We start from the raw sequence: 56,802 nt of genomic DNA on the forward strand, positions 1-56,802 counted from the left end.
TCGGAAGACGGTTACTCAGTGCGCGTCTTCGTGACCGTGCGCGAGCTTCGAGTGATGTCGCGAGTACAGGAAGTAGATCACGAGGCCGATCACGAGCCAGATGCCGAACGCGGCCCACGTGATGGGCTGCAGGTTCAGCATCAGGAACAGGCACGACGCGACCGCGAGGATCGGCACCACCGGCACGCCGGGGCAGCGGAACGCGCGCGGCAGGTCGGGATGCGTGCGACGCAGCACGAGCACGGCGATCGACACCATCGAGAACGCCGCAAGCGTGCCGATGTTGATCAGCTCGGCGAGCACGTTGAGCGGCACGAGCGCGGCGATCAGCCCGAAGAACAGGCCGACGAGCCAGGTCGTCAGAAACGGCGTCGCGAAGCGCGGATGCACGCGCGACAGCGTCGCCGGCAGCAGCCCGTCGCGCGACATCGCGAAGATCACGCGCGTCTGGCCGTAGCTCATCACGAGGATCACGGTCAGCATGCCGAGCACCGCGCCGAGATCGATGAAGCCCGCGACCCAGTTCTCGCCGGCGACCTGCAGCGCGTACGAGATCGGGTGCGAGATGTTCGCGTACCGGGCCGACGGCACGATGCCGGTCGCAACTGCCGCGACCGTCACGTACAGCACCGCGCACACCGCGAGCGACGCGATGATGCCGATCGGCAGGTCGCGTTTCGGGTTCTTCACTTCCTCGGCCGCCGACGACACCGCGTCGAAGCCGATGAACGCGAAGAACATCACGGCCGCGGCGCCGAACACGCCGTTCCAGCCGTGCGGCATGAACGGCTTCCAGTTCGCGGGTGTCACGTGGAAGATGCCGACCGCGATCACGAGCAGCACGACCGACACCTTGATGAACACCATGATGTTGTTGATGCGGGTCGACTCGCGGATGCCGATCGACAGCAGCGTCGTGATCACGAGCATCACGAGGAACGCGGGCAGGTTGAACCACGTGACGACGCCCGGCACCGCGCCGGGTGCCGCCGTCAGCACGGTCGGCAGCGACAGCCCGAAGCCCTGCAGCAGCGACTGCAGGTAGCCCGACCAGCCGACCGACACGGCCGACGCCGCGAGGCCGTACTCGAGCATCAGGTCCCAGCCGATGATCCACGCGACGAGCTCGCCGAGCGTTGCGTACGAATACGTGTAGATCGAGCCGGCGACGGGGATCGACGACGCGAACTCCGCGTACGACAGCGCCGCGAGGCCGCAGGCGATCGCGGCGATCACGAACGACAGCATCAGCGCGGGACCGGCCTGCACGGCGCCGGTGCCGGTCAGCACGAAGATGCCGGTGCCGATGATCGCGCCGATGCCGAGGAAGGTGAGGTCGATCGCGCCGAGCGCTTTCTTGAGCCCGGCGGCGTGTGCGCCGGCGATCATGCGATCGACGTTTTTCTTGCGGAAGAGGGACATTGCGGATGAATCGCCAGCGCGCGCGAGCGCGGCGGCGCTGACTGAGTGAAAACCCGTAATTTTAGCCGATTTGGCGAACAAGACCCGCTGCGATGCAGCGGCGCGTCGCGGAATCGTCCGAGAAAACAAGCGCTTGCGCGCAAGACGGGCGGCGGTTGAGGGCAACGCGGCGCGCGCCGCGCCGTTGAATCCGGCGAATCGGGTGTCTCGGGCGAATCAGGCGCCGGCCGTGGGCGCCATGTCGACGAGCTGGTTGCTCATCACGTAGAACGTCAGCTCGGCGTTGTTCGACAGCCGCATCTTCTCGAGCAGCCGCGACCGGTACACGCTCACCGTCTTCACGGACAGCGACAGTGTGTTCGCGATGTCGGTGAGCCGCTTGCCCGACGCGAGCATGCAGAGCGTCTGGTATTCGCGGTCGGACAGCTTCTCGTGCGGCAGCGGTTCGTTCTCGAACGACACGTATTCGGCGAGCGCCTCGGCCATCGCGGGGCTCACATACTTGCGGCCGGCCGCGACCTGCTGGATCGCGCCGATCATCTGCGCGGCATTGACCGTCTTCGACAGGTAGCCGGCGGCGCCGGCCTTCAGCGCACGCACCGCGTACTGGTCCTCGCGATACATCGAGAACATCAGCACGGGCGTGCGCGACAGCTTGCGCTTCAGGCGCTTGAGCACCTCGATGCCGTTCGTGTCCGGCAGCGAGATGTCGAGCAGGATCACGTCGAATTCCTGTTTGTCGGCGGCGGCCATGGCGTCGCCGCCGTTCTCGGCCTCGGTGACGTTGCGCGCGATGCCGCGGTCGAGCAGCAACTGGCGGATCCCTTGCCGGACGATCGCGTGATCGTCCACGAGCAGGATGTTCAGGCTCATGACGACCTCACGAAAGCGACGCGCGGCGTGCCGCGACGGGCACCGCGAGCAGCGAATCCCACGCGAAGCGCGCGGTGACGCGCGTGCCGTGGCCGGTTTCCGGCGTGGCCGCCTCGAAGCTGCCGCCGAACGCCTCGCAGCGGGCGCGCATGCCGGCGAGGCCGTAGCCGGTGCGGCGGGACCGGACGAAACCGGTCCCATCATCGGAGACAATCAGTGACAGATGCGTGCCGTCGGTGACGATCCGTACGTCGACCGACGCGGCGCGCGCGTGTTTCGCGACGTTCGACAGCGCTTCCTGCGCGACGCGGAACACCGCGAGCGCACTGGCGCCGGCGATCTGCGTCAGGCGCGCATCGGCCGCGCACACGAAGCTCGTGCGCAGGCCCGTGCGCGTCGCATGGCTGTCGACCCACGACGACAGCGCGCCGACCACGCCTGCGTCGAGCGCCGGCGTGCCGCGCTCGTCGATCAGCCGGCGATTGGCGTCGGTCGCGGCGTCGAGCGCCTGTTGCGCCAGCTCCAGCGCACGCAAACAACCGTCCGGCGCATCGGCCGGCAGCCACGTTTGAACGTTTGCGAGCGCGAAACGCGCAGCGGTGAGTTCGGCGCCGAGCCCGTCGTGCAGCTCGCCGGCCAGGTGGCGGCGGGCGGCTTCGTCGGCAGCCAGAAGTTGGGTGGACAGCGCCGCGATCCGCGCGGCGGATGCGTCGCGTTTCGACGGAGTTTTGGCAATGGGCGGAGTAGCGGCGCAGCTGTGCACGAGCTGCCGCGACGGGAACGGGGCGTGGGCGCCCGCGGGCGCGTTAAGCGACGTATCCATGACTCTCCCTGCTCTCAGAAAGCGGTTCAGACACCGGTTGGCTGCGTGAATCGGCTACCGTTTCGATGACGGTCGCCGCCAGAGAATCGCCCCCTACCGAGGTAACAAAAGTTACGTCTTGTAACACTTGCATCCGACCCTTCCACTGTCATCCGAACGGCAACCACGCGCGGCGAATAATATCTCAAAATTTCTGAAAACGTCATGTCGGGCGGACATTTAAGGGTAAATGTGAATAATCGGAATGAGGGTGTTGTAGGAAAAACACTGACACCCGAGCGCCGGACGATGACGTATCCAAATGTAACTATTTGAGATGGAATGGTCCCAGTTTGTTACGAATTCGCCAAGTAGGGACGAAAAAAAACCGGAGCTTTTGCTCCGGTCCTTGATGCGGCACAAATAGGGCCTGTTCCCGTTATTAGCGGGAACAGGCCCTAGGGGGTGGATCAGTCGACGAATGCGCGCTCGATCACGTAGTGGCCCGGCGCGCTGTTCTTGCCTTCGACGAGGCCGGCCTGCTTCAGCAGGTCGGTCGTGTCCTTCAGCATCGCGGTGCTGCCGCACAGCATCACGCGGTCGTTTTCCGGCGAGAACGGCGGGACGTCGAGATCGGTGAACAGCTTGCCCGTCGCGATCAGGTCGGTGATCCGGCCTTCGTTGTCGAACGCTTCGCGCGTGACCGTCGGGTAGTAGACGAGTTTTTCCTTGATGATGTCGCCCAGGTACTCGTGGCCCGGCAGGTCGTGCTTGATGAAGTCCATGTACGCGAGCTCGCCCTTCAGGCGGCACGTGTGCGTCAGGATCACCTTGTCGAAGCGGTCGTAGATGTCCGGATCGCGGATGATCGACATGAACGGCGCGAGGCCCGTGCCGGTCGACAGCATCCACAGCGTCTTGCCCGGCAGCAGGTTGTCGGCGACGAGCGTGCCCGTCGGCTTCTTGCCGATCAGCACGGTGTCGCCCACCTTCAGGTGCTGCAGGCGCGACGTCAGCGGGCCGTTCTGCACCTTGATGCTGAAGAATTCGAGATGCTCTTCGTAGTTCGGGCTGACGATCGAGTAGGCGCGCGCGAGCGGCTTGCCGTCGACCTCGAGGCCGACCATCGTGAATTCGCCGTTGTTGAAGCGCAGGCTCGCCTCACGGCTGCAGGTGAAGCTGAAAAGCGTGTCGGTCCAGTGGTGGACGGATTGGACGGTGGCGGTGTCGTATTTGCTCATGGCTTTGAAAACGGACGCGCGTGGCGAACGCGTGTAACGGGCCCAAAAACGGGCAAAAAAACCGAGTGCGACGGCCCGATCGCGGATCGGCCGGCCGGCGCGTCGGACACGCGCCTTCTCGATGACAGACGATTGACGAACTGGTTATTTTACCCTGTTGGCGCTGATCGCGGGCTTGACCCCCGTGGTGGCGCGGATTTGGCGCAACGAATATTTTCAAATCGCTTTCAGCGATCGGCAGCGAGTTTCGCGCCGAGGCCGACGAGCGCCACCCCGCACAGCGCGTCGAGCGGGCGCCGCACGCGCCGGTAGCCGCGCTGCGCGCGCGGGCTTGCGAACAGGTACGCGACGCACGAATACCAGCCGGCCGACAGCACGCCGATCGTTACCAGCACCGCGCCGTTGAACCACAGCGGCACGTGCGCGGGCAGCATCGCCGCGAACACGCTGGTCCAGAACGCACACGATTTCGGGTTCGTCAGGCAGGTGAACAGGCCGCTGCGATAGGCGCGCAGGTAGTCGCGCGCGTGCGGCGCGGCCAGCGGCGCGCGTTCGTCCGGCGCGTCGGCCGGCGCCGCGTCGCGGCGCACGCCCGAGCGCAGCAGCTTGAAGCCGAAATACACGAGATACACGGCGCCGCCGATCCGGATCGCCTCGTACAGCCATTCGACCTGGTGCAGCACGGCCGCGAGGCCGAGCATCGCGAGCGTCGCCCACGCGACCGACGCGGTGCCGACGCCGAGCGCCGACGCGGCGCCGAGGCTGCGCCGCCCCGCGAGCGACAGTTGCGAAATCATGAAGAAATTCGGGCCGGGCGTGATCGCCGCGACGAGATAAACGACGGCGATTTGCAGCAGGATCGGCAGGTAGGACATGGCGGCGCGGCCCGGGGATGGGGCGGTGGCGGGATGGGCAAGCCGTTAATGTAACGCGCACCGCGCGGCCGTGCTTTAGCGAAGCGCGATCGAACCGCGAGCGGGATCGTTATGCCGGATCGAGGCGCAGGCGCGCGATGTACGGCAGGTGGTCCGACAGCCACGCGGCCTCGCCGGTCGGCGCGCGCCATTCGAGCGGCGTCAGGCCGCGCACGAACATCTTGTCGAGCGCGAGCGCCGGCGAGAACGCGGGGAACGTGCGGCCCGATTCGCCGAGCAGCGTCGCGACCTCGGACATCCCGATCTCGCCGAACAGCGCGACCGAATCGTTGCGCCAGTCGTTGAAGTCGCCGGCGAGCATCAGCGGGCCGTTGCCCGCGTTGCGCACGATCCAGTGTGCGATCCAGTGCATCTGGCGCAGCCGTGCGGCGCGCGTGAGCGCGAGGTGCGCGCACAGCAGCGTGACGGGGCGCGCGCCCGCGAGCGTCGCGCGCGCGACGAGCAGCCCGCGCCGCTCGAAGCGGTGCGCGGAGATGTCCCAGCGGCCGCCGAGGTCGAGCGGATGCGGCGACAGGATCGCGTTGCCGTGCCGCCACGACGGCTTGAACACGTTCGGCCCGAGCGCGATCTGCCAGTCGAGCGCATGCGCGATCTCGGTGGCCTGGCAGTGCCACACGTCGTCGACCGCGTCGTCCATCTGCGCGCCGAAGCCGGGCGCGAGTACGGGGCGCGGCATGCGGCGCGCCATCGCTTCCTGCAGGAAATACACGTCGGCGTGCGTCGACTGCATCCAGTTGCGCATCGCGTTCCACGCGGTGAAGCCGAGCGGCGAGCGGCCCTTGTGCAGGTTCCAGCTGACCGCGGTGATTTCGTCGGGTGCGGCGTGCGGTTCGGCGAACGGCAGGGACAGGGCGTCGGCGGACATGACGCTCAGTCCTTCGCGACGTGCGCACGCACGCGGTACACGAGGTGCGGGTGCTGCTCGACGAGCGTCCAGTCGGTCCACGCGTCGCCGCCGACCGACAGGCCGGGGTGGCTTGCGACGATCTGCCGCGGCGATGCGGGCACGCACGGATCGCTGCGCGTCGCGTTTTCGTCGTCGAGCGTTTCCTGCACGTCGAGCGCGAGCGACACCGTGTTCGCGCTTGCGTCGACGGCGAGCGGCGCGACCGTCACCGAGCGCGAGCGCTCGGTCGGCACGACGCGCGCGGCATTGCCGCAGCCGACCGGCACGGCGGAAGGATATCGATGGGTATCGGTGCGGGTCTGACCCACGGTGGTGCGTTGCTGGAACGTGTCGATCGTCTGACCGTCGCGCACCACCTGGATCTCCCACGCGACGGAGGCCGCTGCGGGGCTCTGCGCATGGGCGGCGAGCGCGATGCTCGCGAGCAGGACGGCCAGGCCGTGTTTCAGCATGAAACGTCTCCGGAAACGCGGAATAGCGGGGAACGGACGCACATCTTACGCCCGAACGATTTCGATCGTGATGTGACAGGACCCGCCGCGACAGGTTCGCCGCGCGAGGCGGCCCTCTTCGAAAGGTAGGGCCGCGTCACGTGTTTTCAAGCGAAAAAGCGCGCGAACTCGGCGACCGGCGCGCGCTCGGTGACGAGGCGGTTCTCGATCGCGTCGGGGTCCGCATGGCCGAGCGACATGCCGCAGACGAATTGTTCGTTGGCCGGAATGCCGAGGTGTTCGGCGACGATCCGGTGAAACGGCACGAACGCGGCCTGCGGGCAGGTATCGAGCCCGCGTGCGCGCGCGGCCGTCATCACGCCGTGCAGGAACATCCCGCAATCGAGCCATGCGCTTAGGGGCTGTTTGCCTGGGGAACGTGCATGCGTTGCCCCGAGAAGGGCCGCTCGCGAGGCGTGCGACGCCGCGAATACTGGGCGTATTCGCAAGGAGCACAACGCGGCGAGCGGCCCTTCTCGGGGCAACCCCAAATTTGAAATTCATTCCACGGGAATGCCCTAAATCGGCCGCATGGCGGCGTCGTTCGTCGCTTGTTTGGCGCGGCCAAACGGCGCTCCTCACTCCTTGCCCCGCAGCCGATTTAGGGCATTCGCATGCACGTTCCCCAGGCAAACAGCCCCTAACGTCATCACGCGATCGAGCGTGAAGAACAACGCGACCGGCGCATCGAAGAAACGGAAGTTGCGCGCGTGCTGCGCGTGCATGCGCGCTTTCTCGTCGCGGCCGATGTTCAACAGGCCGTACAGGTCCCAGCCGACCTTGCGGCGCCGGTCGATGTACGGCGACACCCATTCGCGCGGGTAGTAGTCGTACTCGGCGACGTATTTCTCGTCGCGCGCGGGATCGTCGTGGGCTGCGGTCAGTGCGGCGGCGAGCGCATCGCGCGTGGCGCCCGTCGCGACGTACACGCGCCACGGCTGGATGTTGGTGCCCGACGGCGCGCGGCTCGCGGCTTCGAGGATCGCCTCGAGCGTGTCGCGCGGCACGGGTGTCGGCAGGAACGCGCGGATCGCGCGGCGCGACGTGAGCGCCGCGTCGACGGCGCCGATCGCATCGGCATCGACGCGCGGGGAAGCAGTGGGGACGGACATCGGCATACCTTCGGGACCGGGCGCGACGCGCCGCGCGGGCGCCGTCGGCGAGGGCCGGCTCAGCGGGTGAATGGATGGGTGAACCGACGATGATACGCCGCGGTGCGCAGGCGTGCAGCGCGCGCCGGGTGTTAGCAGCAGACTCGCGCGGCTGCTTGCTTGCGCGCGGGTACGGGATCGCTACACTGAAATCGTAAGGGTCTGATGGTTGTGTGACGGCAAGCGGCAGCGAGGTTGGTATGACGACGGCGATGGTGAAACAGGAACTGGCGGTGGCGTCCTTCAGCACGGTGTACGACCTCGAGCAGGTCGAGACCGCGCTGAGCGACCTGAACGAGAGCGCGAGCGACGCACTGCGCGCGACCTACGAGAGGATGCTCAAGACCGGCAATCTGCGCTTCTGCGTGAAGCCGAACCGGATGCCGTCGTTCGACACGCTCGGCGACGCGTTGCCCAATTTCACCGAGCCGCTCGGCGACGTGCGCAAGCAGGTCGCGCTGTGCCTCGAAACGGACGACCGGCTCGAACTGATGCCGATCCTCCTGCTCGGGCCGCCCGGCATCGGCAAGACGCATTTTGCGAAGGCGCTCGCGCAACTGCTCGGCACCGCGTACCACTACGTGCCGATGAGTTCGCTGACAGCCGGCTGGATCCTGTCGGGCGCGTCGTCGCAATGGAAGAACGCGAAACCGGGCAAGGTGTTCGAGGCGCTCGTGAACGGCAGCTACGCGAACCCGGTGATCGCGGTCGACGAGATCGACAAGGCCGGGAGCGACGCGCAATACGATCCGCTCGGTGCGCTGTATGCGTTGCTCGAGCACGACACCGCACGCGCGTTCGTCGACGAATTCGCGGAAGTGCCGATCGATGCGGGCAACGTGATCTGGGTCGCGACCGCGAACGACGCGCAGGCGATTCCGGAGCCGCTGCTCAACCGGATGAACGTGTACGAGATCGCACCTCCCGACGCGGCCGGCGCGCGCCGGATCGCGCAGACGATCTACGACGAGATCCGCACGTCGCATGCGTGGGGGCGGCGCTTCCCCGAGATGCTCGGCGACGACGCGCTCGACGTGCTCGCCGCGACGCCGCCGCGCACGATGCGCCGCGCGCTGCTGCACGCATTCGGCGCCGCGCGGCTCGACGGCCGCGACGCGATCGCGCCGGGCGACATCCGCGCCGACGAGGGCGCCGCGAAGCGCCGGCCGATCGGCTTCTGAACCGGCGGTGCGCGCACGGCGGCGGGATCCGCACGCCGCGTCGCGCGCCGCGGCGGCGCGATGCGCATCCGTTCGGCAAGCGAATGAGCCGGGACGTACAATTCTCTTCTCTCCCCTCGACGCGTTAGCGACGCGAAACGTCATGGAGCAGATGGATTGTGTAGTCATCGGCGCGGGCGTGGTCGGTCTTGCGATTGCACGCGAACTGGCCGCACGCGGGCGCGACACGCTCGTGCTCGAGGCGGCCGATGCGATCGGCACGGGCACGAGCTCGCGCAACAGCGAAGTGATCCACGCGGGGCTCTACTATCCGCGCGGGTCGCTGAAGGCGATGTCGTGCGTGCACGGGCGCGACCTGCTGTACGAATTCTGCGAGACGCATCACGTGCCGCACAGGCGTACCGGCAAGCTGCTCGTCGCGACGAGCGCCGCGCAGGTGAAGCAGTTGAAGGCGATCGCCGCGCGCGCGACCGAAAACGGCGTGCTCGACCTGCTGCCGCTCACGCATGCCGAGGCGCAGACGCTCGAACCCGCGCTCGAATGCGTGGCGGCGCTGTTCTCGCCGTCCACCGGCATCGTCGACAGCCACCAGCTGATGCTCGCGCTGCTCGGCGCCGCGGAAAGCGACGGCGCCGTGTGCGCGCTGAAATCCCCGGTCGAATCGATCGACGTGCTGCGCGGCGGGCGTTTCGTCGTACGCACGGGCGGCGATGCGCCGACCGAGATCGAGGCCGCCTGCGTGATCAACAGCGCGGGTCTCGGTGCGCAGGCGCTGGCGCGCCGCACGCGCGGCCTCGACCCGCGCTGGGTGCCGCCGCTCTATCTCGCGCGCGGCAATTACTTCAGCCTGTCGGGCCGTGCGCCGTTCTCGCACCTGATCTACCCGATGCCCGACCGCGCGGGGCTCGGCGTGCACCTGACGCTCGACCTTGCCGGGCAGGCGCGCTTCGGGCCGGATGTCGAATGGTGCGATTCGCTGCGCTACGAAGTGGATCCGGCCCGCGCGAGCGCGTTCTACGCGTCGATCCGCGCGTTCTGGCCGGGCCTGCCCGACGACGCGCTGCAGCCGGCGTACGCGGGCATCCGGCCGAAGCTCGCGGGGCCCGGCGAGCCGCCGGCCGACTTCATCGTGCAGGGCGCCGCGCAGCATGGCGTGCGCGGGCTCGTGAACCTGTTCGGCATCGAGTCGCCGGGGCTCACCGCGTCGCTCGCGCTCGCGCAGCGCGTGGGCGACATGGCGGCTTACCGCTGACGCGGCGCGCGCGCCGGCCGTGTGAAATCCCTTATCTCCAGGATTTCGGCGCGCACATTTATTCGCTTGAGCGTTATTCTGTCGAACGGCTGTCGCCAGAACAGCTTTCAAACCGATAACATTGGAGCGAGTCCCCCATGAAAACATCCCGTCGGAGTTTCCTGATTACGAGCGTTGGCGTCGTCTCCGCGCTGGCGCTGTCGCGTGAAGCGCTGGCCGATGCGCCGATGCTGTCGGAAACCGATCCGACCGCGGTGGCGCTCGGCTACAAGGCCGATGCCACGAAGGTCGACAAGACGAAGTACCCGAAATACGCAGCGGGCCAGGATTGCGCGGCCTGCATGCTGTACCAGGGCAAGAAGGGTTCGGCTTCGGGCCCGTGCGGCGCCTTCCCCGGCAAGCAGGTGTCGGCGAAGGGCTGGTGCAGCGCATTCTCGAAGATGGGTTGAGGCCGCGGCGGCATCGTGCGATGCCGCAATGTGGCGAAAACCGCAAAACGCCCGCCATCGAAAGATGGCGGGCGTTTTTATTGCTTGAAAACGGTTCCGTCGCTTTCTACACTCGCTGCAAACCAGCGCGCTGCGGCACACCGCGTGCCGCGCCGGCCGACACGGCGAATTCACGAGGACGAGGCAGCATGGCGACGATTGCGAATTCAACGAAGACGATCCGGCCCGAGCGTGCGCTGAACCGGCGCGCGGTCGCGGCTGCCGTGATCGGCAACGCGCTCGAGTGGTACGACTTCACGGTGTTCGGTTTCATGACGGTCGTGATCGCCGAGCTGTTCTTCCCGACCTCCAGCGAATATTCGTCGCTGCTCCTGACCACCGCGACGTTCGGCGTCGCGTTCTTCATGCGCCCGATCGGCGGCATCGTGTTCGGGCTGTACGCGGACCGCGCCGGCCGCAAGGCCGCGCTGTCGCTCGTGATCCTGCTGATGACCGCCGGCATCTTCCTGCTCGCGATCGCGCCGCCGTATGCGGCGATCGGCATCGGCGGCCCGATCCTGATCGTGCTCGGCCGCCTGCTGCAGGGCTTCTCCGCGGGCGGCGAATTCGGCAGCGCGACGGCGCTGCTGATCGAGGCCGCGCCGTTCTCGAAGCGCGGTTTCTACGGCAGCTGGCAGATGGCGAGCCAGGCGGCCGCGCTGCTGATCGGCGCGCTTGTCGGCGCGGCCGTCACGCGCGGGCTGTCGCACGACGCGCTGCACAGCTGGGGCTGGCGCGTGCCGTTCGTCCTCGGGCTCGTGATCGGCCCGATCGGTTTCTACATCCGCCGCCATCTCGCCGATTCGGAAGCGTTCCTGCATGCGCAGCAGAGCGCGCCCCGCGCGACGCTCGGCGACGTGTTCACGCGCCACCCGCGCGAGGTGCTGTGCGGGCTCGGCTCGGTGATCGCGCTGACGGTGACGATCTATGTGCTGATCAGCTATCTGCCGACCTTCGCGGTGAAGCAGCTGAAGCTGCCCTACGCCGAATCGTTCTACGCGGTGATCGTCGGCAACCTGCTGCTGATGGTGCTGTCGCCGGTCGCGGGCGCGTGGTCGGACCGCATCGGCCGCAAGGGGCTGTCGCTGTGGTCGCTCGTGCTGACGCTCGCGCTGATGTATCCGCTGTTCGCGTGGCTCGACGCGGCGCCGAGCATCGGGCGGCTGATCGCGGTGCAGGCCGTGCTGTCGGTGACGCTCGCCGGCTATTACGGGCCGTTCGGCGCGATGATCGCCGAGCTGTTCCCGGCCAACGTGCGCTCGACCGGGCTGTCGATCGCCTACAACGTCGCGGTGATGCTGTTCGGTGGCTTCGGGCAGTTCATCGTCACGTGGCTGATCAAGGTCACGGGCACGCCGCTCGCGCCGACCTATTACGTGATGGCGGGGCTCGCGCTGTCGATCGTCGCGGTCGCGTTCGTGCCCGCGCGCAGCGCCGACCTCGACGCGCCGGCCTGACGGCGTACGGGCGCGTCATCGGATCGTTTCGCAAAACGCAATGATGGGCGTCCCGACGCGGAAAACGACGCGGTTCTTGTTCGCATTCGCGCCCGAATTGTTTAGTGGTCGAAGGAAACTTGCGCGGGATGAACGGAACTGTCGCTCGCGCGCGTTTTCGCATTTTTCGCCGGCGCAATACATCCGCAAAAACCCGCGCGTGCGTGTCTAGAAGAGTTTTTTCTCCAGCTTGTTGCACTATCGTTAGCTCAAGTAATATCCGCGTACACCGGCCCCTGGCGGGGCTGGTTCCGATCTGGAGACCTGGAGGAAACATGGAATACAACCGTCTGTTGCACACCCTGCGTGTTACCGCCATTGCAGGCGTGGCAGCGGCATCGCTCGGCGTCGCGGGCTCTGCATTCGCACAGATCCCGAACAAAACGCTCGTCTACTGCTCAGAAGGCAGCCCGGCGGGTTTCGATTCCGCGCAATTTACGACCGGCGTCGATTTCACCGCCGCCACGTTCACCGTCTACAACCGTCTCGTCGAATTCGAGCGCGGCGGCACCAAGGTCGAGCCGGGGCTCGCCGAGAAATGGGACGTATCGCCCGACGGCAAGGTGTACACGTTCCACCTGCGCCACGGCGTGAAGTTCCACACGACCGACTTCTTCAAGCCGACGCGTGAATTCAACGCGGACGACGTGCTGTTCTCGTTCCAGCGCATGCTCGACCCGAACCAGGCGTTCCGCAAGGCGTACCCGGTGTCGTTCCCGTACTTCACGGACATGGGCCTCGACAAGCTGATCACGAAGGTCGAGAAGGTCGATCCGTACACGGTGAAGTTCACGCTGGCCGAACCGAACGCGCCGTTCATCCAGAACATGGCGATGGAATTCGCGTCTATCCTGTCGGCCGAATATGGCGACCAGTTGATGAAGGCCGGCAAGGCCGCCGACATCAACCAGAAGCCGGTCGGCACGGGTCCGTTCATCTTCCGCAGCTACACGAAGGACGCGACGATCCGATTCGACGGCAATCCTGATTACTGGAAGAAGGGCGAAGTGAAGATCTCGAAGCTGATCTTCTCGATCACGCTGGATCCGGGCGTGCGCGTGCAGAAGATCAAGCGCAACGAGTGCCAGGTGATGAGCTATCCGCGTCCGGCCGACATCGCGACGCTGAAGGCCGATTCGGGCGTCGACATGCCGTCGCAGGCGGGCTTCAACCTCGGCTACCTCGCGTACAACGTCGAGCACAAGCCGGTCGACAAGCTCGAGGTGCGTCAGGCGCTCGACATGGCGATCAACAAGAAGGCGATTCTCGAATCGGTCTACCAGGGTGCCGGCCAGGCCGCCAGCGCGCCGGTGCCGCCGACCCAATGGTCGTACGACAAGAACCTGAAGATGGCCACGTACGACACCGCGAAGGCGAAGGCGCTGCTCGCGAAGGCCGGTTATGCGAACGGTTTCGAGATCACGCTGTGGGCGATGCCCGTGCAGCGCGCGTACAACCCGAACGCCCGCCTGATGGCCGAGATGATCCAGGCCGACTGGGCGAAGATCGGCGTGAAGGCGAAGATCGTCACGTACGAGTGGGGCGAGTACATCAAACGCGCGCACACGGGTGAGCAGGACACGATGCTGATCGGCTGGACGGGCGACAACGGCGACCCCGACAACTGGCTCGGCACGCTGCTCGGCTGCGAAGCGATCAAGGGCAACAACTTCTCGCACTGGTGCTACAAGCCGTTCGACGAGCTGGTCCAGAAGGGCCGCACGACGACCGGCCAGGACGCGCGCACGAAGCTCTACATGCAGGCACAGCAGATCTTCGCGCAGCAGCTGCCGTTCTCGCCGATCGCGAACTCGACGGTCTACCAGCCGGTGCGCAAGAACGTCGTTGACATGCGCATCGAGCCGCTCGGCTATGCACGCTTCGACGGTGTCGGCGTGAAGTAATACGACCGGCGTAAGCTGTCTACGAAGACCGAAACCGGTAACTCATCCGGCGGCGGGAGGCCACGAGCTTCCCGTCGCCGGTCGCACATTTCCCACAAGAAAATACGAGACGCATCATGTTCACATTCGTGTTGCGCCGCGTGGGCATGGTGATCCCGACTTTCATCGGCATCACCATCCTGGCGTTTGCGCTGATTCACCTGATACCGGGCGACCCCATCGAAGTGATGATGGGCGAGCGCGGCGTCGATCCCGCCATGCATGCGGAGGCGATGAAACGCCTCGGGCTCGACCAGCCGCTGCCCATGCAGTACCTCCACTACATCGGCCGTGCGCTGCATGGCGACCTCGGCACGTCGATCATCACCAACACGAGCGTCGGGGGCGAGTTCTTCGCGCGCTTCCCGGCGACCGTCGAGCTGTCGCTGTGCGCACTCGTGTTCGCGCTCGCCGTCGGGCTGCCGGCCGGCGTGATCGCCGCGCTGCGGCGCGGCTCGGTCGTCGACCACGGCGTGATGGGCACCGCGCTCACCGGTTATTCGATGCCGATCTTCTGGTGGGGGCTGATCCTCATCATGGTGTTTTCGTCATACCTCGGCTGGACGCCCGTGTCGGGGCGCATCGCCGTCGAATACGACTTTCCGCACCCGACGGGCTTCATGCTGATCGACGCGCTGCTCGCGCCGGACGAAGGCTCGTTTAAGTCGGCGGTCAGCCACCTGATCCTGCCCGCGATCGTGCTCGGCACGATCCCGCTCGCGGTGATCGCGCGGATGACGCGCTCGTCGATGCTCGAAGTGCTGCGCGAGGACTACATCCGCACCGCCCGCGCGAAGGGGCTGTCGCCCGCGCGCGTGGTCGTCGTGCATGCGCTGCGCAACGCGCTGATCCCGGTCGTCACCGTGATCGGCCTGCAGATCGGCACGCTGCTCGCGGGCGCCGTGCTGACCGAGACGCTCTTTTCGTGGCCCGGTGTCGGCAAGTGGCTGATCGATGCGATCGGCCGCCGCGACTATCCGGTCGTCCAGGGCGGCATCCTGCTGATCGCGACGCTCGTGATCGTCGTGAACCTGGTCGTCGACCTGCTGTACGGCGTGCTGAATCCGCGCATCCGCCACACGAGGTAATTCCATGAGCAATCTGCAAAACACCCTGCCGACCGAAACCGCGCCGGCTGGCGGCCGTGCGCTCGCGCTGCGCGAGTTCTGGGCCAACTTCTCGCGCAACCGCGGCGCCGTCGGCGCCGGCATTGTCGTGCTCACGCTGGTCCTGATCGCGCTCCTCGCGCCGCTGATCGCGCCGCACAGCCCGGTCGAGCAATACCGCGACTACGTGAAGATCCCGCCCGCGTGGCTCGACGGCGGCAACTGGAAATTCATCCTCGGCACCGACGAAGCGGGCCGCGACATTCTTTCGCGCCTGATGTACGGCGCGCGGATGTCGTTCTGGATCGGCTTCGTGTCGGTCGTGCTCGCGCTGATCCCCGGCATCGTGCTCGGGCTCGTCGCCGCGTTCTTCCAGAAGTGGGCCGACACGCCCGTGATGCGCATCATGGACGTGCTGCTCGCGCTGCCGTCGCTGCTGCTCGCGGTCGCGGTCGTCGCGATCATCGGCCCGGGCCTCATCAACACGATGTTCGCGATCGCGATCGTCGCGCTGCCGGCCTATGTGCGCCTCACGCGCGCGTCGGCGCTCGGCGAGCTGCAGAAGGAATACGTGACCGCGTCGCGCGTGGCCGGTGCCGGCACGCTGCGCCTGATGTTCTCGCAGGTGCTGCCCAACTGCACGGCGCCGCTGATCGTGCAGGCGACGCTCGGCTTCTCGTCGGCGATCCTCGATGCGGCCGCGCTCGGCTTCCTCGGCCTCGGCGTTCAGCCGCCGACCGCCGAGTGGGGCGCGATGCTGGCGTCCGCACGCGACTACATCGACAACGCATGGTGGATCGTGACGATGCCCGGCCTGTCGATCCTGATTTCGGTGCTTGCGATCAACCTGCTCGGCGACGGGCTGCGCGACGCGCTCGATCCCAAACTGAAACGGATGGCGTGACATGACCCAGAATCTTCTGACCATCCGCAATCTCGCGGTGAACTTCAACGGCCTGCCCGCCGTCGACCGGATCAACATGTCGATCGCGCCGGGCGAGGTGGTGGGCGTCGTCGGCGAATCGGGCTCGGGCAAGAGCGTGACGATGATGGCGCTGATGGGCCTGATCGACGCGCCGGGCAAGGTGACGGCCGACGAGGTCACGTTCAACGGCGTCGACCTGCTGAAGGCATCGCCGAAGGCGCGTCGCAAGATCGTCGGCAAGGACATCGCGATGGTGTTCCAGGATGCGCTGACGAGCCTGAACCCGAGCTATACGGTCGGCTACCAGATCAAGGAAGTGCTGAAGCTGCACGAAGGCCTGCGCGGCGACGCGCTGAACCGGCGCGCGGTCGAACTGCTCGACCAGGTCGGCATTCCCGATGCGAAGAACCGCATCACGTCGTTCCCGCACCAGATGTCGGGCGGGATGAACCAGCGCGTGATGATCGCGATGGCCGTCGCGTGCAACCCGAAGCTGCTGATCGCCGACGAGCCGACCACCGCGCTCGACGTGACGATCCAGGCGCAGATCATGGATCTGCTCGTGAAGCTGCAGAAGGAGCGCGGGATGGCGCTCGTGCTGATCTCGCACGACCTGGCCGTGGTGTCGGAGGTCGCGCAGCGCGTCGCGGTGATGTACGCCGGCGAGATCATCGAGACCAACAGCGTGCCCGAGATCTTCCGCGCGCCGCACCATCCGTACACGGAAGCGCTGCTCGCGGCGATTCCCGAGCACAATAAGGGGGCGCGTCGCCTTGCCGCATTGCCCGGCATGGTGCCCGGCCGGGATGATCGCCCGTCCGGGTGCCTGTTCGCGCCGCGCTGCAAGTATGTCGTCGACGATTGCCGCAAGGCGCGGCCGGCGCTCGACACGCTGGTGTCCGGCAACGATGCGATGCGCGCGCGCTGCATCAAGCCGCTCAATGTTTCCAACCTCGACCTGACGGCTATGCATGGGACCGGAGTAAGCGCTAAAGCGCAAACTCCGGTCGACAGGAGTCCACGATGAATGCAAATCAAGAAGTGCGCCGCGCGCCGCACGACGAGGACGTCGTCCTGGTCGCCGACCAGCTCGCGAAACACTACTCGGTGAAGCGCGGCATGTTCGGCCAGGGCACGGTGAAGGCGCTCAACGGCGTGTCGTTTTCGCTCAAGCGCGGCAAGACGCTCGCCGTCGTCGGCGAATCCGGTTGCGGGAAGTCGACGCTCGCGCGGCAACTGACGATGATCGAGGCGCCGACGTCCGGCCACCTGTCGATCGACGGCAAGGACGTCGCGGGTGCGGACCGCCACCGGGTCGCCGACCTGCGCCGTCGCGTGCAGATGGTGTTCCAGAACCCGTTCGCGTCGCTCAACCCGCGCAAGACCGTCGAGCAGACGCTCGCCGAGCCGCTCGAGATCAACGCGAACCTGACGGCCGCCGAGCGCGCGCAGCGCGTCGCGCAGATCATGCGCACGGTCGGCCTGCGGCCCGAGCACGCGAAGCGCTATCCGCACATGTTCTCGGGCGGCCAGCGGCAGCGTGTCGCGATCGCGCGCGCGATGATCCTCGAGCCGCGGATCGTCGTCGCCGACGAGCCGGTGTCCGCGCTCGACGTGTCGATCCAGGCGCAGATCCTGAACCTGTTCATGGATCTGCAGGAGCAGTTCAAGACGAGCTACGTGTTCATCTCGCACAACCTGTCGGTGGTCGAGCATGTCGCGGACGACGTGATGGTGATGTACTTCGGCAGCGTCGCCGAGCTCGGCGACAAGGCGACGATCTACGCGCGGCCGCGCCATCCGTACACGCGTGCGCTGATGTCGGCGACGCCGGCGATCTTCGAGGAAGACCGCCGCGTGCAGATCAAGCTGCAGGGCGAACTGCCGTCGCCGCTCAATCCGCCGTCGGGCTGCGCGTTCCACCAGCGCTGCCCGTACGCGGTCGAGCGTTGCCGCGCCGAGGAGCCGCAACTGCGCGACGTCGACGGCCGGCGCGTGGCCTGCCATCGCGCCGAGGAGGTAGGGGAGGCGAATGCCTGAAGCGTTGGCGGCGCGCGCGTCCGGCGTGCGCCGTTCGGGGGCTGGCAGTGCGCGCGTGATGCGCGCGTACCGCCACGCGCGCCGCTGGGGCGTGCGTACCGTCACGGGCGCGGCGCTGGCCGGCGCGTGCGTGGCGGCCAGCTTCGTGGTTCCCGTCGAGTCCGCGCGCGCCGAAGGGCGCGCGCCGGCCACCTCGCCGATTCATCCGTCGCAAGTCCCGCCGCCCGGCATGAGCCTGCCGGGCTTCCACGCGCCCGCCGTGTCGGACGGCACGGTCGCGCGCGGCACGGTGCGCGTGCAGCCCGCGCGCATGCCGTTCTACGTCGCGACCAAGGGCAAGGTCACGCTCTACGTGCTCGGCACGCTGCACACGGGCGATCCGTCCGATTACCCGAGCGCGCAACCGTTCCGGCCGCGCATCCTCGCGGCGCTCGCCGCGTCGCCGACGCTCGCGCTCGAGCTGTCGCCGGACGATCTGCTCGAATCGCAGGACGACGTGTCGAAGTACGGCATCTGTCGCTACCCGTGCCTGCAGCGCTTGCTGCCGGAGCCGCTGTGGCTGCGGCTCGCGGCGCGCCTGCACGGCAACCCGGCCGCGCTCGCCGAGATCCGCAAGATGCGGCCGTGGCTTGCGGCGCTCGTCGTCGAGACCTACGATTCGCTGTCGGCCGGCCTGCAGACCGAATACGGCACCGAGGCGCAACTGCAGAACGTGTTCCTGAAGAAAAAGGGCGGCCGCGTGATCGGGCTCGAGACGCTCGCCGAACAGATGCGCGCGTTCACCGGGCTCACGCTGGCCGAGCAGCGCGAGATGCTCGCGCAGGACATGGTGCAGACACCCGCGCAGAACGCCGACGACATCAAGTCGCTGCACCGGCTGTGGCGAATTGGCGACGCCGATGCGATCTCCGCATGGGCGGTCGCGAAGACCGAGCGGCTCGCGCGTTCGAAGGCGTTGTCGGCGTCGATCGACAACAAGATCGTGTACGAGCGCAACCGGCGCTTCGTTGCACGGATGACCGCAATCGCCGCGCCGAACCGGCCGCTGTTCGTCGCGATCGGCGCGCTGCACCTGGGCGGCCCGCGCGGCGTGCTCGAATTGTTGCGTCAACAAGGTTACAGCGTCGACGCGAACTGAACATCGCCGTCGCGCCCGAACCGATCCTCCCCTGTTTGATCGACGCCGTCCGGATCGCGTCAAACGCCTGTATGGGCGTGCCATTCGATAAGGAAAACCCTCGATTCGTCGGAAAATAGCGTTTCAAACGATTGACATCCCGTTCTGCCAATATCTATTCTTCGATCCACAAGTTGAAAAAATGAAAAGAATAGAAAAAGTTCTACGGGGTAGCAGAAAAGAAAGCGCGGGGTGAGCGCGTTGCCGGCACGTGGTGCACACGTGCCGGCCGCGGAAAGTGTCTGCATGTACGGCGGGGCCAATCATCGTCGGATAACAACAAGGCATGCAGGCCGACTTGCGAATAAGCAACGCTCCGTCGTCCAACCGGGGTAAGCAGTGAATCGGGCGGCGGCGGACGTTTTTTAATCCGGAAGATTTTTCCGGTCACCGTCGAAAGACGGTTTCGGGGGGTGAATCGACAGACGGCGAAGCCGCAGCGATTGCGCCAACGGAAAAGCGCCACGAGGGCGCTTTTTTCTTTTGGGCGACGACATCGCGCATTGCGCGCGACACCACGGATAAGCGTCACGCGCCTTCGTCGGCCTGCAGCGCACCTGGCGCCACGACATCGACGCCGGCGGCCTCCAGCGCCGCCCGAATCCGCTTCGCGAACGCCAACGCATGCGGCCCGTCGCCGTGCAGGCAGACGGTCTGCGCATTCAGCGGCACCCATTCGCCGCTCAGTGCACGCACCTGCCGGTTGCGCACCATGTCGAGCGTGCGCGCGAGCACCGCGTCTTCATCGTCGATCAGCGCGCCGGGCTGGCTGCGCGGCACGAGCGAGCCGTCCGCCCGGTAGCCGCGATCGGCGAACACTTCCTCCACCGCGGCGAGCCCCGCATGCCGCGCGGCCGCGACGAACACGCTGTTCGCGAGCCCGAACACCGCGAGCGACGGATCGAAATCGTGGATCGCGGACACCACCGCATCGGCGATCATCGGGTCGCGCGCGGCCTGGTTGTACAGCGCGCCGTGCGGCTTCACGTGCGCGATGCGCCCGCCTTCGGCCTGCGCGATCGCCGACAGCGCGCCGAGCTGGTACAGCACGCCGGCATAGATGTCGCCGGCCGGCAGCTGCATTTCCTTGCGGCCGAAATTCTCCGGATCGTGAAAGCTCGGGTGCGCGCCGATCGACACGCCTTTCTGCACGGCCCAGCGTACGCAATCGCGCATCGCATTGGCGCCGCCTGCATGCCACCCGCATGCGATGTTCGCCGACGTGACGAGGTCGAGCAGCGCCTCGTCAGATCCGCATCCTTCGCCGAGATCGGCATTCAGATCGATTTCCATGATGTTCCTCGTCCACTGATTGCGTGGCGCGTCTTTCGTACTGCTTCCGCCATTGTCACGCTGCGCGCGATTGCGCGCGGCGGCGCGCTTCCTCGCGCATGTCGATCGCGACGTCGATCTGCCGCAGATAGGCACGTTCTGCGATCAGGGCGGCGCGCGCGGCTTCGGGTGTCGTGCGCACGAAGCGGATCGGCAGGTTGAGCCGCGCCTGCGCAAGCTTCCACAGATCGGCGCGGATCACCGTGCCGATCTTCGGGTAGCCGCCGGTGGTCTGCGCGTCGTGCATCAGCACGATCGGCTGGCCGTTCGGCGGCACCTGGATCGTGCCGGGCAGCACCGCGTGCGACAGCAGCTCGACCGGCCGCTCGCGCACGAGCTCCGCGCCGGCGAGGCGATAGCCCATCCGGTTGCTGTTCGCGGTGACGAGCCACTCCTCGTCCCAGAACGCCTGCTGCGAATCGGCCGCGAACGACGCGTAGTCGGGGCCCGGCAGCACGCGCACGGGCATCGCCCACGGCGCATGCGCGGGGCGGTGCCGGCGCGGCGGCTCGTCGATGCGCACGAACGCGCACCACGCGGGCGCCTTTACGCCGAATTCGGGCGCATCGGCCGCGAGGCAGCCCGCGCCGGCCGGCGGCACACCGACCGGGAGCCGATCGCCGTCGCGCAGCGTGCGGCCGCCGAGGCCGCCGAAGCGCGACGCGAGATCGGTGCTGCGCGAGCCGAGCATCGGCAGCACGTCGATGCCGCCCGCGATGCACAGATAGCCGCGCATTCCGCGTTTCGCGGCCGGCAGCACGAGCGTCTGCCCGGCGTCGACCGGCAGGCTCCACCACGAATACACGCGCTCGCCGTCGAGCGTCGCGCCGAACTCGGTGCCGGTGATTGCGATGCGGGTGGCCCGCGTGAAGCGGAAGGCGGCCGGGCCGATCGTGATCTCGACGGCCGCCGCGTCGGGGCGGTTGCCGACGAGCCGGTTGCCGACCTCGAGCGCGAGGCCGTCGAGCGCGCCGCCCTGCGCGACGCCGAGATGGCGCGCGCCGCGGCGCCCGAGATCCTGCACGGTCGACAGCGGGCCGGCCCGCAACACTTCGATGGTGCCCGGTGCGTTGCTCTGGGTCATCGTGCGTCGACTCCCGCAATGGTGAAGCGCACGCGGTCGCCGGGCAGCAGCAGCGTCGGCTGCGGCCGCGCCGGATCGAACAGCACGCGCGACGTGCGGCCGATCAGTTGCCAGCCGCCGGGCGACGTGGCCGGGTAGATGCCCGTCTGCGCGCCGCCGATGCCGACCGAGCCGGCCGGCACCTCGAGACGCGGCGCCGCGCGGCGCGGCGTGTGCAGCGACGCATCGAGGCCGCCCAGATACGCGAAGCCCGGCTGGAAGCCGACGAAGAACACGACGTATTCGCCGGCAACATGGCGCGCGACGACCTCGTCGGCCGACAGGCCCGTGTGCGCGGCGACGGCCGGCAGGTCGGGCCCGGCGGCGCCGCCGTACTCGACCGGGATCTCGACGTCGCGGCCGTCGGCATGCTCGACGTCGGCGGTTTCCCACGCGTCGCGCAGCGCCGGCGTGAGCGACGCGGCCGTCGCGGCGAGCGGGTCGAAGACGATGGTCAGGTTGTTCATGCCCGGCACGACGTCGATCACGTCGGGCCACGCGCGCGCGGCCTCGGCAACGGCCCAGACGCGGCGCTGGCAATCAAGCGTGGCGGGCGGCGGCACCTCACAGACGAGGGCGGCATCGCCGAGCGGATAAATGCGGGGTTGCGTCATCGGACTGGCACGGTTCGGACGGCAATGTTAGCGCACATTGTCAATAAGATATCGATAACTTCCCAATAAGCGTTTTCGCCTAGCCCGTACACCGGGGCTTCTGACGTACACTCGGCAAACCCTGACATCCTGCTTGCGCCGCCCTTCCATGAAGCGTCCTCCGACCAAGATCGTGTCATCCGAACACCTCGTTTCCGATTCGAGCGCGGAGCTGTCGGAGCTCGAATACGGGCTCATCATGGCCGGCAACGCGTTCAACCGCTGGATGGTGCGCTGCATGTCGGCAGCCGGCGCGAAGGACATGACGGCGGTCGAGGTGTCGCTGCTGCACCACGTCAGCCATCGCGAACGCAAGAAGAAGCTCGCCGACATCTGCTTCGTGCTCAATATCGAGGATACGCACGTCGCGACCTATGCGCTGAAAAAACTGATCGCCCGCGGCTATGTGAAGAGCGAGAAGAGCGGCAAGGAAGTGTTCTTCTTCGCGACCGACGCCGGCCGCGACCTGTGCCTGAAGTATCGCGAGGTGCGCGAGCACTGCCTGATCGAGACGCTGAAGGACAGCGGGCTCACCAACGCGCAGATCGGCGACGCGGCGCAGTTGCTGCGCCACGCGTCGGGCCTGTACGACACGGCCGCGCGCGCGGCGGCGTCGCTGTAAACGATTGCGGAAATAATTGCGCGCGGCCAGGCGCCGACGGGCGTGTAGCGACGACCGTGGCGCCGCGCGCCGCGTCATCCGGCGGCCGGGTAGAGCGCGCCGTCGGTCACGATCCAGCGCAGCGCGAGATCATGCGTTTCGGCAGGCAGCGCATCGACGCGGCACGCTTCATAGGCGATGCCGACCGTCACGGGCAGCGCGTCGCCCGGCCACGCGGCGAGCGTGCGGTCGTAGTAGCCGCCGCCGTAGCCGAGCCGGTAGCGCTGCGGATCGAATCCCAGACAGGGAATCAGCAACAGGTCGGGCACGACGTCGATTCCCGACGCCGGTTCCGGAATCCGGTGATGACCTTCGCGCATCGGCGTGTGCGCATCCCACGCATGGAACGCGAGTGGCGCATGCCGTTCGCCGATCACCGGCAGCGCGGCGCGCCGGCCCGCGCCCGCCGCGCACCAGGCGAGCACCGCATCGCGCGCATCGAATTCGCCCGGCAGCGGCCAGTAGAACCCCACCGAGCGCGGCGCGATCCGCTCGAGCAGCATGCGCAGCCGCGCGTCGAGCGCGGCGTTCGCGGCGGGTTGCGACGCGGCGTCGCGGCGCGCGCCGGACAGTGTTTTGCGCAGCGCAACCTTCGGGTTCGGCACAGGGTTGCGTGCTATGCTTTCGCTCAATTCGTGCTCCATTCAAAACGATGTCGAACAGCCTTTTTCGAGTATATCGCGCGGTCGCGCTGACGCTTTCCGCTGCCGCGCTGGTCGCGGGCACGGCCGCGTGCGCGGCACCGGCCGACGACACGGTCGCCGGGGATGACCAGACCTTCGTGCAGCTTCGCGAAGCCGCGCGCCGCAACGACGCCGCGAAAGCCGCGCAGCTCGCGTCGACGATCCCGAACTATCCGGTACCGTCCTACGTCGAGTATTTCCAGATCAAGCCGCAGCTGTTCGATTCGACGGGCCGCGCGCGCGTCGATGCGCCGGACGCGCCCGTGCAGTCGTTCCTGCAGCGCTACGACGGCCAGGCGATCGCCGACCGCCTGCGCAACGACTACCTGCTCGTGCTCGGCGCGCGCCACGACTGGCGCAGCTTCGACGATCAATACAAGCGCTTCGTGCTCGACGACGACACGCAGGTCAAGTGCTACGCGCTCGAATCGCGCGCGGCGCGCGGCGAGAACGTCGCCGAGGCGGCGCGCGCGCTGCTCGTCGAGCCGAAGAACTATGGCGACGCGTGCGTCGACCTGATCACCGCGCTCACGGTCAACCAGCAGTTCACGAACGACGACGTGTGGCAGCAGGCGCGCCTCGCGTACGAGCAGAACTACACGACGCTCGGCGGCAAGATCGTCGACGCGCTCGGCCCGCGCCCGGCCGGCTTCGACCAGGCGACGAGCGCGCCGCCGCTGTACCTCGCGCGCGGCGTCGGCCCCGACGCGGCGTCGCACCAGCTCGCGCTGATCGCGCTCGGCCGCATGGCGCGCAACGATCCGGACGCGGCCGCCGGGATGCTGACGTCGGTCGCCGGCTCGCTCACGAAGCAGGAGCAGGCGATCGCGTGGGGCGCGATCGGCTACCAGGGCGCGATCAAGCGCTCGCCGCTCGCGTCGGTCTGGTATGCGAAATCCGCGAATGCGCCGCTGTCGAACCCGGGCTACGAATGGCGCACGCGCGCCGCGCTGCTCGCCGGAAACTGGCCGATGGTGCGCTGGTCGATCGAGCAGATGCCGCCGTCGCTGCGCGACGATCCGGCATGGATCTACTGGCATGCGCGCGCGCTCAAGCAGAGCGGCGACACGCTGCAGGCGAACCAGGAATTCGAGCAGGTCGCGGGCCAGTTCAACTTCTACGGGCAGCTCGCCGGCGAAGAGCTCGGCCAGCGCACGACGATCCCGCCGCGCACGAAGGTGAGCGACGCCGAGATCGACGCGATGAGCAAGATTCCGGGCTTCGCGCTCGCGCAGCGCTTCTTCGCGCTGAACCTGCGCCTTGAAGGCAACCGAGAATGGAACTGGCCGCTGCGCGGGATGACCGATCGCCAGCTGCTCGCGGCCGCCGAGTACGGCAAGCGCGTCGAGCTGCTCGACCGCACGGTCAACACGGCCGACCGCACGAAGGCCGAGCACGACTTCACGCTGCGCTACCCGTCGCCGTACCGCAACATCGTCGAGCGCTATGCGCAGTCGACCGGCCTCGACGTCGAATGGGCGTACGGGCTGATCCGCCAGGAATCGCGTTTCATCACGAGCGCACGTTCGTCGGTGGGCGCGGGCGGGCTGATGCAACTGATGCCGGCGACGGCGCAGATGGTCGCGAAGAAGCTCGGCATGGGCACGATCACGCGCGCGCAGATGCACGACATCGATACCAACATCCAGCTCGGCACCTGGTATCTGGGGGACATCTACAATAACTTCGACAGCTCGCCGGTGCTGGCCACCGCCGGCTACAACGCGGGCCCGGGCCGGCCGCGCCAGTGGCGCCAGGTGTTGACGCAGCCGGTCGAAGGCGCGATCTTCGCGGAGACGATTCCGTTCAACGAGACGCGCGACTACGTGAAGAACGTGTTGTCGAATACCGTCTACTACGCGGCGCTCTTCGAGGGCAAACCGCAGTCGTTGAAGAAACGTCTAGGCATGATTTCGCCCTGATCCGCAATCTTCACACTGCCGCGCGAGACGCGGCAGTGTTCTTAAGGGCCTGTTCACGCTAATAACGGACTTGCGAACGTGCCTTGCCGGTCGTCCCCCAAGGGGACTTCCTTCGGGGCGCGTGCAAGAAGCAAGGAGCGCCGTTTGGCCGAGCCAAACAAGCGACGCGCGACGCCGCAATGCGGCCGGCAAGGCACGTTCCCCTGACCGGGAAAAAGTCATAAATGGGGCTGGCCGCCAGAAGGGCCGATCGCTGCGTCATGCTCCTTGCGAATACGTCGAGTATTCGCTTCGTCGCAGTCCTTGCGCTCGGTCCTTCTGGCGGCCAGCGCAAGTCCGTTATTAGCGTGAACAGGCCCTAGGAGTCCCGAACATGGATCGCCAGACCGTCGCGCTGCTGGGCGGCACCGGCTTCATCGGCAGCCGGCTCGTCAATGCGCTGATCGACGCCGGCAAGCAGGTACGAATCGGCACGCGGCGGCGCGACCACGCGCGCCACCTGCAGATGCTGCCGGTCGAGATCGTCGAACTCGAGGCGCTCGACACGCGCACGCTCGCGCGCTTCGTCGCCGGTGCGCACGCGGCGATCAATCTCGTCGGCGTGCTGCACGGCGGCCGCGGCACGCCGTACGGGCCCGGTTTCGAGCGCGCGCATGTCGCGCTGCCGGCCGCGCTCGCGAGCGCCTGCGCCGAGGTCGGCGTGCGGCGCCTGCTGCACATGAGCGCGCTCGGCGCCGATTCGCGCGGCGCGAGCATGTACCAGCGCTCGAAGGGCGACGGCGAAGCGGCGCTGCATGCGATCGCGGCGACCGATTCGCTCGCGCTGACGATCTTCCGTCCGTCGGTCGTGTTCGGCCCCGGCGACGCGTTCCTCAACACGTTCGCGAAGCTGCAGCGCACGGTGCCCGTGCTGCCGCTCGCGATGCCCGATGCGCAATTTCAGCCGGTGTTCGTCGGCGACGTCGTGCGCGCGTTCGTCAACACGCTCGATCTCGCGGCCGCGCACGGCAAGACCTACGAGCTCGGCGGCCCGACCGTCTATACGCTCGAGCAGCTGGTGCGTTATTGCGGCACGCTGGTCGGCCGGCAGGCGCGCATCGTGCGGCTGCCCGACGCGCTCGCGCGGCTGCAGGCAAGCGTGTTCGAATGCCTGCCCGGCGAGCCCGTGATCACGCGCGACAATCTCGCGTCGATGTCGGTGCCGAACGTGCTGTCGGGGCCGCTCGCGCCGGAACTCGGGATCTCGCCCGCGAGTCTCGAAAGCATCGCACCCGCCTATCTCGGCAACGCCACGCAGCGGTCCCGGTTCGACTGGTTCCGCTCGCGTCGCCACTAGGCCCGCACGGGCGCCGTCATTCGGCACCGCTTTTTTTCACCTTCGCGTTTTCCGGAATACCGTCATGAAACTCGTCATTGGAGACAAGAACTACTCGTCGTGGTCGATGCGTCCGTGGCTGCTGCTCACGCATTTCGGCATCCCGTTCGACGAGATCGCGGTCGAGCTGCGCCGCGACGACACGACCGCGCGCATCCTCGAGTATTCGCCGACCGGCAAGGTGCCGTGCCTGGTCGACGACCACGGCGTCGCGATCTGGGATTCGCTCGCGATCGCCGAGACGCTCGCCGAACGCTATCCGCAGTTTCCGATGTGGCCGGCCGACCCGCTCGAGCGCGTGCATGCACGCTGCGTCGCGGCCGAGATGCACGCGGGCTTCGCGGCGCTGCGCACGCAGATGGGCATGAACGTGCGCGCGTCGATGCCGGGGCGCGGCGCGACGCCCGACGCGCTCGCCGACGTCGCGCGCATCGATGCGCTGTGGAGCGCATGCCTCGAAGCGTCGGGCGGGCCGTTCCTGTTCGGCGAATTCGGGATCGCCGACGCGATGTACGCGCCCGTCGTGATGCGCTTCAATACGTACGCGCCGGGCCTGTCGCCGGAAGCGGCCGGCTACGCGGCGCGCGTGACGGCGCTGCCGGCCGTCCAGCGCTGGATCGACGCGGCGCGCCGCGAAACGACCGTGATCGCCGACTACGAGCCGACGCGATGAACATCTATGCGGTAGGCGGCGCGATCCGCGACGAATTGCTCGGCGTGCCCGTGCAGGACCGCGACTACGTGGTGGTGGGCGCGACGCCCGAGCAGATGGCCGCGCAGGGTTTCCGGCCGGTCGGCAAGGATTTCCCGGTGTTCCTGCATCCGCAGACGCAGGAGGAGTACGCGCTGGCGCGCACCGAGCGCAAGACGGCGGCCGGCTATCACGGCTTCCAGTTCCACTACGCGCCGGACGTGACGCTCGACGAGGATCTCGCGCGGCGCGACCTGACGATCAACGCGATGGCGCGCGAGGTGAGCCCGGAAGGTGTGCTGGTCGGGCCCGTGATCGATCCGTTCGACGGGCAGGCCGACCTGCGTGCGCGCGTGTTCCGGCACGTGAGCGACGCGTTCGTCGAGGATCCGGTGCGGATCCTGCGCATTGCGCGCTTCGCCGCGCGGTTCGCGGATTTCACGGTCGCGGACGAAACGCTCGCGCTGATGCGCCGGATGGTCGACGCGGGCGAGGTCGACGCGCTCGTGCCCGAACGCGTGTGGCAGGAAATCGCGCGCGGGCTGATGGAGGCGAAGCCGTCGCGGATGTTCGCGGTGCTGCGCGAGTGCGGCGCGCTCGCGCGCATCCTGCCCGAAGTCGATGCGCTGTGGGGCGTGCCGCAACGCGCCGACTACCACCCGGAAGTCGATACGGGCGTGCACGTGATGATGGTCGTCGACTATGCGGCGAAGCAGGGTTATTCGCTGCCGGTGCGCTTCGCGGCGCTCACGCACGATCTTGGCAAGGCCACGACGCCCGCGGATGTGCTGCCGCGCCACGTCGGCCACGAAGGCCGCAGCGTCGACCTGCTCAAGCCGTTGTGCGAGCGGCTGCGCGTGCCGAACGAATGCCGCGATCTCGCGCTGGTGGTCGCGCGCGAGCACGGCAACCTGCATCGCGTGATGGAGATGGGCGCGGCGGCGCTGGTGCGGCTGTTCGAGCGTAGCGACGCGCTGCGCAAGCCCGCGCGTTTCGCCGAAATGCTGCAGGCATGCGAATCGGATGCGCGCGGGCGGCTCGGGCTCGACACGCAGCCGTATCCGCAGGCCGAGCGGCTGCGCGTGGCGCTCGCGGCCGCGCGCAGCGTCGATGCCGGCGCGATCGCGCGCGGTATCGGCACCGAGGCGGAGAAGATCAAGGATGCCGTGCATCGCGCGCGGATCCAGGCCGTCGCGCAGGCGCTCGAGATCGGCGAATAAGGACGGGCGGCACGCGCCCGCAAGCCGCCGTTACGACTTCTTGCGCGCGGCCGCCTTGCGGGCCGGGGTGGCGGCAGCCGGGCGTTTGCCGGCGGTGGCGCGCGGCTTTGCCGATGCCTTCTTTTTTTCCACCGTGCTGGCCGGCCGTGCCGCGCCGGCGTCGCGCTTGCGTTTCGGCGCCGGCTCGCGGCGGCTCACGTGCGGCTCGCCCGGCGCCGGCTGCCTGATTTCCATCGTCGCGGATACGAATTCGGCGCAGCTGTCGTCGAACAGCGGCAGCGTGCCGACCGCGATCAGCTCGGCGGGCCCGTCGCCCACGTTGGCGACGCGATGCCGCTTGCGCGCGTCGAAGTGCAGCGAGTCGCCGGGCGACAGCGGGTAATCCTTCTTGCCGACCGTGTAGCAGATGCGGCCGGTCAGCACGTACACGAATTCGTCGCCGCCGTGCGACACCCATTCCGAGCGATAGCCTTCCATCATCCGCACCTTGACCGCGTTGATCAGGCTGCCGTCGAACGTGGTGGAGAGCCGTTCGTACCACTGCGACGTGCTGTCGACCGCGTATGGCTCGCGGCTGCCCGCGTGCGAATCGGGCTGCGCCTGGCGCGGCTGGTCGATCAGCGCGCCGAGCGGCACGTCCAGCGCTTTCGCGACGTTGACGAGCGACGACAGGGAGATGCCCGTGAGATGGCGCTCGACCTGGGACAGGAACCCGACCGACAGCTTCGCTTCGGTCGCGACTTCCAGCAGCGTCTTCTTCGCTTCCCGGCGCAGGCGGCGAATGCGCTGGCCGATACGCATGATGTCTGAATCCATGAATCTCTTTCGTGGCAACGAGTCGGGAGGCGAGCGGAGGGGCGGTGCAGTCGCCGGGAAGCTGGGTTCCGCGAATCGCACGAAGCACGGCCGTCGGGACGCCGATGCCGGCGCATTGTACCGCGCGGTTTGGCCGCGCGAAGCCGCGTTGCGCGGGCCTGCGGCACCGTGCCGCCGATTTTAGTCCTACGAAAATTTTAGCTTGACCTCAATTTCCGCCTGCTCTAGATTCTGTCGCGAGCATCAAACAAAGTTAAGTGAGACAAAAATTTCCGCGGACCTGCCGCTGGCACAGCCCGGCGGCCCGGCGACGTGCAGTGCCGCGCGTCGTCCGCGCAGCGGTGCCGTGTCGCGTCACGCCTGTTTCAGGCATGCGCCCCGCCGCGTCGCACCGCCGACCGCCGACAACAATGAATAACGTGGGCATCCGATGATCGATCGACTGCAATACAACTTCTCCGGCCTTCCCCCGTACGACGCGTCCGTCGCCGACACGCAGGCCGGCCTGGCACGCCTGCTCGACGCCGCGCGGCTCGACGCGGTGGTGGTCACGTCGCAGGACGAATACGTCACCGAGTACCTGCCGCGCAGCAACAACCCGCGCTACGCGCTGTCGGGCTTCGACGGTTCGGCCGGCTGCGGGATCTTCCTGAGTGCGGCGACCGCGCAGGCGCTCGGCGTGCCGCCGTTCGTGCTGTTCGTCGACGGCCGTTATCACTTTCAGGCCGACCAGCAATGCGATCCGGCGCGCGTGCGCATCGAGAAGCTCGGGATGGGCGTGACGATCTGGCAGGCGCTGGCCGACTGGCTGGTCGCGCACGCGAGCCGGCTCGCCCGGGTCGGCTACGACGCGCTGCGGGTCAGCGTCGCGCAGCGCGACCGGCTGTTCGAGCAGGCGCAGGCCGCGGGGCTGGACTGGACGAGCTTCGCCGAGCGCGAGATCGATCGTGCGATCGCGCTGCCGGGCTGGGTCGTCGAACGGCCGATTTTCGAACTGCCGGAATCGATGACGGGCCTGAGCGTCGCGCAGAATCTCGACACGCTGAACCGCAAGCTCGCCGCGCATACCGGCGCGGCGGACGGCAAGACCGCGTTCTTCTCGTGCGCGTCGGACGATCTCGCGTATCTGCTGAACAGCCGCGGTTATCACATCCCGAACGCATCGTCGCACCTCGGCTTCCTGTTCGCGGTCGGCGGGCAGGTCGCGCTGTTCCTGCCGGAAGGCTGCGACCGCTGCGACGTCACGCTCGCGTCGTATCCGGCGCTGCACGTGATCCGGCGCGATGTCGCGGCGCTCGCGCGCTTTCTCGCGCAGTTCGCGGTCGATCACGTGTGCTACGGCTTCGAATCGGTGAATTGCGCGCTCGTCGATGCAGTGAGCCGCGTGTGGCCGCAGGCGCGGCATGCCGACTTCAACCCGGTCGAGGCGATGCGGGCCGCCAAGACGCCGGCGGTGCTCGACCGGTTCCGCGACGCGTTCGCGCGCAGTTCCGCGGCGATCGCCGAGACGATGCGCTGGGCGAAGACCGGCGAGCCCGGCGCGCGCCACACCGAATACGACCTGGCGCGCACGATCAACGATGCGTACGGCGCGCGCTCGGCAGTGGCGTTGACGTTTCCGTCGATCGCGGCGAACGGCGCGAACAGCGCGTTCGCGCATTACACGGCGGCGAGCGCCGACGTCGAGCTGACGGAAGGCGAGCTCGTGCTGCTCGATAGCGGCGCGTACTACGAAGCCGGTTTCGCGACGGACTGCACGCGTGTCGTGCTGCGCCGGGCGCACGCGGATACGGTCGCACAGCCGTGGCAGCGCGAGATCTACACGGTCGCGCTGAAGGCCTGCATCAAGGGGCTCGTCACGCGCTTTCCGAGCACGGCGACGGGCGGCGACGTCGATGCGGTCGTGCGGCAGGTGTGCCTCGACCATGGCCACGATTTCGGTCACGGCACCGGGCACGGCGTCGGCATTCACGTGCACGAGGGCGGCGTGCGGTTCGCGCCGGGCGCGAAGTACGGGCTGGTGCCGAACGCGGTGATCTCGGTGGAGCCGGGTATCTACGTGCAGGGCAAGGGCGGCGTGCGGATCGAGAACATCGTGATCATCCGGCCGGACGAAACGCAGCCGGACACGGTGACGTTCGAGAACATCGTGACGGTCGGTTACGACTGGGACCTGATCGATCTCGACCTGCTGAACGACGACGAGCGCGCGTACCTGCGCGACTACGAGCGGCTGTGTGCGGAGCGCGGCACGCAGGTGACGGCGTGCCCGCTGCTGTAAGCGGTGCGGGCGGCGTCGGCCGCCCGCGGTCCGCCGGTCATCGGTGACCGATCATCCGAGCCGGATCAGGATCCGGCTCCATTTCAATCCAGCAACCGCGCGCGCACGAACGGCGTGATCCGCTCGGCGAGCCACGCGTGCGTGCGCGTCGACGGGTGCAGCGTGTCCCAGAACACGAAGCGCGCCGGGTCGCGGCAGTCCGCGCGCGGCGTCTGCGCGGCCATATAGGTGAACGACGACGGCTTCGGGATGTCGAGGCACGAGCGCTTCGCATCGTCGAAGCCGTATTGCGCGGGGCGGCTCAGCAGATCGTCGAACGGCGCGTACGCATCGAACACCTCGAGCCGCAGCGTTGCGCCGTAGCGGGCCCGGACGGCGACGGCCGCGTCGGCGAGCCGCTGGTTGTAGTCCTTGACCTGCGCGGCGACGCTGGCGGTGTCGGTGCGCGTCGCGAACACCGGCGCGCGCGACACGTCCGGCAGCGTGATGAGCAGGATGCGCGTGGCACCAGCCGCGGCGAGCCGCTCGAGACTGTCGCGGACCGCGTTCGCCGCCTGCTCGGGCGTGCGGCCGTAGTTCACCAGATCGTTGCCGCCCGCGAACACCACGAACAGCGTATTGGCGGGCCGGTAATTCGGCGCGCGATCCATGTATTCACGCCACGAGTCGACCTCCTGCACCAGGCCCGGCACGACGAGGTGCTGGTCGGTCGCCGCGCCGCCGATTGCCCAGTTGTAGAACGGCAGCCGCAGCGCGTTCGCGACGTATTCGGCCCACACCGGCCCGTTGCTGAAGCGGCCGGCGTGCCAGCTCGTGCCGTTCGGCAGCTTCCACTGGCTCGCGTTGAACATGTTCTGCGTGTCGGACAGGCTGTCGCCGAACACGATCAGCTTGTTGACCCGCGCGTCCTGCTGCGCGGCGTCGATCGTCCAGACCGTGTAGTTGAACGACAGCGTGTTGTTGGCCGCGACCGCCTGCGTCAGGTTCGCGCGGATGCCGCGCGCGGCGAGCGTCTGGCGGCAGACGTCGGCGAGCGTGTCCTGCGTCGTCGCGCTGTAGAACATGTTCTTCCACTGCGTGATGCCGTCCGCCCACCAGTAGCCGGGCACGCGATACCAGTCGCCGCCCGACGGATCGCGCGCCCACTCGTAGGTCGCCTCGGGCTTGAGCGGATCGTCGCTGATCCGGTACCAGCAGCGCAGGTAGGTGTAGGTGTCGCTGCCGCGCGATGCGGCGCGCGGCGCCCTGCCGGGCGGAGTGGAAACCGGTGCCGCGAGCGGGCCGGCCGGCGACAGCGTCATGTCGCCGGTCGGCGTCGGCAGCGGGGCCGGGGCCGGGGCGCCCAGCGCGAGCGACGCGGTGAAGGTCAGTGCGGCGCCGAGCGTGGCGACGGCGGCCTGACGGCGTGCGAATTCAAAACGGGAATGATGCATCGATGCCCTCCGATCTGTTGTAGTTGGATCAGGCAGCGCGGCTGCGCTGCCGCGTATCGGGGGGACGGTTGCGCCGGGCTGGAGCCCGGTCTGTCGAAGTGGAATTCGGGGTGAAGCGGGTGAAGCGGCGGCGGACCGGGCTGCGGGCCGCCGCGGGGCGTCAGCGCGTCAGCGCCGACACGCGTCCGTCGGGGCCGTAGACGCCGGCCGGCGCGGGCGCCGAGCGCAGCACCGCGAGGGCGCGCTCGTTGTAGTCCATCCGGATCCGGATCAGCATGCCGTTGTTCGCGTTGGCCTGGCGCGCGCGTTCGGCGGCCTGTTGCAGCAGTTGCCAGCGGCCGGCGAGACGCGCATCGCGCTCGGCGGCCTGGTCCATCCCTTTCTTGCCGGACGGAAAGCCGAGTGCGGAAAGCTGCGTGTCGCGCGTGCGTTCGAGCTGCGCGAGCCGGTCGATCAGCGCGCTTTTCTTCTCGACGATTCCGGGCAGCATCTCGAGCGGCTCGGCCGTCGTCAGCGCCTTTTCCTCGTAGACGAGCAGGGACGCGAACGCCTCGACCGTCGCGTGTTCGTCGTTGACCGTGGCCAGCAGCTCTTCTCTCATCGCGTCATGCTCGTCGCGCCGGTGCGCGGGGTGCGGCGCGCCGGCAAACCGGGGGACCGGCCGCGAGGCGGCCGGCTCAGCTGCCCGGGCGCTGCTGCTGCAGCAGCTCGCGGGCGGTATTCAATACGCCGTCGGCAATCTTGTTCGCGTCGATCGTCAGCGTGCCGTTGTTCAGCGCGTCCTTGATCGACTGGACCAGGCCCGTGTCGATATCGGCGCCGCCGGACGCGGATACCGAGCGCAACTGGCCGGACAGACCCGACAGATTCACGCTCGTGTCGCCGCCGGTCGATCCTGCATCGGCCGCCTGCGCGGACGACGGGGCCGCGCCGGATTGCGCACGGGTCGCGCCGTTGCCGGTCGGCGCGAGGGGGCTCGGGTTCGGAGTGGAATCGATCTTCACGATGGGTTTCCTGTTCGGTATGACCCAGATAACGGCCGGGTCGGCCCGAACTTTAGCATCGTGAGCCCGAAATTCTCCGAATAAACAATTCTTTGCAATCTTGCGGCGATATCCGTCCCTATAGCGGAATTTCCACGGTGCCGGCGTCCTTGACGATCGCCGTGACGATCTGGCCCGCCGCCATCCGCACCCGCACCGACTGGCCGGGCGCCGCATTCGCGAGCACGCTGCCCTCGGCCGAAATCGTGAAACCGGGCCCGGCCGCGACGACCCGCACCGTCTGGCCGGCCGACACCGACGCCGCGCTCTTCAGCATGTCCTGCCGCAGCGGCAGCCCGGCCGAGATGCGCGCGAGCGCGGTCGAGCCGATCGCCTGCGCCGGATCGGTGATCACCGCGAGCGGCAGCACCGTCAGGTCGCCGTCGCGCGCGACCAGGTCGGCCGCGCTCAGCGGTTCGCCGGGCGCGATCTGGCGCGCGGCGACGTAATAGGTGGCCTGCACGGTGACCTTCGCCTGCAGGTAGACGGTCCACGGCCGCTCGCCCGCGCAGCGCACGCCGACCGTCGTGCGGCCCCACAGGCGCGCGCCGGTCGGCAGGAACGGTTCGAGCGTCGTGCAGGCGGCGAGCCCGCGCGGGAAGGCGGTCGTGACCGTCGCGGTGGTCTTGCCGGGCAGGCCCGCAATCTGCTGCTGCAGGAACGTGAGGGCCGCGCGGCGGAGCGCTTCAGGGTCCTGCTGGCCGGGCGGCGTCGCGGGCTGGGCCGCGGGGGCCGCCTGGGCCGGGTTGGCGGCCACCGCCGCCGTGCGCGGTGCCGGCGCGGCGCGGGCCGCCGCCATGCGCGCGGCGCTTGCCCGCGGCGCCGGCCGCGCGGGATTCGACGCGGGCTCGGCCGTACCGGCGACGACCGTCGCGATGGCGTTGGGATCGGCGGCGCGCGGCGTGCCGTAGGCGGGATTCGCGCGAGCGGCTGAGTAGACGGGTGCGGGGGCCGGCACGGAAGCCGGCGGCGGGACCGTCGTCACGACCATCGCGCCGGCCGGTTGCGCCGCGTAGCCCGCCGCGGCAGCACCAGCCACGCCGGCCGACCCGCTCGCGCCCGCCGCCGCGCGCCCGGCATCCGGCGTCATGCCCGGACCCGAACCCATCCCCGCATTCCCGCCGAACTGCCCGCCGTTCGCCGCGTTGGCGTGCGCGAGCGCCGTTTCGGCCGTCTCGCCGCGTCCGGGGATCACGATCATCGCGTCGTCCGCGTGTGCGGCCGGCGCGGCGATCCACAGCGCCGCGGCGAGCGCAAACGCACGCCGGACGTGCGTGAGCCGCCCGTTGCTGCCGCGAAGTGCGCTGCCCGTCATCGCCGTGTCCTCGATCTGTTGCTCCGCTTCGCATTCTAGGGAGCGGGGCCGTCGCGCAAACGATGAATAGAGGGGGGCTTTGCCGCGTTATTCGCCCGATTGCCGGTTGCGTGCGACGCCTACCATCGCTGTCATGGAAAAAAGCCTCTCGGGTCGCCATCCGGCGCGAGGGGCGTGCAGCGCTTCATACGGAGAGACGCACACATGCTGGACAAACTCGATGCGGAATTCGCGTTCGGCCGACAGGCGCTCGACGTGCGCGCCTACCGGCAGGAACTGCTGTCGTCGAACATCGCGAATGCCGACACGCCGGGCTATCAGGCCCGCGACACGGATTTCGCGTCGACGCTCGCGCGCTCGCTGAAGCAGACGAACGGCGGCCTCGCGCCGAGCAACGCCGGGCAACTGCCGATGACGCAGCCGGCCGGCGTGACGAGCGGCATGTCGATGGTGTCGACGGCGCAGGGCCACATGGCCGGCACGGCGAAGCTGATCCCGACCGGCGGCCCGGCCGACGACTACGGCCGCGCGCAGTACCGGATGCCGCTGCAGCCGTCGCTCGACGGCAACACGGTCGATCTCGACGTCGAGCGCGTGCAGTTCGCGAACAACGCGCTGCACTACGAAACCGGGATGACCGTGATGACCCAGCAGATCAAGGCGATGATCGCCGCGATCACGACGAACTCGTAAGCGCGCCGCTTCCGAACCCGAGCACAAGCACAAGGAGCCTCCATGCCTTCGTTGATGAACATCTTCGGCGTCGCCGGTTCGGCGCTGTCCGCGCAATCGCAGCGCCTGAACGTCACCGCGTCGAACCTCGCGAACGCCGACAGCGCCACCGGCCCCGACGGCAAGCCGTACAAGGCCAAGCAGGTCGTGTTCGCGACCGACCCGATCGGCGGCGCGCGCACCGCGTCCGGCCAGGGCGTGGGCGGCGTGCGCGTGACGAAGGTGATGGACGACCCGTCGCCGATGAAGTCGACCTACGACCCGGCGAACCCGGCTGCCGACGCGAACGGCTACGTGCAGATGCCGAACGTCGACCCGGTGCAGGAGATGGTGAACATGATCTCGGCGTCGCGCTCGTACCAGGCCAACGTCGAGACGCTGAACACCGCGAAGACGCTGATGCTCAAGACGCTGACGATCGGCTCGTAAGCCACGCGCCGCCCGACCTTACCGACCCGACAGTTCCGATAGTTCCGACAGAAGGCTAGCCAGGATGACCTCCTCCAACACGACGATCGGCAGCAACGGCACGAACGTGTCGACCTTGCCGACCGACACGATGAACACCAACAACGTGTCGTCGACCAACGGCACGTCCGCGAGCGACCTGCAGGCGACGTTCCTGAAGCTGCTCGTCACGCAGCTGCAGAACCAGGATCCGACCAGCCCGGTCGACAGCTCGCAGATGACCTCGCAGCTCGCGCAGATCAACACGGTGAGCGGCATCGCGCAGCTGAACACGTCGCTCACGTCGCTGTCGACGCAGCTCACGGCCGGCCAGCAGACGCAGGCCGCGATGCTGATCGGCACGAACGTGCTCGCGCCGGGCAACGCCGTCGCGGTGAAGAGCGGCGCGGCGTCGCCGTTCGGCGTGTCGCTGGCGAGCTCGGTGTCGAACCTGACGATCACCGTGAAGAACTCTGCGGGCACCGTCGTGAACACGATCAAAGCGGGCGCGCAGTCGGCCGGCACCGTGCCGTTCAACTGGACGCCGACCGACGCGGCGGGCAACGCGCTGCCGGACGGCAAGTACACCGTCAGCGCGTCGTATACCGACAGCAACGGCACGCCGCAGCCCGCCACGACGCTCGCGGCCGCGACGGTGCAGAGCGTGATCAAGCAGGCGGACGGCACCGCGGGGCTCGTGCTGTCGAACGGCACGACGGTGGGGCTCAGCCAGGTCGCGTCGATTTTCCCGAACACGACGTCGTCCGCGTCGTCCTCTTCCTCGTCCGGCGGCACCGCCACCAACTGATCGAGCTTTTTCGAAACGGAGACCGAAATGGGTTATCAACAGGGTCTGAGCGGCCTCGCCGGCGCATCGAACGCGCTCGACGTGATCGGCAACAACATCGCGAACGCGAACACGGTCGGCTTCAAGTCGAGCACCGCGCAGTTCGCCGACATGTACGCGAACTCGGTCGCGACGTCGGTCAACACGCAGATCGGCATCGGCACGGCGCTGAATTCGGTGGAGCAGAACTTCGGCCAGGGCACGATCAATACGACGAGCTCGTCGCTCGACGTCGCGATCAACGGCAACGGCTTCTTCCAGATGTCGAACAACGGCGTGACGACGTACTCGCGCGACGGCACGTTCCAGCGCGACAAGAACGGCTACATCGTCGACTCGCAAGGCCGCAACCTGATGGGCTACATGGCCAACGCGGGTGGCGTGATCAACACCGCGCAGACCGTGGCGCTGCAGGCGCCGACCAACAACATCGCGCCGACCGCGACGACCAAGATCACCGGCCAGTTCAACCTGAACTCGCAGGACACGGTGCCGGCCAAGACGCCGTTCAGCGCGACCGACAACACGACGTACAACTACTCGACGTCGATCCAGGTGTACGACTCGCTCGGCGGTTCGCAGGCGGTCAACATGTATTTCGTGAAGTCGGCGGCCGGCACGTGGGAAACCTACGCGGGCGTCCAGGGCGGCGCGACGACCGATCTCGGCACGGTCACGTTCAATTCGTCGGGCGCGATCCAGAGCACGACGCTGCCGGGCGGGGGCGCACCGACCACGTCGCTCGGCCAGTTCCAGTTCACCGTGCCGAACACCGATGGCTCGGCGACGCCGCAGAGCCTCACGCTCGACCTGACCGGCACGACGCAGTACGGCGGCAAGGACGGCGTGAACAACCTCGCGCAGAACGGCTACGCGAGCGGCACGCTGACGACCTACACGATCGGCACCGACGGCAAGCTGACCGGCAACTACTCGAACGGCCAGACCGCCGTGCTCGGCGAGATCGCGCTCGCGAACTTCAACAACCCGAACGGGCTGGTGAACCTCGGCGGCAACCAGTATGCGGAGTCGGCCGCATCGGGCGTGCCGCAGGTCTCCGCGCCGGGCAGCACGAACCACGGCACGCTGCAGGGCAGCGCGCTGGAGAACTCGAACGTCGACCTCACGTCGCAGCTCGTGAACCTGATCACCGCGCAGCGCAACTACCAGGCGAACGCGCAGACGATCAAGACGCAGCAGACCGTCGACCAGACGCTCATCAACCTGTAACGCAGGGATAACGGGCAGCCATGGACCGACTGATCTATACGGCGATGACGGGCGCGTCGCAGTCGCTCGACCAGCAGGCGACCGTCGCGAACAACCTCGCGAACGCGTCGACGACGGGCTTTCGCGCGCAGCTCGCGACGTATCGCGCGGTGCCGATGAATTTCGGCGACGGCAGCACGATCGACCCGACGACGACGCGCACCTACGTGCTCGCGTCGACGCCCGGCGCGAATTTCGCGCCGGGTCCGATCACGCGCACCGGCAATCCGCTCGACGTCGCCGTGCAGGGCGCGGGCTGGCTGTCGGTGCAGACGGCCGACGGCAGCGAGGCGTACACGCGCGCCGGCAACCTGCACGTCGACGAGAACGGCCAGCTCGTCAACGCGAGCAACCTGCCGGTGATCGGCAACGGCGGCCCGATCTCGGTGCCGCCGAATGCGGAAGTGACGATCGGCAAGGACGGCACCGTGTCCGCGCTGATGCCGGGCGACCCGCCGACGGCGGTCGCGATCGTCGACCAGATGAAGCTCGTCAATCCCGATCCGGCCACGCTCACGCGCGGCAACGACGGCTTGTTCCGCACCGCCGACGGCAATCCGGCCGACGCCGACGCGAACGTGGTCGTCACGCCGAATTCGCTCGAAGGCAGCAACGTCAACCCGGTGACCGCGATGGTCGCGATGATCGACAACGCGCGCGCGTTCCAGCTTCAGTCGAAGCTGATTCAGACGGCCGACCAGAACGAGCAGACGGCGAACCAGCTGCTCAACTTCAGCTGAGCGCTGGGGTCTGTTTACATATGGAACGCACATGCGAATGCCCGAAATCGCTCGTAGGGCAAGAAGTGAGGAGCGCCGTTTGGCCGCGCCAAACAAGCGACGAACGACGCCGCCATACGGGCGATTTCGGGCATTCCCGTGACATGAATTTTTTAATTTGGGGTTGCCACGAGAACGGCCGCTCGCCGCGTTGCGCTCCTTGCGAATACGTCCAGTATTCGCAGCGTCGCGCGCCTCGCGAGCGGCCGTTCTCGTGGCAACGCATGCGCGTTCCATATGTAAACAGACCCCACGCCAGCCCACGCAGGAGACCTTACAAGTGAACCGTTCGCTTTACATCGCCGCCACCGGCATGAATGCGCAGCAGGCGCAGATGGACGTGATCTCGAACAACCTCGCGAATACCAGCACGAACGGCTTCAAGGCGTCGCGCGCGGTGTTCGAGGATCTGCTTTACCAGACGATCCGCCAGCCGGGCGCGAACTCGACGCAGCAGACCGAGCTGCCGTCGGGCCTGCAGCTCGGCACCGGCGTGCAGCAGGTCGCGACCGAGCGCCTGTACACGCAGGGCGGCCTCACGCAGACCGGCAACTCGAAGGACGTCGCGATCAACGGCGCGGGCTTCTTCCAGGTGCTGATGCCGGACGGCACGAACGCGTACACGCGCGACGGATCGTTCCAGACCAACGCACAGGGCCAGCTCGTCACGTCGAGCGGCTACCAGATCCTGCCCGCGATCACGATCCCGCAGAACGCGCAGTCGCTGACGATCGGCAAGGACGGCGTCGTGTCGATCACGCAGGCGGGTTCGACCAATTCGGTGCAGATCGGCTCGCTGCAGATCGCGACCTTCATCAACCCGGCCGGCCTCGAGGCGCGCGGCGAGAACCTGTTCTCCGAGACGACGTCGTCGGGCGCGCCGAACGTGTCGCAGCCGGGCCTGAACGGCGCGGGCGTGCTCAGCCAGAACTACGTCGAGGCGTCGAACGTGAACGTCGTGCAGGAGCTCGTCAACATGATCCAGACGCAGCGTGCCTACGAGATCAACAGCAAGGCCGTGACGACGTCCGACCAGATGCTGCAGACCGTCACGCAGATGAAGAGCTAACCGGAATACCCGTCGTCGCCATGAAGCAGGTTCGCCTCCTCCCGTCAGCCACCGTCCGCGCCCTAGGCGCGCTCGCGGTGGCGGCGCTCGCCGGTTGCGCGCAGATTCCGCGCGATCCGATCATCCAGCAGCCGATGACGGCGCAGCCGCCAGCGCCGATGTCGATGCAGGCGCCCGGCTCGATCTACAACCCCGGCTACGCGGGCCGGCCGCTGTTCGAGGATCAGCGGCCGCGCAACATCGGCGACATCCTGACGATCATGATCGCGGAGAACATCAACGCGACCAAATCGTCGGGCGCGAACACGAACCGGCAGGGCAACACCGATTTCAACGTGCCGACGGCCGGCTTCCTCGGCGGGCTGTTCGCGAAGGCGAACCTGTCGGCGGCCGGCAACAACAAGTTCGCGTCGACGGGCGGCGCGAGCGCGGCGAACACGTTCAACGGCACGATCACGGTGACCGTCACCAACGTGCTGCCGAACGGCAACCTCGTGGTCAGCGGCGAGAAGCAGATGCTGATCAACCAGGGCAACGAATTCGTGCGCTTCTCGGGCGTCGTGAACCCGAACACGATCTCGGGCGCGAACTCGGTCTATTCGACGCAGGTCGCCGACGCGAAGATCGAATATTCGGCGAAGGGCTACATCAACGAAGCCGAGACGATGGGCTGGCTGCAGCGCTTCTTCCTCAACATCGCGCCGTGGTGATGACGATGCAGACGACCCTGTTCAACCGCCTGTCGACCCGCGCGCATGCCGCCGCGCGGCTCGCCGTCGCGTTCGCGGCCGTGGCCGCGGCCTGCGCGTTCGGCGCGGCGCCCGCGCACGCGGAACGCCTGAAGGATCTCGCGCAGATCCAGGGCGTGCGCGACAACCCGCTGATCGGTTATGGCCTCGTCGTCGGTCTCGACGGCACCGGCGACCAGACGATGCAGACGCCGTTCACGACGCAGACGCTCGCGAACATGCTCGCGAACCTCGGCATCTCGATCAACAACGGTTCGGCCAACGGCGGTCCGTCGTCGCTGAGCAACATGCAGCTGAAGAACGTCGCGGCCGTGATGGTGACCGCCACGCTGCCGCCGTTCGCGCGGCCCGGCGAGGCGCTCGACGTCACCGTGTCGTCGCTCGGCAACGCGAAGAGCCTGCGCGGCGGCACGCTGCTGCTTACGCCGCTGAAAGGCGCGGACGGGCAGGTGTACGCGCTTTCGCAGGGCAACATGGCGGTCGGCGGCGCGGGTGCCAGCGCGAACGGCAGCCGCGTGCAGGTGAACCAGCTCGCGGCCGGCCGGATCGTCGGCGGCGCGATCGTGGAGCGCGGGGTACCGAACGCGATCGCGCAGATGAACGGCATGCTGCAACTGCAGCTGAACGATATGGATTACGGCACCGCGCAGCGGATCGTGTCCGCGGTCAACTCGAGCTTCGGCCCGGGCACCGCGACGGCGCTCGACGGCCGCACGATCCAGCTCGCGGCGCCGGCCGACTCGGCGCAGCAGGTCGCGTTCATGGCGCGGCTGCAGAACCTCGACGTGAGCCCGGACAAGGCCGCGGCGAAGGTGATCCTGAACGCGCGCACCGGCTCGATCGTGATGAACCAGATGGTCACGCTGCAGAGCTGCGCGGTCGCGCACGGCAACCTGTCGGTCATCGTCAACACGCAGCCGGTCGTATCGCAGCCGGGGCCGTTCTCGAACGGGCAGACGGTGGTGGCGCAGCAGTCGCAGATCCAGCTCAAGCAGGACAACGGCGCGCTGAAGATGGTGACGGCCGGCGCGAACCTCGCCGACGTCGTGAAGGCGCTGAACACGCTCGGCGCGACGCCCGCGGACCTGATGTCGATCCTGCAGGCGATGAAGGCGGCCGGCGCGTTGCGCGCCGACCTGGAGGTCATCTAAATGGCAGCCACTCTCCCGAACGCAAACGACCTCACGCAGCGCTTCGCGCTCGACGTGCAGGGTTTCGACGCGCTGCGCGCGCAGGCGAAGCAGTCGCCGCAGGCTGGCGCGAAGGCCGTCGCGGGCCAGTTCGACGCGATGTTCACGCAGATGATGCTCAAGAGCATGCGCGACGCGTCGCCCGACGGCGGGCTGTTCGATTCGCATACGTCGAAGATGTACACGTCGATGCTCGACCAGCAGCTCGCGCAGCAGATGTCGACGCGCGGGATCGGCGTCGCCGACGCGCTGATGAAGCAGCTGATGCGCAACGCGGGGCAGGGCGCAGGCAGCGACACGGCGGCCGACGTCGGCGCGGCCGGGCTGGGGGCGGCCGGCCTCGGCACGGGCGGCAACGAAGGCAGCCTCGCCGCGATGAACGCGATGGCGAAGGCCTACGCGAACGCATCGAACAACGGCGGGCTCGCCGGCGCGCGCGGCTACTCGGCCGGCAGCGCGCTGACGCCGCCGCTGAAGGGCGCGAGCGGCGCGCCGGACGCCGACGCGTTCGTCGACCGGCTCGCGGGCCCCGCGCAGACGGCCAGTGCGTCGACCGGCATCCCGGCGCGTTTCATCGTCGGCCAGGCCGCGCTCGAATCGGGCTGGGGCAAGCGCGAGATCCGCGCCGCCGACGGCTCGACCAGCTACAACGTGTTCGGCATCAAGGCGAACAAGGGCTGGACGGGCCGCACGGTGTCGGCGCTGACGACCGAGTACGTGAACGGCACGCCGCGCCGCGTGGTCGCGAAATTCCGCGCGTACGACTCGTACGAGCACGCGATGACCGATTACGCGAGCCTGCTGAAGAACAATCCGCGCTACTCGGGCGTGCTGAGCGCCAGCCGCAGCGTCGAAGGCTTCGCGCACGGGATGCAGAAGGCCGGTTACGCGACCGACCCGAACTACGCGAAAAAGCTGATCTCGATCATGCAGCAGATCGGCTGACGGGCCCGCCGGCCGCCAGCAGCCTCCTTTCGGACCGCGCCCGGCAGCCCGCCGCGCGCGGTTTCAACGTTTGCGCGAAAAAAATCGCCAATTCGATCTAAACTTTCGGTCAGCACTGCCGCTAAGTGTGAGAGACCTGCGACCGGGCCCCCGTTCTGGCCCGGTTTTACTGCGCACCGGTTGTCCGGGCGCCCATGACAAGAAAGACCGGCTAGCCATGAATATCGAAACGTCGACCGACCCCAGCCTGGATGCAGGCCACTCCGGGCCCGACTATGCCCGCCGCAATCCGCTGGAAATCGGCGTGCAGCTGCGCAACCTGGTGAATCGCGGCGATTTCCTGACCGTCCAGTATCCGGGCGGCCAGCTCGTCACGCGCCTGCTCGAGGTCGACGTCGGCGCGCGGACGTTCACGTTCGACTGGGGTGCGCTGTCCGAGCAGAACGCCGGCATCCTCGGCGCGTCGCATTGCACGTTCGCGGCCTCGCCGGAGGGCGTGCGCGTCGAATTCACCACGGGCACGCCGCGCGAGACGCGCTACGAGGGGCTGCCCGCGTTCGTCGCCGATTTCCCCGACGTGCTGGTCTGCATCCAGCGCCGCGAATATTTCCGCGTCGACGCGCCGATCGTCGATCCGTTCCTGTGCCGCGGCAAGCTGCCGGACGGCGAGAGCTTCCTGTTCGAGGTGCATAACCTGTCGCTCGGCGGCGTGGGGCTGCGCACGGCCGACGAACGCGTCGAGGCGCTCGAGGTCGGCACGCTGCTGCCCGACGTCGAGCTCGAGCTGACCGGCCACGGCAAGCTGTCGCTCGACCTGCAGCTCGTGTCGCAGCGTTCGACGCAGATGCCGAACGGGTCGCGGCGCTACCAGCTGGGCTTTCGCTACATGTCGCTGCCGGGCAGCGCGGAGAACACGCTGCAGCGCCTGATCACGCAGCTCGAGATGAAGCGCCGCTCGCTCGCGCGGGCCTGACGCTCACGCGGGAACCGGCCCCGCGCGGGCCGCCCCGCGCCCCTCCGCCGGCACCGGTTGCCGGGCGCCTTGACCGGCGACGCGCGAGTGCGCGTCGCGCGTGCATTTTTTCCTCAATTTTTTCAATCCGCGGCCGATATACCGGGAGTCACGCAACCCGGCGGCCGCAGCGCGGCCGGCTCATCAGGATCGCGCATGTCCAACTCACTCATGAACCTCGGTGTCAGCGGCCTGAATGCCGCGCTCTGGGGCCTCACGACGACCGGCCAGAACATCAGCAACGCCGCGACGCCAGGCTATTCGGTCGAACGACCCGTCTATGCCGAGGCGAGCGGCCAGTACACGAGCAGCGGCTACATGCCGCAAGGCGTCAGCACCGTCACCGTGCAGCGGCAGTACAGCCAGTACCTGAGCGACCAGCTGAACGGCGCGCAGACGCAGGGCGGCGCGCTGTCGACGTGGTATTCGCTCGTCACGCAGCTGAACAACTACGTCGGCAGCCCGACGGCCGGGATCTCGACCGCGATCACGAGCTACTTCACCGGGCTGCAGAACGTCGCGAACAGCGCGTCCGACTCATCGGTGCGGCAGACCGCGATGAGCAACGCGCAGACGCTCGCGAACCAGATCACGGCGGCCGGCCAGCAGTACGACGCGCTGCGCCAGAGCGTGAACACGCAGCTCACGAGCACCGTGACGCAGATCAACACGTACACCGCGCAGATCGCGCAGCTGAACCAGCAGATCGCGTCCGCGAGCAGCCAGGGCCAGCCGCCGAACCAGCTGATGGACCAGCGCGACCTCGCGGTGTCGAACCTGTCGAACCTCGCGGGCGTGCAGGTCGTGCGCAACAGCGACGGCTACAGCGTGTTTCTCGCGGGCGGCACGCCGCTCGTCGTCGCGAACAAGAGCTACCAACTCGCGACCGTCACGTCGCCGTCCGATCCGAGCGAGCTGACCGTCGTGTCGCAGGGGATCGCCGGCGCGAACCCGCAGGGGCCGAACCAGTTCCTGTCCGATGCGTCGCTGTCGGGCGGCACGCTCGGCGGCCTGCTCGCGTTCCGCAGCCAGACGCTCGATCCGGCCGAAGCCCAGCTCGGCGCGATCGCGACCAGCTTCGCCGCGCAGGTCAACGCGCAGAACGCGCTCGGCATCGACCTGTCGGGCAAGCCCGGCGGCAACCTGTTCACGACCGGCGCGCCGGTCACCTACGCGAACCAGGGGAACACCGGCACTGCGACGCTGTCCGTGTCGTTCGCGAACGCATCGCAGCCGACCACGGGCGACTACACGCTGTCGTACGACGGCACGAACTACACGCTGACCGACCGTGCGAGCGGCACGGTGGTCGATCAGAAGCCCGGGCCGATGCCGGTTTCGCTCGGCGGGGCGAGCGGCCTGAACTTTTCGATCACGTCCGGCACGATGCAACCCGGCGACAAGTTCACCGTGCAGCCGACGCGCGGCGCGCTGAACGGCTTCGGCCTCGCGACGTCGAACGGTTCCGCGATCGCGGCGGCGGCGCCGTACGTGCCGTCGGCCACCACGACGAACACGGGCACCGGCACGATCGGCGCGTTGTCGGTCACGAGCGCGGCGGCCGCGGCCAACCCGCACAACTACACGATCACGATGGGCGGCACGGCCGCCGTTCCGACCTACACGGTCACCGACAACACGACGGCGACCACGAGCGGGCCGCAGTCGTACCAGGCTGGCACGCCGATCACGCTGACGGCCGGCGTCACGGTGACGGTGTCGGGCACGCCGGCGGTCGGCGATACCTTTAAGGTCGCGCCGAACACGGGCGGCACGAACGACGGCAGCAACGCGCTCGCGCTGTCGAAGCTCGTCAACTCGAAGAGTTTCGGCAACGGCTCGACCACGCTGACCGGCGCGTACGCGAGCTACGTGAACAGCATCGGCAACACGACGAGCCAGCTGAAGTCGTCGAGCGCCGCGCAGACCGCGCTGGTCGGCCAGATCACGCAAGCGCAGCAGTCGGCGTCGGGTGTGAACCAGAACGAGGAAGCGGCCAACCTGATGCAGTACCAGCAGCTCTACCAGGCGAACGCGAAGGTAATCCAGACCGCGTCGACGCTGTTCCAGACCGTGCTCGGCCTGTTCAACTGATTTCGGGGATCGAAGCGATGCGGATTTCCACCACCCAGTTCTACCAGATGAACGTCGCTCAGATGAGCGACCAGCAGGCGCAGCTCGCGCAGCTGTACCAGCAGATCTCGAGCGGCGTGAGCCTGGCGACGCCGGGCGACAACCCGCTCGGCGCCGCGCAGGCCGTGCAGCTGTCGATGACGTCGGCGACGCTGTCGCAGTACGCGTCGAACCAGAACACCGCGCTGTCGTCGCTGCAGAAGGAAGACCAGACGCTGATCAGCGTCAACAACCTGCTGAACAGCATTCATACGGTCGTGATCCAGGCCGGCGCCGGCTCGCTGTCCGACAGCGATCGCTCGGCACTGTCGACCCAGCTGCAGGGCTATCGCGACCAGCTGCTGACGCTCGCGAACTCGACCGACGGCTCGGGCAACTACCTGTTCTCGGGCTTCCAGTCGACCACGGCGCCGTTCTCGAACGCGCCGGGCGGCGGCGTGACCTACAGCGGCGACGCGGGTACGCGGCAGGTGCAGATCGCCGACACGCGCGCGATCTCGCAGGGCGACAGCGGCGCGAACGTGTTCCTGTCGGTGCCGATGCTCGGCAGCCAGCCGGTGCCGGTCGCCGCCGCGACCAACACGGGGACGGGCACGATCGGTGCGGTATCGATCACGAGCCCGTCGGCCGCGACCAATGCGGACCAGTTCAAGATCACGTTCGGCGGCACGGCGGCCGCGCCGACCTATACGGTCACCGACAACTCCGTCGTGCCGCCGACCACGACTGCCGCGCAGCCGTATTCGGCCGGCGCCGGGATCGCGCTCGGCAATGGCCTGTCGGTGCCGGTGTCGGGTTCGCCCGCGCCCGGCGACTCGTTCACGGTCACGCCCGCGCCGAAGGCCGGCACCGACGTGTTCGCGGCGCTCGACACGATGATTGCCGCGCTGAAGGTGCCGGTCAGCAGCAACACGACGGCCGCCGCCGCGCTCCAGAACGCGATGACCACCGGCACGACGAAGCTGAACAACATGATGACGAACGTGCTCACCGTGCAGGCGTCGGTCGGCGGCCGCGAGCAGGAAGTCAAGGCGATGCAGACGGTGAACCAGACCAACACGCTGCAGGTCACCAGCAACCTGGCCGACCTGACGAGCACCAACATGGTGTCGACGATCAGCCAGTTCCTGCAGATGCAGAACGCGCTGACCGGCTCGCAGAAGGCCTACTCGCAGCTGCAGAACCTGTCGCTGTTCCAGTACATCAACCCTTGATGCACGGCGCGTCCGCGGCGATGTGAGCGCACGCTTACGTCGCCGCGGACGCGCGCCGCCGCCCGCGCGCCCTGCGCGGACGGCCGCTTCTCCGGGCCGCGCGGCCGTGCCCCGGTTCGCGCACGCGGCACGTCGCGCACCGCGCTTGCCGGCCCCGCATGCCGGCCCGCTTGCCAGCCCCATTCCCGCTCCGTAAACTCGCGCCAGATTCCAGACCGGCGCACCCTCCGCAGCCGGCGACCGACAGGAGCTCTTTCCCCATGTCCGATTCTTACTTCCCGCGCTGGCGGGTGCAATCGACCGGCGCGGCGTCGCGCGTGGTCGGCCCCGACGAGCGCCTGCCGTGGCCGCAGATGGTCGCGATGGGCGTGCAGCACGTCGTCGCGATGTTCGGCTCGACCGTGCTCGCGCCGCTGCTGATGGGCTTCGACCCGAACCTGTGCATCTTCATGTCGGGCATCGGCACGCTGCTGTTCTTCGCGCTGGTCGGCGGCCGCGTGCCGAGCTACCTCGGCTCGAGCTTCGCGTTCATCGGCCTCGTGATCGCGGTGACGGGCTACGGCGGCAGCGGCCCGAACCCTAACATCCCGGTCGCGCTCGGCGGGATCGTCGCGTGCGGCGTCGTGTACGTCGCGCTCGGCGCGTTGGTGCAGGCGATCGGCACGCGCTGGATCGAGGCGCTGATGCCGCCCGTCGTCACCGGCGCGGTGGTCGCGGTGATCGGGCTGAACCTTGCGCCGATCGCGGTGAAGGGTGTGTCGGCGTCGACCTTCGACTCGGTGATGGCGCTCGTCACGGTGCTCTGCGTCGGCTTGGTCGCGGTGTTCGCGCGCGGGATGATGCAGCGCCTCCTGATCCTCGTCGGGCTGATGATCGCGTATGCGATCTACGCGATCGCGACCAACGGGATGGGCCTCGGCAAGCCGATCGACTTCGCGATCGTCGGGCATGCCGCGTGGTTCGGCGTGCCGGCCTTCCGCGCGCCGGTGTTCGACCCGCACGCGATGCTGATGCTCGCACCGATCGCGGTGATCCTGGTGGCCGAGAACCTCGGCCACATCAAGGCCGTCAGCGCGATGACGGGGCACAACCTCGACCGCTACGTCGGCCGCGCATTCATCGGCGACGGCCTGGCGACGATCGTGTCGGGCAGCGTCGGCGGCACGGGCGTCACGACCTACGCGGAGAACATCGGCGTGATGGCCGTCACGCGGATCTATTCGACGCTCGTGTTCGCGGTCGCCGCGCTGATCGCGATCGTGCTCGGCTTCTCGCCGAAGTTCGGCGCGGTGATCCAGACGATCCCGGGCCCGGTGCTCGGTGGCGTGTCGATCGTCGTGTTCGGGCTGATCGCGGTGACGGGCGCGCGGATCTGGGTCGTCAACAAGGTCGACTTCTCCGACAACCGCAACCTGATCGTCGCGGCCGTCACACTCGTGCTCGGCGCCGGCGACTTCTCGCTGAAGATCGGCGGCTTCGGGCTCGGCGGCATCGGCACCGCGACGTTCGGCGCGATCATCCTGTACGCGATCCTGCGCAAGGAAAAGGAACCGGGCCCGGTGGTCTGAACGAACAACGGGCGGCGCAACGCCGCCCGCGTGCGCGCACTCACGCGCCGGTGTTGGACTGCGCCTGCAGCCACGCGCAGAACTGCGCGACGAGCGGATCGTCGGCCGGCGCGCGCGGCGCGATCCACCAGTAGCTGCGGGTCGCGATGCGCGGCCCGTCGAGCGGCATCACGAGCCGGCCGCTCGCGAGTTCGTCGTCGATCAGCGGCAACGGGCCGAGCGCGACGCCGAGCCCGTCGACGGCCGCCTGCAACGCCAGGTAGAAGTGGTCGAACGACTGGCGTTTGCGCCCCTTCATCGTCACGCCGGCCGCCGCGAACCAGTCGCGCCAGCCTTCCGGCCGTGTGTCCGAATGCAGCAGCACGTGCCGCGCGAGGTCGTCCGCGCGTGCGATCGGCGTGCGCTTGAGCAGCGCGGGGCTGCAGACCGGAATCACGCTTTCGTCGAGGAAGTGGCCGCTCGTGCAGTTCGGCCAGTGGCCGGGGCCGCGGCGGATCGCGACATCGAAGCCGTCGAGCGCGTCGAGCGGCGCGTTCGATGTCGACAGCTTCAGCTCGACGTTCGGCACGTCGCGCTGGAACCGCGACAGGCGCGGCAGCAGCCATTTCATCGCGAAGGTCGGTAGCGCGTTGATGCGCAGCACGCGCGCCGCGCCGGTGTTGCGCAACTGCTCGGTCGCGTGCGCGATGCTGTCGAACGCCGCGCGCACGGTGTCCAGGTAACGGCGGCCTTCGTCGGTGAGCTTCACGCGCTTGCCGTAGCGGTGGAACACCGGCTTGCCGAGCCAGGCCTCGAACCCGGCGATCTGCCGGCTGATGGCACCGTGGGTCACATGCAGCTCGTCGCCGGCGGCGCTGAAGCTTTCATGTCGTGCCGCGGCTTCAAAGGCCCGAAGCGCGGAAAAGGGCGGGAGATCGCGTGCCATGCTTGTGATTCTAGATCACAAGGACGCGCCGATAAAATCGTTTTGCCGGAATCCTGAACGGCGGTAACCTCGGCTGACCGTTTGATGAGGAGCCCCATGCAATCCGTTTCCCCGCCGCCTGCCGCGTCACCCCGCAGCGTCGGCCTCGCCGAGCTGTTCATCGGCTTCCTGTCGCTCGGCCTCATGTCGTTCGGCGGTGCGCTGCCGTTCGCGCGCCGCACGATCGTCGACGAGCGCAAGTGGCTCTCCGCCGACGAATTCACCGATCTGCTCGGCCTGTGCCAGTTCCTGCCGGGCGGCAACGTGATCAACCTGTCGGTCGCCGTCGGCATGCGCTTTCGCGGCGTCGCCGGCGCGTTCGCCGGCATTCTCGGGCTGATCGCGGGCCCGACGCTCGTCGTCGTCGCGCTCGGCGTGCTGTACGCGAAGACGCAGAACGATCCGCACGTGCAGCACCTGTTCGCGGGGCTCGCCGCCGCGGCCGCCGGGCTGCTCGTCGCGATGGCCGTGAAGGTCGCGAAGCCGCTGCGGCATGCGCGCGCGGCGGCCGGCATCGCGGCGCTCGCGTTCGTCGCGATCGCGCTGCTGCGCATGCCGCTGCTGACCACGATGCTGGTGCTGACGCCCGTCAGCGTGTGGCTCGCGTCGCGGCGCCGCGATACGGGCACGCGTCGGCCGGCGCCGGCGGCCGCGCGCGACGCGCAGCACGGAGGCCAGTGATGAACGACACGCTGGTCGCGATCGCGACGATTTTCAGCCAGCTGTCGCTGCTGGCGTTCGGCGGCGGCAACACGATCCTGCCGGAGATGCAGCGGCAGGTGGTCGACGTGCATCACTGGATGAGCGCGCACGAGTTCACCGCGCTGTTCGCACTGGCGCAGGCGGCACCCGGGCCGAACATGATGATCGTGTCGCTGGTCGGCTGGCACGTGGCCGGCTGGGCCGGGCTGCTCGTCGCGTCGCTCGCGAAGTTCGGGCCGTCGTCGATCGTCACCGTGCTCGTACTGCATGCGTGGGAGCGCTTTCGCGACCGGCCGTGGCGTCGTTACGTGCAGCAGGGGATGATGCCCGTCACGGCCGGGCTCGTCGCGGCGAGCGCGGTGCTGATCTCCGAGGCGTCGAACCGTACGGCGATCCAGTGGGGCATCACGGCCGCATGCGCGGTGCTCGCATGGCGCACGCGCATCCATCCGCTGTGGCTGCTCGCGGGCGGCGCGCTGATCGGGCTCACGGGCATCGGGCAGTGAGCCGCCGTGCCGCCGGCCGTTGCCGGTTGCGATCGCAGGTTATGGCGGGCTACTGCGGCGCCGGCAGGTCGCTGTTCACCATCCCGAGCAGCCGGCCGCGCTCGCTGTACACGTCGTCCGTCGTAGCCGGCCAGTCGACCACGTATCCCGCCTCGAGCGCATCGCGCATGATCGTGCCGTAATCGGCCTTCGCGAGCCTGCCGCCGCGCAACGCGTCGGCCACCTCGTGCTTCAGCTTCGGCGTGAACGACGGATAGGCCGCCACCAGCGCCGCATACTGGCGCGCATCGATCTCGCCCGATTCGCGGTTGAACGCCCAGACGGCCACCAGCACGATCGCGGCGAACGGGATGACGGTAAAGCGCAGGAAGAACTTCGCGAGTGTCATTCGAAGGCTCGATGAAGAGGCGCGGGGCGGCGATCGGGTCCAGGCGGGCCTCAACCGGCCCGGTATACTCGGCCGGTCCGTCGGCGGCGAAACCCGCCCGGGCGACACGTTCCCGCCGGGCGATACGCGGCGGCAATCCGCACCCCGACGGCGAGCATTATATTGGCGCGCGGCACGCGGCGAGGCCCGGCCGCGCAGCGCCGACGGCGTCCCGCGCCGGCCGGCGGGACTGAATTTCGCACCGCCCGCCGCGCGCGGCCGGGCGGCGCGCACCACGGGAGGATCGATGGATCTCGACGGCGCCAGCCGCAATCTCACTGTCGCCGCGTTGCTGACGCTGTCCGGCGGTTACCTCGACGCGTACACGTACGTCGGCCACGGCCACGTGTTCGCGAACACGATGACCGGCAACGTCGCGCTGCTCGGCATCAACCTGTCGGCCGGCGAATGGGCCGCCGCGCTGCATCACGTGCCGCCGCTCGTCGGCTTCGTGATCGCGGTGTTCGTCGCGCACCTGCTCGGCCTCGCCGCGCAGCGCGGCTGGATGCGGCACACGGCGTTCGCGAGCCTGATCGTCGAGATCGCGTTTCTCTGCGTTGCCGCGAGCGGCCTCGTCGGCGCGTCGAGCGCCTGGTTGATTCCGGGCATCTCGTTCGTCGCGACGCTGCAGACGCTGTCGTTTACCCATCTCGAGGAACTGTCGTACACGTCGGTGATGACGACCGGCAACTTGCGGCGCGCCGCGCAGAAGCTGTTCGTCGGTTTGATCCCGCGCTACGACGCGGGCGCGCTGCACGACTCGGCGCTGCTCGCGACGATCAGCTTCTGCTTCCTGGCCGGCGCGGTGGCCGGCGGCCTCGTGACGCGGCTCGTGCCGGACATCGCGCTGTGGGGCGCGGTGCTGCTGCTCGTCGGCGCATTCGCGGAGATCGTGCGGCGTGCATGGCGTCGCGCGGGAAACGGCGGCGATGGCGGCGATGGCGACGGCGAGGTGGCGCAAACGGAAGCGGCCTGATCGCATGCTTCACGCGGCAGCCGTTGGTGCCGCGTTCCGTGTTCACCGATTCATCGATCCATTGTGCGGCGGTGCACCCCGATGCGGGCCGGGCGCACCACCCGCGCCCGCTGTCGGTATGCGCGGCATCTTCCGGTTGCGTCGATCGCGCCGACCGGCCTGCCGCGATACTGCTTTCACCGCGCCGCACCATCGCCGATCCTTACAGCGCGGCACGCAAATGCCGATGCCGTCGCGACCCGTCCCGCCACCGCGTGACGCAAGCCCGGCGCGGGAAACGTTGTTCCCGGGCGACAGTCGTGCCATGACGGCGCGTTTCAATTTCTTTCAGCGAATGCACTCGTCATATGATTCAGGCCACATCGCGCGCGCCATGAACGTGCGCGATCGCCACCCGGCTGCGCACGCGGCCGGCAATGAACGGAGACACCTACAAAAAGGAAAGCTCATGAAGCAGACCACCCGACTCGCAGCCATCGCAGGGGGCGCCGCGCTCGCATTCGCCAGCCAGTACGCGGCGGCACAAAGCTCGGTCACGCTCTGGGGCGTCGCCGACGTCAGCGTCCGTTACCTGACCAACGCGAACGCCAAGAACGACGGCCTGCTGTCGATGACCAACGGCGCGATCACCAACAGCCGCTTCGGCATCTACGGCACGGAAGACCTCGGCAGCGGCCTGAAGGCCGTGTTCAACCTCGAAAGCGGCGTGAACCTGCAGAACGGCGCATTCGCCGACAGCGGCCGCCTGTTCAACCGTGCGGCATACGTCGGCCTGCAGAGCCCGTACGGCACGGTGACCCTCGGCCGCCAGAAGACGCCGCTGTTCGACCTGCTGTCGGATACCTACGATCCGCTGACGGTCGGCAACTACCTCGAGAACGCATGGCTGCCGGTCGCACTCGGCGGCGGCCTGTATGCGGACAACCAGATCAAGTACACGGGCAAGTTCGCGGGCCTGACCGCGAAGGCGATGTACTCGACCGGCACCAACTACGAATCGACCGGCGCCGGCGGCTTCTCGGGCCAGATTCCGGGTTCGCTCGGCAAGGGCAACGCATGGGGTGTGTCGCTGTCGTACGTGATGGGCCCGCTCAGCATCGCGGCCGGCGCACAGCAGAACAGCGACAACTCGGCGCGCAAGCAGACGATCTACCACGCGAACGTCGTGTACGCGTTCAGCAAGGCGAAGGTCTACGCCGGCTACCTGCGCTCGAAGGACGACACGGGCTTCGTCGACAGCCTGCTCGCACAGCAGACGATTCCGGTCGCGAAGGGCACTGGCCGGATCGACGACGGTCCGTTCGCGGGCGTGAGCTGGCAGGTCAGCACGCCGCTGACGCTGACGGGCGCGTTCTACTACGACCACATGCGCAATGCGATGACCGCGAACGGCACGCTCGCTAGCGGCAACCGCTATGCGGTCGTCGGCATCGCCGAGTACGCGCTGAGCAAGCGCACCGAAGTCTACGGCACCGTCGACTTCAACAAGACGAACGGCGCGGCGAACGTCGAGCTGCCGGGTCGCAGCAACCAGACCGGCATCGCGATCGGCCTGCGCAATATCTTCTGACGAACGTCGGAACGCGTGCGCCGGCATCTGTCCGGCACGCATCGAAGAGGCTCCGAAAGGGGCCTCTTTTTTTTCGTCACGCGGGCTTCATATCAGCGCACGACTATTCAGCGATCGCTCCATCACGCAATGCCCGCGCCGTAAGCTATCCGTCGGCAATCCAGAACATACTTTTACAGTACGCGCGAAGGCTTTCCGCTACGCTGCGTGCATCGCCCGTTGCGTGCCGTCGTGCACGCGCGTGCGCGGTTCCGGCAGGCGCTCGGCGAGCGCGGCCGGCCTGGTGCGTAACTTGTGTATCCGGTGATGACAATCGCGGTGCGCCGGTTTTTTTCGTGGGACGATGCGCTCACGATTTTCTTGAAAGGGGATGACGATGGGTATCCTGAACACGGTAGGTGAAATCGCTGGCGCGGTGGCGGCTGTCGAAGGCGCGGAAAAGCTGGATCCGGATGCGGGTCTGCTGACCAAGGCGGCAGCGGCCGTCGCCGGCTTCAAGGGCGCCGAGGCAGTCGAAGGCCTGCTCGAGAAGAAGAAGGAAGACCAGCCCGAGCAGCAGGCAGACGATACGCAGGCGACGGACGGCAGCGACACGTCGCAGGCATGAGCATGGCGGCTGGTCCTGCCGCGGGTGCGCACTTCGCGCGCCCGGGCGGACCGGTGCCGCGCGGCCGGCAGGTCGGGCATGCGGTCGATCGGTGACGCATGACACACCCGGCAGCTGGGTTGACCGGCGAGAGGCAACGTCTCTCGCCGTTTTTTATTGGGCTCTAGCCGCGGCCCGCAAGAATTCCGGAATCTTGCTATCGTGCCGTCATCCGAACTGCGATGAGGCAATGCGATGGATTTCGACTACGACCTGTTCGTCATCGGGGCCGGCTCGGGCGGCGTGAGGCTCGCGCGGATGTCGGCGTCATACGGCGCGCGCGTCGGCATAGCGGAACAGGAGCAGATCGGCGGCACCTGCGTGCTGCGCGGCTGCATTCCGAAGAAGCTGCTCGTCTACGCATCGCACTACCCGCACGAAGTCGAGGACGCGAAGGGCTTCGGCTGGACCTTCGGCGCCGGCAAGCTCGACTGGTCCGCGCTGATCGCCGCGAAGGATCGCGAGATCAATCGGCTGAGCGACATCTACATCAGCCTGCTGCGGCAATCGGGCGTCGACATGCACGCGGGGCGCGCGACGCTCGTCGATGCGCACACGGTCGCCATCGGCGAGCGCACGATTCGTGCGCGCCACATCGCGATCGCGACCGGCTCGCGTCCGTCGCTGCCGCCGCGGCCCGGCATCGAGCATGCGATCACGTCGCGCGAGGCGCTGTCGCTCGCGACGCTGCCCAGGCGCATCGCGGTGGTGGGCGGCGGTTATATCGCGGTCGAGTTCGCGGGCATTTTCAACGGCTTCGGCAGCCACGTCGACCTGTTCTATCGCGGCGAGAAGATCCTGCGCGGCTTCGATGACGACGTGCGTCAGTTCCTGACCGACGAAATGACGAAGCAGGGCGTCACGATCCATTCGCGCGCGGTGGTCGAGTCGATTTCCCGCGCGGACGACGGCACGCTGAGCGTGCGCGTCGGCGACGCGCGGCACGGGCCGTACGACGCGGTGCTCTATGCGACCGGCCGCGTGCCGAACGTCGACGGGCTCGGGCTCGAGCAGGCGGGCGTCATGCTCGACGCACGCGGCGCGATCGCCGTCGATGCGTATTCGGCGACGTCGGTCGC

The 56,802-nt window shown here is 68.1% G+C and carries 54 protein-coding genes and 1 pseudogene (1 of these 55 only partly in view); 35 read left to right on the forward strand and 20 right to left on the reverse strand.

Going from position 1 to position 56,802, the window contains the following annotated elements; all coding sequences use genetic code 11:
• Nucleotides 1-15 precede the first annotated feature (15 nt).
• The 9 genes and pseudogenes from VL15_RS21320 to VL15_RS21360 form a co-directional block, all read right to left on the reverse strand.
• Entirely contained in the window at nt 16-1,422 is a 1,407-nt protein-coding gene (locus VL15_RS21320) for an amino acid permease (protein WP_048248295.1), read from the reverse strand.
• Nucleotides 1,423-1,638: 216 nt separating this feature from the next.
• Entirely contained in the window at nt 1,639-2,295 is a 657-nt protein-coding gene (gene rqpR, locus VL15_RS21325; protein ID WP_048248296.1) for a response regulator transcription factor RqpR, read from the reverse strand.
• A 7-nt stretch (nt 2,296-2,302) separates the two neighbouring features.
• A complete protein-coding gene (gene rqpS, locus VL15_RS21330) occupies nt 2,303-3,118 on the reverse strand; it encodes a quorum system sensor histidine kinase RqpS (RefSeq protein ID WP_048248297.1) in 816 nt (271 codons plus the stop codon).
• 449 nt (nt 3,119-3,567) lie between these two features.
• Entirely contained in the window at nt 3,568-4,338 is a 771-nt protein-coding gene (locus VL15_RS21335; RefSeq protein WP_048248298.1) for a ferredoxin--NADP reductase, read from the reverse strand.
• Nucleotides 4,339-4,565: 227 nt separating this feature from the next.
• On the reverse strand, nt 4,566-5,213 hold the full coding sequence (locus tag VL15_RS21340) for a LysE family translocator (protein ID WP_048248299.1): 648 nt from the start codon (nt 5,211-5,213) through the stop codon (nt 4,566-4,568).
• 109 nt (nt 5,214-5,322) lie between these two features.
• Nucleotides 5,323-6,138: an endonuclease/exonuclease/phosphatase family protein gene (locus tag VL15_RS21345; RefSeq protein ID WP_048248300.1), complete on the reverse strand. Its 816-nt coding sequence runs from the start codon at nt 6,136-6,138 to the stop codon at nt 5,323-5,325.
• A 5-nt stretch (nt 6,139-6,143) separates the two neighbouring features.
• Entirely contained in the window at nt 6,144-6,632 is a 489-nt protein-coding gene (locus VL15_RS21350; RefSeq protein WP_048248301.1) for a hypothetical protein, read from the reverse strand.
• A gap of 146 nt (nt 6,633-6,778) precedes the next feature.
• The gene (locus VL15_RS43825; protein ID WP_419188685.1) at nt 6,779-7,162 is read right to left on the reverse strand and encodes a nitroreductase family protein; all 384 of its coding nucleotides are present in this window, start codon (nt 7,160-7,162) and stop codon (nt 6,779-6,781) included.
• A 144-nt stretch (nt 7,163-7,306) separates the two neighbouring features.
• Nucleotides 7,307-7,783, reverse strand: a pseudogene (locus VL15_RS21360) (nitroreductase family protein); the annotation flags it as partial.
• 239 nt (nt 7,784-8,022) lie between these two features.
• Here VL15_RS21360 and VL15_RS21365 point away from each other — a divergent pair.
• From VL15_RS21365 to VL15_RS21410, 10 genes are all read left to right on the forward strand, one after another.
• Nucleotides 8,023-9,003: an AAA family ATPase gene (locus VL15_RS21365; protein WP_048248303.1), complete on the forward strand. Its 981-nt coding sequence runs from the start codon at nt 8,023-8,025 to the stop codon at nt 9,001-9,003.
• 142 nt (nt 9,004-9,145) lie between these two features.
• Nucleotides 9,146-10,255 (forward strand): NAD(P)/FAD-dependent oxidoreductase, encoded by a 1,110-nt coding sequence (locus VL15_RS21370; RefSeq protein WP_048248304.1) that lies wholly within the window; start codon nt 9,146-9,148, stop codon nt 10,253-10,255.
• Nucleotides 10,256-10,392: 137 nt separating this feature from the next.
• Nucleotides 10,393-10,704 (forward strand): high-potential iron-sulfur protein, encoded by a 312-nt coding sequence (locus VL15_RS21375; RefSeq protein ID WP_048248305.1) that lies wholly within the window; start codon nt 10,393-10,395, stop codon nt 10,702-10,704.
• 188 nt (nt 10,705-10,892) lie between these two features.
• Nucleotides 10,893-12,200: an MFS transporter gene (locus tag VL15_RS21380; protein WP_048248306.1), complete on the forward strand. Its 1,308-nt coding sequence runs from the start codon at nt 10,893-10,895 to the stop codon at nt 12,198-12,200.
• A gap of 314 nt (nt 12,201-12,514) precedes the next feature.
• Entirely contained in the window at nt 12,515-14,143 is a 1,629-nt protein-coding gene (locus VL15_RS21385) for an ABC transporter substrate-binding protein (protein ID WP_048248307.1), read from the forward strand.
• A gap of 116 nt (nt 14,144-14,259) precedes the next feature.
• A complete protein-coding gene (locus VL15_RS21390; protein ID WP_048248308.1) occupies nt 14,260-15,270 on the forward strand; it encodes an ABC transporter permease subunit in 1,011 nt (336 codons plus the stop codon).
• Nucleotides 15,271-15,274: 4 nt separating this feature from the next.
• The gene (locus tag VL15_RS21395; protein WP_048248309.1) at nt 15,275-16,192 is read left to right on the forward strand and encodes an ABC transporter permease subunit; all 918 of its coding nucleotides are present in this window, start codon (nt 15,275-15,277) and stop codon (nt 16,190-16,192) included.
• Between the two features lies 1 nt (nt 16,193).
• Nucleotides 16,194-17,240, forward strand: coding sequence for an ABC transporter ATP-binding protein (locus tag VL15_RS21400; RefSeq protein ID WP_048248310.1), 1,047 nt, complete (start codon nt 16,194-16,196; stop codon nt 17,238-17,240).
• Nucleotides 17,237-18,253 (forward strand): peptide ABC transporter ATP-binding protein, encoded by a 1,017-nt coding sequence (locus tag VL15_RS21405; RefSeq protein WP_048248311.1) that lies wholly within the window; start codon nt 17,237-17,239, stop codon nt 18,251-18,253. The genes VL15_RS21400 and VL15_RS21405 overlap by 4 nt, the downstream gene beginning before the upstream one ends.
• Complete coding sequence (locus tag VL15_RS21410) at nt 18,246-19,391, forward strand: TraB/GumN family protein (RefSeq protein ID WP_048248312.1); 1,146 nt, start codon at nt 18,246-18,248, stop codon at nt 19,389-19,391. The genes VL15_RS21405 and VL15_RS21410 overlap by 8 nt, the downstream gene beginning before the upstream one ends.
• A gap of 567 nt (nt 19,392-19,958) precedes the next feature.
• Here the strand turns inward: VL15_RS21410 and pxpA are convergent.
• The 3 genes from pxpA to pxpB are packed head-to-tail and all read right to left on the reverse strand — an operon-like array spanning nt 19,959 to nt 22,499.
• Complete coding sequence (pxpA, locus tag VL15_RS21415; protein ID WP_034190296.1) at nt 19,959-20,723, reverse strand: 5-oxoprolinase subunit PxpA; 765 nt, start codon at nt 20,721-20,723, stop codon at nt 19,959-19,961.
• Nucleotides 20,724-20,778: 55 nt separating this feature from the next.
• Nucleotides 20,779-21,846 (reverse strand): biotin-dependent carboxyltransferase family protein, encoded by a 1,068-nt coding sequence (locus VL15_RS21420; RefSeq protein ID WP_048248313.1) that lies wholly within the window; start codon nt 21,844-21,846, stop codon nt 20,779-20,781.
• Nucleotides 21,843-22,499, reverse strand: coding sequence for a 5-oxoprolinase subunit PxpB (gene pxpB / locus VL15_RS21425; protein WP_048248314.1), 657 nt, complete (start codon nt 22,497-22,499; stop codon nt 21,843-21,845). Before pxpB ends, VL15_RS21420 begins: the two co-directional genes overlap by 4 nt.
• Nucleotides 22,500-22,647: 148 nt before the next feature.
• Here pxpB and VL15_RS21430 point away from each other — a divergent pair, with 148 nt between their 5' ends.
• Nucleotides 22,648-23,160: a winged helix DNA-binding protein gene (locus VL15_RS21430; RefSeq protein ID WP_048248315.1), complete on the forward strand. Its 513-nt coding sequence runs from the start codon at nt 22,648-22,650 to the stop codon at nt 23,158-23,160.
• Between the two features lie 74 nt (nt 23,161-23,234).
• Here the strand turns inward: VL15_RS21430 and VL15_RS21435 are convergent, their stop codons facing one another.
• Nucleotides 23,235-23,843 (reverse strand): 5-formyltetrahydrofolate cyclo-ligase, encoded by a 609-nt coding sequence (locus VL15_RS21435; RefSeq protein WP_048248318.1) that lies wholly within the window; start codon nt 23,841-23,843, stop codon nt 23,235-23,237.
• 8 nt (nt 23,844-23,851) lie between these two features.
• Here VL15_RS21435 and VL15_RS21440 point away from each other — a divergent pair, with 8 nt between their 5' ends.
• The 4 genes from VL15_RS21440 to VL15_RS21455 all read left to right on the forward strand — a co-directional run bounded on the left by VL15_RS21440 (nt 23,852) and on the right by VL15_RS21455 (nt 29,090).
• A complete protein-coding gene (locus VL15_RS21440) occupies nt 23,852-25,804 on the forward strand; it encodes a lytic transglycosylase domain-containing protein (RefSeq protein ID WP_048248319.1) in 1,953 nt (650 codons plus the stop codon).
• A 373-nt stretch (nt 25,805-26,177) separates the two neighbouring features.
• Entirely contained in the window at nt 26,178-27,140 is a 963-nt protein-coding gene (locus VL15_RS21445) for a complex I NDUFA9 subunit family protein (RefSeq protein WP_048248321.1), read from the forward strand.
• Nucleotides 27,141-27,204: 64 nt separating this feature from the next.
• Nucleotides 27,205-27,852 carry a glutathione S-transferase family protein gene (locus VL15_RS21450; protein WP_048248322.1) on the forward strand — a complete coding sequence of 216 codons (648 nt, stop codon included), beginning with the start codon at nt 27,205-27,207 and terminating at the stop codon, nt 27,850-27,852.
• Nucleotides 27,849-29,090, forward strand: a complete 1,242-nt coding sequence (locus VL15_RS21455; protein WP_048248324.1) for a multifunctional CCA addition/repair protein — start codon at nt 27,849-27,851, stop codon at nt 29,088-29,090. Before VL15_RS21450 ends, VL15_RS21455 begins: the two co-directional genes overlap by 4 nt.
• 30 nt (nt 29,091-29,120) lie before the next feature.
• On the opposite strand, the gene VL15_RS21460 is transcribed toward VL15_RS21455, so the two are convergent.
• A complete protein-coding gene (locus tag VL15_RS21460) occupies nt 29,121-29,906 on the reverse strand; it encodes a helix-turn-helix domain-containing protein (RefSeq protein WP_048248325.1) in 786 nt (261 codons plus the stop codon).
• A gap of 430 nt (nt 29,907-30,336) precedes the next feature.
• On the opposite strand from VL15_RS21460, the gene VL15_RS21465 reads away from it, so the two are divergent.
• The gene (locus VL15_RS21465) at nt 30,337-32,187 is read left to right on the forward strand and encodes a M24 family metallopeptidase (protein WP_048248326.1); all 1,851 of its coding nucleotides are present in this window, start codon (nt 30,337-30,339) and stop codon (nt 32,185-32,187) included.
• An 83-nt stretch (nt 32,188-32,270) separates the two neighbouring features.
• On the opposite strand, the gene VL15_RS21470 is transcribed toward VL15_RS21465, so the two are convergent.
• The 4 genes from VL15_RS21470 to flgA all read right to left on the reverse strand — a co-directional run bounded on the left by VL15_RS21470 (nt 32,271) and on the right by flgA (nt 35,978).
• Entirely contained in the window at nt 32,271-33,620 is a 1,350-nt protein-coding gene (locus VL15_RS21470) for an SGNH/GDSL hydrolase family protein (RefSeq protein WP_053077690.1), read from the reverse strand.
• Nucleotides 33,621-33,780: 160 nt separating this feature from the next.
• Nucleotides 33,781-34,221 (reverse strand): flagella synthesis protein FlgN, encoded by a 441-nt coding sequence (locus tag VL15_RS21475; protein WP_048248327.1) that lies wholly within the window; start codon nt 34,219-34,221, stop codon nt 33,781-33,783.
• 76 nt (nt 34,222-34,297) lie between these two features.
• Nucleotides 34,298-34,624: a flagellar biosynthesis anti-sigma factor FlgM gene (gene flgM / locus VL15_RS21480; protein ID WP_048248329.1), complete on the reverse strand. Its 327-nt coding sequence runs from the start codon at nt 34,622-34,624 to the stop codon at nt 34,298-34,300.
• Between the two features lie 118 nt (nt 34,625-34,742).
• A complete protein-coding gene (gene flgA / locus VL15_RS21485; protein WP_048248331.1) occupies nt 34,743-35,978 on the reverse strand; it encodes a flagellar basal body P-ring formation chaperone FlgA in 1,236 nt (411 codons plus the stop codon).
• 204 nt (nt 35,979-36,182) lie between these two features.
• Between flgA and flgB the strand changes: the two genes are divergently transcribed.
• From flgB to VL15_RS21550, 13 genes are all read left to right on the forward strand, one after another.
• Nucleotides 36,183-36,671, forward strand: coding sequence for a flagellar basal body rod protein FlgB (flgB, locus tag VL15_RS21490; RefSeq protein ID WP_048248332.1), 489 nt, complete (start codon nt 36,183-36,185; stop codon nt 36,669-36,671).
• 42 nt (nt 36,672-36,713) lie between these two features.
• Nucleotides 36,714-37,139, forward strand: a complete 426-nt coding sequence (flgC, locus tag VL15_RS21495) for a flagellar basal body rod protein FlgC (protein ID WP_034190310.1) — start codon at nt 36,714-36,716, stop codon at nt 37,137-37,139.
• A gap of 64 nt (nt 37,140-37,203) precedes the next feature.
• Nucleotides 37,204-37,965: a flagellar hook assembly protein FlgD gene (gene flgD / locus VL15_RS21500; protein ID WP_048248334.1), complete on the forward strand. Its 762-nt coding sequence runs from the start codon at nt 37,204-37,206 to the stop codon at nt 37,963-37,965.
• 27 nt (nt 37,966-37,992) lie between these two features.
• A complete protein-coding gene (gene flgE / locus VL15_RS21505; protein ID WP_048248335.1) occupies nt 37,993-39,234 on the forward strand; it encodes a flagellar hook protein FlgE in 1,242 nt (413 codons plus the stop codon).
• Between the two features lie 20 nt (nt 39,235-39,254).
• The gene (gene flgF, locus VL15_RS21510) at nt 39,255-40,013 is read left to right on the forward strand and encodes a flagellar basal-body rod protein FlgF (protein WP_048248337.1); all 759 of its coding nucleotides are present in this window, start codon (nt 39,255-39,257) and stop codon (nt 40,011-40,013) included.
• 319 nt (nt 40,014-40,332) lie between these two features.
• The gene (gene flgG / locus VL15_RS21515; protein WP_048248338.1) at nt 40,333-41,121 is read left to right on the forward strand and encodes a flagellar basal-body rod protein FlgG; all 789 of its coding nucleotides are present in this window, start codon (nt 40,333-40,335) and stop codon (nt 41,119-41,121) included.
• A 20-nt stretch (nt 41,122-41,141) separates the two neighbouring features.
• Nucleotides 41,142-41,831 carry a flagellar basal body L-ring protein FlgH gene (gene flgH, locus VL15_RS21520; RefSeq protein ID WP_048248339.1) on the forward strand — a complete coding sequence of 230 codons (690 nt, stop codon included), beginning with the start codon at nt 41,142-41,144 and terminating at the stop codon, nt 41,829-41,831.
• A 5-nt stretch (nt 41,832-41,836) separates the two neighbouring features.
• Nucleotides 41,837-43,021 carry a flagellar basal body P-ring protein FlgI gene (locus tag VL15_RS21525; protein ID WP_048248365.1) on the forward strand — a complete coding sequence of 395 codons (1,185 nt, stop codon included), beginning with the start codon at nt 41,837-41,839 and terminating at the stop codon, nt 43,019-43,021.
• A complete protein-coding gene (gene flgJ, locus VL15_RS21530; protein WP_048248341.1) occupies nt 43,022-44,005 on the forward strand; it encodes a flagellar assembly peptidoglycan hydrolase FlgJ in 984 nt (327 codons plus the stop codon).
• Between the two features lie 217 nt (nt 44,006-44,222).
• The gene (locus tag VL15_RS21535; RefSeq protein ID WP_006477567.1) at nt 44,223-44,978 is read left to right on the forward strand and encodes a flagellar brake protein; all 756 of its coding nucleotides are present in this window, start codon (nt 44,223-44,225) and stop codon (nt 44,976-44,978) included.
• Between the two features lie 195 nt (nt 44,979-45,173).
• Nucleotides 45,174-47,111, forward strand: a complete 1,938-nt coding sequence (flgK, locus tag VL15_RS21540) for a flagellar hook-associated protein FlgK (RefSeq protein ID WP_048248342.1) — start codon at nt 45,174-45,176, stop codon at nt 47,109-47,111.
• Between the two features lie 17 nt (nt 47,112-47,128).
• A complete protein-coding gene (gene flgL / locus VL15_RS21545; RefSeq protein ID WP_048248343.1) occupies nt 47,129-48,364 on the forward strand; it encodes a flagellar hook-associated protein FlgL in 1,236 nt (411 codons plus the stop codon).
• A gap of 260 nt (nt 48,365-48,624) precedes the next feature.
• Nucleotides 48,625-49,932, forward strand: a complete 1,308-nt coding sequence (locus tag VL15_RS21550; protein ID WP_048248344.1) for a solute carrier family 23 protein — start codon at nt 48,625-48,627, stop codon at nt 49,930-49,932.
• 40 nt (nt 49,933-49,972) lie between these two features.
• Here the strand turns inward: VL15_RS21550 and VL15_RS21555 are convergent, their stop codons facing one another.
• Entirely contained in the window at nt 49,973-50,857 is an 885-nt protein-coding gene (locus VL15_RS21555) for a transcriptional regulator GcvA (protein WP_048248346.1), read from the reverse strand.
• 96 nt (nt 50,858-50,953) lie between these two features.
• Here VL15_RS21555 and VL15_RS21560 point away from each other — a divergent pair, with 96 nt between their 5' ends.
• Nucleotides 50,954-51,577: a chromate transporter gene (locus tag VL15_RS21560; RefSeq protein WP_048248347.1), complete on the forward strand. Its 624-nt coding sequence runs from the start codon at nt 50,954-50,956 to the stop codon at nt 51,575-51,577.
• Nucleotides 51,577-52,104 (forward strand): chromate transporter, encoded by a 528-nt coding sequence (locus VL15_RS21565; RefSeq protein WP_048248349.1) that lies wholly within the window; start codon nt 51,577-51,579, stop codon nt 52,102-52,104. Before VL15_RS21560 ends, VL15_RS21565 begins: the two co-directional genes overlap by 1 nt.
• A gap of 49 nt (nt 52,105-52,153) precedes the next feature.
• Here VL15_RS21565 and VL15_RS21570 read toward each other — a convergent pair whose 3' ends face one another.
• On the reverse strand, nt 52,154-52,492 hold the full coding sequence (locus tag VL15_RS21570) for a hypothetical protein (RefSeq protein WP_048248350.1): 339 nt from the start codon (nt 52,490-52,492) through the stop codon (nt 52,154-52,156).
• A 286-nt stretch (nt 52,493-52,778) separates the two neighbouring features.
• Between VL15_RS21570 and VL15_RS21575 the strand changes: the two genes are divergently transcribed.
• The 4 genes from VL15_RS21575 to gor form a co-directional block, all read left to right on the forward strand.
• Nucleotides 52,779-53,507, forward strand: coding sequence for a YoaK family protein (locus VL15_RS21575; protein WP_048248352.1), 729 nt, complete (start codon nt 52,779-52,781; stop codon nt 53,505-53,507).
• 448 nt (nt 53,508-53,955) lie between these two features.
• Entirely contained in the window at nt 53,956-55,077 is a 1,122-nt protein-coding gene (locus tag VL15_RS21580; protein ID WP_048248353.1) for a porin, read from the forward strand.
• A 376-nt stretch (nt 55,078-55,453) separates the two neighbouring features.
• The gene (locus VL15_RS21585) at nt 55,454-55,684 is read left to right on the forward strand and encodes a hypothetical protein (RefSeq protein ID WP_048248366.1); all 231 of its coding nucleotides are present in this window, start codon (nt 55,454-55,456) and stop codon (nt 55,682-55,684) included.
• Between the two features lie 234 nt (nt 55,685-55,918).
• Nucleotides 55,919-56,802, forward strand: the 5' portion of a protein-coding gene (gor, locus tag VL15_RS21590) for a glutathione-disulfide reductase (RefSeq protein ID WP_048248354.1). Its footprint extends 472 nt past the window's final position; 884 of the gene's 1,356 nt are visible here — the first part of the coding sequence; it begins with the start codon at nt 55,919-55,921; its stop codon lies beyond the right edge, outside the window.

The sequence above is a fragment of the Burkholderia cepacia genome (genome assembly GCF_001039005.1).
Lineage (GTDB): Bacteria > Pseudomonadota > Gammaproteobacteria > Burkholderiales > Burkholderiaceae > Burkholderia > Burkholderia theae.

Bases quoted from the DNA above. Each gene is read 5' to 3' on its own strand.
- VL15_RS21320 (WP_048248295.1), bottom strand. From the start codon at position 1,422: ATGTCCCTCTTCCGCAAGAAAAACGTCGATCGCATGATCGCCGGCGCA.
- rqpR (WP_048248296.1), bottom strand. From the start codon at position 2,295: ATGAGCCTGAACATCCTGCTCGTGGACGATCACGCGATCGTCCGGCAA.
- rqpS (WP_048248297.1), bottom strand. From the start codon at position 3,118: ATGGATACGTCGCTTAACGCGCCCGCGGGCGCCCACGCCCCGTTCCCG.
- VL15_RS21335 (WP_048248298.1), bottom strand. From the start codon at position 4,338: ATGAGCAAATACGACACCGCCACCGTCCAATCCGTCCACCACTGGACC.
- VL15_RS21340 (WP_048248299.1), bottom strand. From the start codon at position 5,213: ATGTCCTACCTGCCGATCCTGCTGCAAATCGCCGTCGTTTATCTCGTC.
- VL15_RS21345 (WP_048248300.1), bottom strand. From the start codon at position 6,138: ATGTCCGCCGACGCCCTGTCCCTGCCGTTCGCCGAACCGCACGCCGCA.
- VL15_RS21350 (WP_048248301.1), bottom strand. From the start codon at position 6,632: ATGCTGAAACACGGCCTGGCCGTCCTGCTCGCGAGCATCGCGCTCGCC.
- VL15_RS21365 (WP_048248303.1), top strand. From the start codon at position 8,023: ATGACGACGGCGATGGTGAAACAGGAACTGGCGGTGGCGTCCTTCAGC.
- VL15_RS21370 (WP_048248304.1), top strand. From the start codon at position 9,146: ATGGAGCAGATGGATTGTGTAGTCATCGGCGCGGGCGTGGTCGGTCTT.
- VL15_RS21375 (WP_048248305.1), top strand. From the start codon at position 10,393: ATGAAAACATCCCGTCGGAGTTTCCTGATTACGAGCGTTGGCGTCGTC.
- VL15_RS21380 (WP_048248306.1), top strand. From the start codon at position 10,893: ATGGCGACGATTGCGAATTCAACGAAGACGATCCGGCCCGAGCGTGCG.
- VL15_RS21385 (WP_048248307.1), top strand. From the start codon at position 12,515: ATGGAATACAACCGTCTGTTGCACACCCTGCGTGTTACCGCCATTGCA.
- VL15_RS21390 (WP_048248308.1), top strand. From the start codon at position 14,260: ATGTTCACATTCGTGTTGCGCCGCGTGGGCATGGTGATCCCGACTTTC.
- VL15_RS21395 (WP_048248309.1), top strand. From the start codon at position 15,275: ATGAGCAATCTGCAAAACACCCTGCCGACCGAAACCGCGCCGGCTGGC.
- VL15_RS21400 (WP_048248310.1), top strand. From the start codon at position 16,194: ATGACCCAGAATCTTCTGACCATCCGCAATCTCGCGGTGAACTTCAAC.
- VL15_RS21405 (WP_048248311.1), top strand. From the start codon at position 17,237: ATGAATGCAAATCAAGAAGTGCGCCGCGCGCCGCACGACGAGGACGTC.
- VL15_RS21410 (WP_048248312.1), top strand. From the start codon at position 18,246: ATGCCTGAAGCGTTGGCGGCGCGCGCGTCCGGCGTGCGCCGTTCGGGG.
- pxpA (WP_034190296.1), bottom strand. From the start codon at position 20,723: ATGGAAATCGATCTGAATGCCGATCTCGGCGAAGGATGCGGATCTGAC.
- VL15_RS21420 (WP_048248313.1), bottom strand. From the start codon at position 21,846: ATGACCCAGAGCAACGCACCGGGCACCATCGAAGTGTTGCGGGCCGGC.
- pxpB (WP_048248314.1), bottom strand. From the start codon at position 22,499: ATGACGCAACCCCGCATTTATCCGCTCGGCGATGCCGCCCTCGTCTGT.
- VL15_RS21430 (WP_048248315.1), top strand. From the start codon at position 22,648: ATGAAGCGTCCTCCGACCAAGATCGTGTCATCCGAACACCTCGTTTCC.
- VL15_RS21435 (WP_048248318.1), bottom strand. From the start codon at position 23,843: ATGGAGCACGAATTGAGCGAAAGCATAGCACGCAACCCTGTGCCGAAC.
- VL15_RS21440 (WP_048248319.1), top strand. From the start codon at position 23,852: ATGTCGAACAGCCTTTTTCGAGTATATCGCGCGGTCGCGCTGACGCTT.
- VL15_RS21445 (WP_048248321.1), top strand. From the start codon at position 26,178: ATGGATCGCCAGACCGTCGCGCTGCTGGGCGGCACCGGCTTCATCGGC.
- VL15_RS21450 (WP_048248322.1), top strand. From the start codon at position 27,205: ATGAAACTCGTCATTGGAGACAAGAACTACTCGTCGTGGTCGATGCGT.
- VL15_RS21455 (WP_048248324.1), top strand. From the start codon at position 27,849: ATGAACATCTATGCGGTAGGCGGCGCGATCCGCGACGAATTGCTCGGC.
- VL15_RS21460 (WP_048248325.1), bottom strand. From the start codon at position 29,906: ATGGATTCAGACATCATGCGTATCGGCCAGCGCATTCGCCGCCTGCGC.
- VL15_RS21465 (WP_048248326.1), top strand. From the start codon at position 30,337: ATGATCGATCGACTGCAATACAACTTCTCCGGCCTTCCCCCGTACGAC.
- VL15_RS21470 (WP_053077690.1), bottom strand. From the start codon at position 33,620: ATGCATCATTCCCGTTTTGAATTCGCACGCCGTCAGGCCGCCGTCGCC.
- VL15_RS21475 (WP_048248327.1), bottom strand. From the start codon at position 34,221: ATGAGAGAAGAGCTGCTGGCCACGGTCAACGACGAACACGCGACGGTC.
- flgA (WP_048248331.1), bottom strand. From the start codon at position 35,978: ATGACGGGCAGCGCACTTCGCGGCAGCAACGGGCGGCTCACGCACGTC.
- flgB (WP_048248332.1), top strand. From the start codon at position 36,183: ATGCTGGACAAACTCGATGCGGAATTCGCGTTCGGCCGACAGGCGCTC.
- flgC (WP_034190310.1), top strand. From the start codon at position 36,714: ATGCCTTCGTTGATGAACATCTTCGGCGTCGCCGGTTCGGCGCTGTCC.
- flgD (WP_048248334.1), top strand. From the start codon at position 37,204: ATGACCTCCTCCAACACGACGATCGGCAGCAACGGCACGAACGTGTCG.
- flgE (WP_048248335.1), top strand. From the start codon at position 37,993: ATGGGTTATCAACAGGGTCTGAGCGGCCTCGCCGGCGCATCGAACGCG.
- flgF (WP_048248337.1), top strand. From the start codon at position 39,255: ATGGACCGACTGATCTATACGGCGATGACGGGCGCGTCGCAGTCGCTC.
- flgH (WP_048248339.1), top strand. From the start codon at position 41,142: ATGAAGCAGGTTCGCCTCCTCCCGTCAGCCACCGTCCGCGCCCTAGGC.
- VL15_RS21525 (WP_048248365.1), top strand. From the start codon at position 41,837: ATGCAGACGACCCTGTTCAACCGCCTGTCGACCCGCGCGCATGCCGCC.
- flgJ (WP_048248341.1), top strand. From the start codon at position 43,022: ATGGCAGCCACTCTCCCGAACGCAAACGACCTCACGCAGCGCTTCGCG.
- VL15_RS21535 (WP_006477567.1), top strand. From the start codon at position 44,223: ATGAATATCGAAACGTCGACCGACCCCAGCCTGGATGCAGGCCACTCC.
- flgK (WP_048248342.1), top strand. From the start codon at position 45,174: ATGTCCAACTCACTCATGAACCTCGGTGTCAGCGGCCTGAATGCCGCG.
- flgL (WP_048248343.1), top strand. From the start codon at position 47,129: ATGCGGATTTCCACCACCCAGTTCTACCAGATGAACGTCGCTCAGATG.
- VL15_RS21550 (WP_048248344.1), top strand. From the start codon at position 48,625: ATGTCCGATTCTTACTTCCCGCGCTGGCGGGTGCAATCGACCGGCGCG.
- VL15_RS21555 (WP_048248346.1), bottom strand. From the start codon at position 50,857: ATGGCACGCGATCTCCCGCCCTTTTCCGCGCTTCGGGCCTTTGAAGCC.
- VL15_RS21560 (WP_048248347.1), top strand. From the start codon at position 50,954: ATGCAATCCGTTTCCCCGCCGCCTGCCGCGTCACCCCGCAGCGTCGGC.
- VL15_RS21565 (WP_048248349.1), top strand. From the start codon at position 51,577: ATGAACGACACGCTGGTCGCGATCGCGACGATTTTCAGCCAGCTGTCG.
- VL15_RS21570 (WP_048248350.1), bottom strand. From the start codon at position 52,492: ATGACACTCGCGAAGTTCTTCCTGCGCTTTACCGTCATCCCGTTCGCC.
- VL15_RS21575 (WP_048248352.1), top strand. From the start codon at position 52,779: ATGGATCTCGACGGCGCCAGCCGCAATCTCACTGTCGCCGCGTTGCTG.
- VL15_RS21580 (WP_048248353.1), top strand. From the start codon at position 53,956: ATGAAGCAGACCACCCGACTCGCAGCCATCGCAGGGGGCGCCGCGCTC.
- VL15_RS21585 (WP_048248366.1), top strand. From the start codon at position 55,454: ATGGGTATCCTGAACACGGTAGGTGAAATCGCTGGCGCGGTGGCGGCT.